This window comes from Flagellimonas aquimarina (genome assembly GCF_003149745.1).
In the GTDB taxonomy this organism is placed as follows: Bacteria; Bacteroidota; Bacteroidia; order Flavobacteriales; family Flavobacteriaceae; genus Flagellimonas; species Flagellimonas aquimarina.
In genome coordinates this window covers 1153430-1210783 of the sequence record NZ_QGEG01000002.1, presented here as the reverse complement: position 1 = coordinate 1210783, position 57354 = coordinate 1153430, and the positions used below count along the sequence as shown (strand labels likewise).

Below are 57354 nucleotides of genomic sequence, written 5' to 3'. Positions count from 1 at the left end.
TGAAGAAGCAACTTCCACTATTTCACCAAACAACTTTGCTTCCTTAATGGCTTTTAAACTCCATGTGCCTGTATTGATATATCCTGCCTTTTTATTCAACAAATTGTACGCGGCCATTAAAAACTGGGTGCTTGCTCCACCTTGTAGGAATAACGCTTGATACCCTTTTCCTTCCAAACCCAAAAGCTCTAGAGCCAAGGAGCGCGCTTTTTCCATTATGGCAACAAACTCTTTGCTTCTGTGAGAGATCTCTATAAGTGATAGACCAATACCATCAAGTTCAACAACTGCTTCTGAAGCTTTCTGCATTACTTCTTGAGGCAAAATACAAGGTCCTGCGCTAAAATTGTGCTTTTTCATTTATAATAATTAAGAGGCAAAGGTCGAAAAATTCTTGGAAACAAAAATGATTGAAAACGATCTAGTTTTTCTAAAGCAGTAATAAAAAGTCCATGGTGTTAACTCCATCAGCATAGTCATCTAATTTTGGCTTTTGAGTTTCGCCATAATTAATCTCTCCATCTAGCACTCCATTAGATACTATACACTGAATATGTTCTTTGTTTTCTTGGATTTCTTTTTTTAGACCTGAAAGCGTGTCATAGTATTCATAGAATAAGGAGGCGATTGGGGATGAAAAGCTCTTATCTTCCTTTAGAATAAGAAAGCCATTGTCCAAAATTTTGAACTCACTCATTAGATAAACTGCCTTGTTATAGTCGTAATTGTTGGCATATTTATTTTGATGTATAATATCCTTAAAAGGAAAAACACCATTAAAAAACTCATCAAAGTTGTAGTCTTTTGGGACATATATTTTTGAAACATTTCTGCATCCCAATCCATAGTACCTAAAAATGTCCTCTCCTAACGCTTTAAGTTGTTCTTTTGATTCGTTTCCGGTCAGAACAGCTACAGAGTTTCTGTTCTTCCTTATGATGTTCGGTTTCTTTCCAAAATAATATTCAAAATATCTACTTGTATTATTGCTTCCAGTTGCAATGACCGCGTCAAAGCTTTCAAATTTACCCTCAACAAACTGCATTTTATCTTCAAGTGAGGGGTCTTCCTCTATCAAATACTTAGAAAGAAAAGGCAGAAGCACAGTGTCATTTGATGACAGTTTTGCCAAAACCTTATTGCCGGACAGTAAAACACATAAAAAGTCATGGAATCCGACCAAAGGAATATTTCCGGCCATTACCAGACCAATTGTATTAGTTTTTTTTGATGCATCAATGTTATAGTGAGAAAGCCAATCCGTTAAATGCTTTTCTGTAAGCAGCATTGACCATTGCTCAAGGGCAAATAAAATATTTTCTTGATTAAACCAACTGTTCTGTAGTTCTGCTCGTATTACAACGTTATGAAACTCTTGGTGACTTTCACTGGCAGGAGAATTATGATTTTCACAAAAATCACCGATAAAACTTCCAAGTTTAACAAAAGCTTTTAAAGTAGAGGGATACGCCGTCATTATATTTGTACACTAATTTGGTAGGGTTTATTTTTGCCCAAAAGTAAGCATGCTGAAATTATTTTAGCATAAAGGAAAAAGAAAATTATGGCAATTATAATAACAGATGAATGTATTAATTGCGGCGCTTGTGAACCTGAGTGCCCAAATACTGCAATTTATGAGGGAGCTGATGAATGGCGCTATAGTGATGGTACCTCCCTTAAGGGAGACGTAGTTTTACCTGATGGAAAAGCTGTTAATGCAGATGAAGTACAAGTTCCAATAAGTGATGAGATTTACTACATATCACCTGATAAATGTACAGAGTGCATGGGCTTTCATGAAGAACCACAATGTGCCGCTGTATGCCCTGTAGATTGTTGTGTGCCAGACGAAGATCGGGTGGAGACCGAGGACGAGCTTCTGGGAAAACAGAAGTTTATGCACCCAGACGGTTAAATCCTAAACCATTTTTGAAACTATTTCTTTAAACAACTTTGCACATACCATTGCAGTCATGTTGTTAATATCCCTTTTTGGATTGTATTCTACAATGTCTGCTCCTATAATAGGCACATTAATTCCTTGTATAATGCTAATTGCTTGTCTTGTGGTTAAACCTCCTGGCTCATGATGAGATACGCCTGGGGCAAAGGCAGGGTCCAGAGCATCCAAATCAAATGATAGATATAGTGGATTTTGAAATGTTGGTAATTTTGTAGCATCAAAATCTTTCATCTCAATAATTTCGACCCCATATTTTTTAGCAGTTTCCCGTTGTTCAGAATTTAAGGTACGGATGCCAACTTGCACCAATCTGTTTGCCAGATTATTTTTGATGATGTTGTAAAAAGGGCAAGCATGGGAAAAGGGATCTCCATCTAGTTTGGAATATAGGTCGCTGTGAGCATCAATATGTAAAATATCTATACTCCCATAAACCTTCTGAAATACTTTAAAAATAGGAAAGGTAATGGAGTGATCTCCTCCTAGAGTTAGAAGGGGACTTCCTTTCTCAAGGTTTTCAGTGGTTATTTTTTCAATATCAAAATACTCAGAGACGCTATAATCCCCTTGATCTTTTAATAAATCTGGAGTTATTGAAGTGCCATCTTCAGAAAAATAATTGGCAGAGTTACTGTGATAAGCCTCTCTAATTAAGGGAGGAGCCAACCGAGGACCTTTTAAAAAAGATGATTTATCGTCGTATAATACTCCTTGCAATGTAATTCTTGTCATGCATTAAAGTTATGAACTGATCCACACTTTCCGTTATTTGTCTATTATGCCGTTTGCGAAAACCTGAATACGTCAATTCTTTTTACTTTTGGCAGACCGTAAAGGTTTGGGTGCTATGCAAGAAAAGGAAGAAACATATAATGGATTTTGGAAGCAGATAGGTTGTACCCTTTCTGTAATTGCCATATTGGGAATTATCTCGGTCATTGTCATTGGACTTTATATGCTTTTTCAAGGATTCTAGTGAGATTGCTCTTCACTGTTTAATATGATGCATATTCCTCAAAACAAGCATTAATGACACTTTTTTGGGATAAATCCTTTGGGCTTAACGGTTTTTTAAAGTGCCTTTTTATTATTGAATTGTAAATAACAGAATTGTCTAAATGCTCAAGGATTGTAGAACTTACAACATATACGCTTAGTTGTTGGGCCGAAGCTTCTAGACCAGTTATGATGTCCAGAAAATCTATACCGTTCACCCCGGGCATTTCTAAATCCAACAACACCAATATTTTCTTTTTTGCTTTGATGTCTCGCACTAAAAATTTAAGTGCTTGAACAGGAGAAGAATACATTTTCTGGCTTTTTGAAAGCCTAGATTTTTCCAAAAGTTTTTTATGGATTTTGCAGGTAACCTCACTATCATCTATAATATAAGACACATCAAAAGGATCACAATCAGTATTAATCATCGGTGTTTTAAATTTTTGTTATAACAGTATTGGAATAAGTTTATTACCCCTAGGATTGATCTTTTGGATGAAAGGACACAAATTAACGACCATTGTAAAAATTAAAAAGTTTAATACCCGTCTGTATTTACAATATTTTTAAAATTGATTTATAATTGGGCTTATATTTGCACCCTTAAAACTCGAACATGAAAGCTGGTATTGTAGGATTGCCAAACGTAGGGAAGTCAACTTTGTTTAATTGCTTATCCAATGCAAAGGCGCAGAGCGCCAACTTTCCCTTTTGCACCATAGAACCCAATATAGGAGTGGTTAACGTTCCCGATGCCCGAATGGAGAAATTGGAGGAATTGGTTAATCCCGAACGAGTTGTTCCGGCAACCGTTGAAATTGTTGATATTGCAGGATTGGTAAAAGGGGCCAGTAAAGGGGAAGGATTGGGAAACCAGTTTTTGGGAAACATTCGTGAAACGGATGCAATTCTTCATGTGTTAAGATGTTTTGACAATGATAATATTGTGCATGTAGATGGTTCTGTAGACCCAATTAGGGATAAGGAAACCATAGACATGGAACTCCAATTAAAAGATTTAGAAAGTGTTGAAAAGAAATTGGATAAGGTAAAACGAGCTGCAAAAACAGGGAACAAAGAAGCCCAAAAAGAAGCCGCCGTTTTAACAAGTTTAAAAGAAGGTCTCGAGACAGGGAAGTCTGTACGTGCAATTACCTTAAGTGATGATGATCGAGCTGAATACGTAAAACCTCTACAATTAATTACAGATAAACCAGTAATGTATGTCTGTAATGTTGATGAAGAAGCTGCTACGAATGGAAATGCCTATGTTGAAAAGGTAAAAGAGGCAGTGGCCAATGAAAATGCAGAAGTTATTTTTTTAGCGGTGGGTACTGAAGCTGATATTACCGAGCTGGATACCTATGAAGAGCGTCAACTGTTTTTAGAAGATCTAGGCCTTTCTGAACCAGGCTCTGCCAAGTTGATCAGAGGCGCATATAAGTTATTAAATTTGGAAACGTATTTTACAGCTGGCGTAAAAGAGGTCAGGGCCTGGACCATTCCGGTTGGTGCAACCGCTCCCCAAGCTGCAGGTGTCATCCATACAGATTTTGAAAAAGGCTTTATTCGTGCAGAAGTTATTGCATATAACGATTACGTAGAATACGGAAGTGAAGCTAAGGTGAAAGAAGCAGGTAAAATGCGCGTGGAAGGAAAGGAATACGTTGTAAAAGATGGTGATGTAATGCATTTTAGGTTTAATGTTTAAACCCATTCCAATTATTTAGAAGCATATCAACAGTATTTGTTGATTACTTTCTTCGTGCTACACTTTTATTTTTGTGGCTAAATTTTATATTAGCAAGGATTAACCCTTAACTAATGGCAGAAACCCAGTATACAGAGGATAACATACGTTCACTGGATTGGAAGGAGCATATTCGCATGCGTCCTGGAATGTATATTGGTAAATTGGGAGATGGCTCATCTGCCGATGATGGTATTTATATTCTTCTAAAAGAAGTCATTGACAACTGTATAGATGAGTTTGTCATGGGTGCTGGCAAAACCATTGAAATAAACATTAAAGAAAATACCGTTCATGTTCGTGATTACGGCCGAGGCATTCCATTAGGGAAAGTGGTTGATGTGGTTTCCAAAATGAATACAGGTGGAAAATACGACACTCGAGCTTTTAAAAAATCCGTAGGACTTAATGGAGTAGGTACTAAAGCTGTAAATGCACTTTCCAATTTTTTTAAAGTGGAATCTGTTAGGGATGGACAACTAAAAGCTGCAGAATTTAAGGCAGGGAACTTGGTTGATGAAGAACTGATGGATTCTAGCAAACGCAGAGGGACCAAGGTCAGTTTTGTTCCCGATGAGTCCATTTTTAAAAAATATAAATATCGAAACGAGTATGTGGAACGCATGCTCAAAAACTACGTCTACCTTAATCCTGGGCTAACAATTGTCTTTAACGGTGAAAAATTCTTTTCAGAGAATGGATTAAAGGATTTATTAGAGGACAATAACAATCAGGAAGACTTTTTATATCCAATAATTCATCTTAAAGGAGACGATATAGAAGTTGCCCTTACACATAGCAGAACGCAGTACAGTGAAGAGTACCATTCGTTTGTAAACGGACAGCATACCACACAGGGAGGAACGCACCAAGCTGCTTTCAGAGAAGCCATAGTAAAGACGGTCCGTGATTTTTACGGAAAAAACTATGACGCTTCAGACATTAGAAAATCTATAATCTCTGCTATTTCCATTAAAGTAATGGAGCCGGTTTTTGAGAGCCAAACCAAAACCAAGTTAGGGTCCACCGATATGGGTGGAAAGTTACCTACCGTGCGTACGTACATAAATGATTTTGTTGGGAAGTATCTTGACAATTACTTGCACAAGAATCAACCCACCGCGGAAGCAATTCAACGTAAAATAGTGCAGGCGGAAAAGGAAAGAAAAGAGCTTTCAGGAATTAGAAAACTAGCTCGTGATCGGGCTAAAAAAGCAAGTCTACATAATAAAAAGCTTAGGGATTGTCGTGTTCACCTTCAAGATATGAAGAAGGATAGAAGGCTAGAGTCCACACTGTTTATTACAGAAGGGGATTCCGCATCAGGCTCAATCACCAAATCTAGGGACGTAAATACCCAAGCAGTTTTCAGTTTACGCGGTAAACCTTTGAATTCCTATGGAATGTCCAAGAAAATTGTATATGAAAATGAAGAATTCAATTTGCTGCAAGCTGCTTTGAACATAGAAGAGTCAATGGAAGACCTTCGTTACAACAACATTGTCATTGCAACGGATGCCGATGTTGATGGAATGCATATACGTCTCTTGTTGATAACATTTTTCTTGCAATTCTTTCCAGAACTCATAAAGGAAAACCATTTGTATATCCTGCAGACCCCTTTATTCAGGGTCAGAAACAAGAAGGAGACTATTTATTGTTACAGCGAGGAAGAAAGGCGCAGCGCAATTGAAAAGTTGACTGGCAAACCAGAGATTACAAGATTCAAAGGGTTGGGAGAGATTTCTCCGGATGAGTTTCAACATTTTATTGGTGACGATATCCGTTTAGAACCGGTGATGCTCGATAAAGCAATGAGCATAGATAATTTATTAAAGTTCTATATGGGTAAAAACACTCCTGACAGGCAAGAATTTATCATAAAAAACCTTAAAGTAGAACTTGACTTAGTAGAAGAAAAATAACTATAAACCAGATAAATGTATCCCCTCCTTAATGGAAGAGAATGAAGATTTGAATGATGAAGGTTTAGAAAACCAAGAGAGCTCCCAAGATAGCCTTACCCGAGTTACGGGCATGTACAAAGATTGGTTTTTGGACTATGCCTCCTATGTAATTTTGGAACGTGCCGTTCCCGCAATTGAAGACGGTTTTAAACCGGTGCAGCGCAGGATAATGCATGCGCTGAAAGAATTGGATGATGGCAGGTATAACAAAGTCGCCAATGTTGTTGGTCATACCATGCAATATCATCCCCATGGAGACGCAAGTATTGCTGATGCAATGGTTCAAATAGGACAGAAGGACCTGCTCATTGATACCCAGGGAAACTGGGGAAACATTCTTACTGGAGATGGAGCGGCCGCATCAAGATATATTGAAGCTCGACTTTCAAAGTTTGGGCTAGAGGTGGTTTTCAGTCCTAAGATTACGGAATGGCAACTCTCTTATGATGGCAGAAAGAAAGAGCCTGTAAACCTTCCTGTCAAGTTTCCATTGTTATTGGCACAAGGAGCTGAGGGAATAGCGGTGGGGTTGTCCACTAAGGTTCTTCCGCATAACTTTAACGAACTGATTGATGCTTCCATTAAACATTTAAGAGGGCAACGTTTCAAACTATTTCCTGATTTTCCCACTTCCGGAATTATAGATGTCACAAATTATAATGATGGATTGCGTGGAGGTAAAATTCGTGTTCGCGCCAAAATTTCAACATTCGACAAGAACACCTTGGTGATTAATGAAATACCTTATGGTACCAATACATCTTCTTTAATTGATTCTATCCTAAAGGCCAATGATAAGGGTAAAATCAAGATTAAAAAAATCGAAGATAATACAGCAGCCGAGGTTGAGATTCTGGTTCATTTACCTAGTGGAATTTCTCCAGATAAAACCATAGATGCGCTGTATGCATTTACGTCTTGTGAGTCTTCCATATCTCCTTTAGGGTGTATCATTGAGGACAACAAGCCCCTATTTATAGGAGTTACGGAAATGCTCATGCGCTCAACTGATTATACGGTTGAATTGTTAAAGGCAGAGCTCGAAATACAACTTAGTGAACTGGAAGAACAGTGGCACTTTGCTTCTTTAGAGCGAATTTTTATTGAGAATAGAATCTATCGGGATATTGAAGAGGAAGAAACATGGGAAGGTGTTATTTCTGCTATTGATAAGGGCCTTAAACCGTTTACCAAAAACCTTAAAAGAGCAGTAACGGAAGATGATATTGTTCGTTTGACAGAAATCCGTATCAAGCGTATTTCCAAATTTGATTTGGAAAAAGCACAACAGCTTATTGATAGTTTAGACGATAGAATTGCGCAGACCAAGCATCATTTAGAACATTTGGTGGACTATGCCATCGATTATTTTAAAGACCTTAAAAAGAAATACGGCAAAGGAAGGGAAAGAAAATCTGAGATTAAAGTATTTGATGATATAGAGGCCACCAAGGTTGTCATTAGAAACACCAAGCTCTATGTGAACCGTGAAGAAGGATTTGTAGGAACTTCACTAAGGAAAGATGAATACGTTACCGATTGCAGTGATATAGACGATATCATTGTATTCACTAAAAAAGGTGAGATGATGGTGACCAAAGTCGATTCCAAGACTTTTATTGGAAAAGGGATTCTACATGTCGCCGTGTTTAAAAAGAAGGATAGCCGCACTATCTATAACATGATCTACAAAGATGGCAGGGGAGGCCCCAGCTACATTAAAAGGTTTAATGTTACAAGTATTACAAGAGATAAAATGTACCAACTGGCAGGAGGGAAACCTACTTCAGATGTGCTATATTTCTCTGCTAATCCAAATGGAGAAGCGGAAACCATTACTGTTTTGTTGAGGCAATCAGGAAGTATTAAAAAACTTAAATGGGATTTGGATTTTGCCGACCTTTTGATCAAAGGAAGAGCTTCCAAAGGAAATTTGGTGACCAAGTATCCTGTAAAAAGGATAGAACTAAAGGAAAAGGGTGTTTCTACCCTTAAACCAAGAAAAATTTGGTTTGATGATATTGTGAGCCGCTTAAATGTAGATGGGAGAGGAGAGCTTCTTGGTGATTTTAAAGGAGATGACCTGCTCTTGATTATTGACCAAAAAGGAAAGGTGAAAACAATTCCACCGGATTTGTTAACACGGTTTAATGACGATATGGTTGTTTTGCAAAAATGGAATCCAAAGAAACCTATTTCTGTCGTGCATTATGCAGGTGAAAAAGAGCGTTACTATATCAAAAGATTCTTGATTGAGAATCCTGGCAAAGAAGAAATCGTGATTTCGGAACATCCAAAATCCCATCTTGAATTGGTTTCAACAGATTGGAGACCAATGATTGAAATTGAATTTTCAAAACCAAGAGGAAAGGAAGCTAAGCCCAATCAACAAGTAGATGTAGAGGATTTTATTTCTGTAAAAGGCATAAAAGCAATTGGAAATCAACTTACATCAGAGAAAGTAAAAAATATTAACACATTGGAACCATTACCTTTTGAAGAACCCAAAGAACCTATTCCAGAAGAGATTGAGGTGGTTGATGAACAGCCTATAAGCTTTTCTAATGATGATATAGACTCAAAAGATGACAGTTCTGAGCAAACTACTTTGTTTTAATGCTTTTTTCTGACTATTTTGGCGTCCTAGTTATACACACCTGACCCAATAGCTTAAATTTTATATATGGATTTTACCAACCCGTTAGTATACGGTGTACCTGTTTTTATTGCCTTTATTTTATTTGAGCTAACCTACAGTAAAACACACGGAGACGACCATCTTTACAACTGGAAAGATTTGGCGGCAAGTGGTTTTATGGGTATAGGTTCTGCTCTTTTAGGCCCCTTGTTCAAAGTTATTTTTGCTATTGTCCTTTTTGAAGGGGTATATGAACTATGTAATCCTTTGGTTGATGGTGTCAGACAAAACTTCTTGGGTTACGAGTCTTTTGGTTATGCTTGGTACGTTTGGATTTTGTGTCAATTGGCTGATGATTTCACTTACTATTGGTTTCATAGGGCTAACCATGAAATAAGAGTTCTTTGGGCTGCGCATATTGTGCATCATTCCTCCGACAACTACAATTTGGGCACAGCGGTACGTAATGGATGGTTTACCATATTATACAAGCCATTGTTTTATATGTGGATGACGGCAATCGGTTTTCCACCAGAAATGGTAGTTGTTTGCTTAGGAATTGAAGCTTTGTGGCAGTTTCAGTTACATTCTGTATACGTGCCTAAAATGGGCTTTATAGAAAAAGTGTTCAATACACATACCATGCACCAGGTACACCACGCCCAAAATGTTGAATATCTTGACAAGAACCATGGAGGGTTTTTAAATATTTTTGACAAAATGTTTGGCACATGGAAGGAGCTTGATGATGATATTGATGTAAAATACGGAGTAATTCACTCACCAGATTCATACAATCCGGTTGTCATTCTTACCCATGAGTTTAAGGATATATGGAATGATGTAAAGAAATCTAAAAAGCTGTCCCATAAGTTAATGTATATTTTTGGCCCTCCTGGATGGAGCCATGATGGGAGCACTCTTACTGTAAAGCAGCAACAAAAACTGCAAAAGAAGCATAAACAATTACATCCAGAATTGGCTTATAATAGGCCAAATTAAGGTTTACTCTTCCAAGGTCTCTATATTCTCTTTTTTGTTCTTTTTCATTCTTAGGTCAAAGAACTCTACCATTAAGGAAAACGTTATTGCAAAATAGAGATATCCTTTGGGAATGGCTCCTATTTCATTGTCGAAGACCACTAAATGAGACAAATGTGCCGCTTCCGTTATCAACATAAAACCTATAAGAATAAGAAAAGACAAGCCCAGGACTTGCACTGAAGGATGCCTGTTTACAAATTCCCCAACAGGATTGGCAAATAGCATCATGATGATTACAGAGATGACCACTGCGGTTATCATTAACACCAGCGCATCTGTCGGGTTGGGAGAAATGCCATTTGTCATACCAATGGCGGTTAAAATAGAATCAAATGAAAAAACAATGTTGATTACCGTAATTTGAACAATTGCATTGGTCAATGACGATGAACGTGATTTTGTGACCTCTCTTTCATCATGACCTCTATCCTCAATTTTTTCATGGATCTCCTTTGTGCTTTTATATAAGAGAAATAATCCTCCTAAAAATAGAATTAAGGCTTGCCAGCTAATGCCTCCAGCAATCCAAGACTCGTCTATCACAAGAAAAGGTTTTTTCATTTTTGTGAGCCAAGTAATTCCAAAAAGCAAAAGGATTCTCATTGCCATGGCCAGGACCAGCCCAAGATTGGTTGCCTTTTTACGGTCTTGCTTTTCTAGCTTGCCAGCCGCAATAGATATAAAAATGATGTTGTCTATGCCTAAGATAATTTCAAGAAAGGTCAATGTAAGCAACGCCATCCAGGCGTCAGGGCTGGTAAAGATTTCAAACATGATTAGTGTATTTTGTGTGCGGTTCCTTTAAATTTACGCTTGTCTCCGATAGCATTATATTCAAATGTATAAGAAGAATCTGAAGTTGTCAATATTTTTATATGAATTGATTTTTCTTCTGCCTTACTTTTTGGGTTAACATTTTTTAGAACATATTCGCAATCATTGATCCATCTAACAGAAGAAGTATCTTGTTTTCCTTCAAAATAATCCACTTCCATTTCTAAGGTCCTGGAAAATGTAGTTGTCTTCTCTTCTCCGTTTACAACACTCGTAAATGAAAATTCTCCAGTTTTAAAATTAGTGCAGTTGCGTTGGGGCGGCTCGTTGCAAGAAAAGAGAGTCATTAGTAGTAGGCTGAGAACTATTTGCTTCATCATGATTGCAAAGTAAGTGGAAAGAACCGAAATAGATAAACAACCTCACTATTTTTTTAAATCATAGGATTCAAAAGTTCCATCTGTATAAAAGATAACAATTCTTGAAGCCTCTACCTTTTTCAAACTGGACTCCCTTTCATTTTTTAAAACCACATTTTCCATGTGGACTGAAGGTGATTTTGGAGTAGGGGGGGCTACGGCATTTTCTGAGTATGGAAAACTTCCCTTTCCGTTAAGTAACCAGTACAAATTAACTTCGGGATAGGTTTGGACTACTTTCATTACAAAATCCAAACTTGGTTTGTTTCTTCCTTTTAGAAGGTGTGAAATGCTGGAGCGCTGTACACCAACTTTGTCCGCAAAAGAGGATACGGTAAGTCCGTAATGATCGATTACTGTTTGAATACGCGCTATAAACGTTTCGTTCACAATTGTGTCTGTTATTTTTGTAAAAATACTGATTAACTAAGTAAAACACAATGCTAATTCTATAAAAAGAATGAACTTTAAAATTAAATGAAAGAATGTAAACATCTGTTTTAAAGGTGCTTAACTTGATAAAATTACATATGCATTATTTCATGGTACATTTGTAAATTAAATAGTAAGACAAGTTGATGATCGTAAATTTCAGTTTCGAGAATCGTTCACATTTGTAACTTATGGATGATTTACTTTTGTAAATTCTAATCAAAATTTAATGGCTTCGATTAATCATTCAGATTACAAGGAAAGTACCATAGAGGGTCGATATGTTACTCATGAAATATTACAGGAGAAATGGTTTGTCAACTTTGATGCTTCAATGCTTCAGAACATAGGAACATCTGTTGAGGGCCATACAATACAATCTGTTACTCTAGGAAAAGGAGAGACAAAAATTCTAATGTGGTCACAAATGCATGGGAACGAATCTACGACCACCAAAGCTGCATTGGATATGCTTAATTTTTTGATTTCCGATAATAAGCTTGCCAAATCAATTGTTGACAGTTGTAGGGTTTTGGTCATTCCTATTTTAAATCCTGATGGAGCAAAAAGATATACCAGGACTAATGCAAATAATATTGATCTTAATAGGGATGCAAAATTGCTTTCACAACCGGAGAGCAATGTTTTACGAAATGTCTTTAATGATTTTAAACCTGATTATTGCTTTAACCTTCACGATCAAAGAACATTGTTTAGCGCAGGTAAAACAGAAAAACCTGCAACGGTTTCCTTTTTATCCCCAGCGAGTGATATAGGGCGCAACCTTACACCCTCAAGAGAAAGCGCCATGAAAATCATTGTTGGCATGAACAAAGCATTACAAAAAGAAATCCCAGGACAGGTGGGGAGGTATGATGATGACTTTAATGATAATTGTGTGGGGGATTTTTTTCAAACCAAACAAGTGCCTACCATACTGTTTGAAGCTGGGCATTATGCCAAGGATTACTACAGGGAAAAAACGAGGGAATTTATTTTTTATTCGTTGCTAGAGGCGCTTGGCATAATTGCCCAAGAAAGAATTGATGAATTTGAGACTGGTGATTATTTTAAAATTCCAGAAAATGAAAAAATGTATTATGATGTTTTGGTCAAGAATGCCCAAGTTATTAATCCAAGCTTTGGTCCAAAATATTCTATTGGATTCCGTTTTAAAGAAATTTTAAAGGAAAACACTGTTTTATTTGAACCTGAGATTGTGGATAAAGACGAATTGAAAGGTTGTTTTGGACATGAAACTTATGATTGCTCTAACCAAAAAGATTTTGATGCGTTGTCCTTTCGTAAGGAAATTCTCAGTTTAATTCTGACAGCTCAACAATAGATGTGTGTTTTTACTTAATTCTTACATTTTATTTAAAAAAAAAAGCGTTTTTTTTACGTATATTTTCTTAATTAACTAATTTTGTTGAAAATATTAGCGCAATGAGTAAAGTAAAATTAGACGAAATTGATCACCAGATATTGGATATGTTAATAGATAATACCCGTACACCATTTACGGATATTGCTAAAAAGCTTTTGATTTCTGCTGGTACTGTTCATGTTAGGGTAAAGAAAATGGAAGAATCCGGAATAATAAAAGGTTCTTCACTCACCCTGGATTATGTAAAACTTGGGTATTCCTTTATAGCATATGTTGGTATCTTTCTTGAAAAGACCCATCAAACAAAATTTGTTTTGGAACGCCTTAACCAAATTCCTTACGTTACCGTTGCTCATATCACCACTGGTAAGTTTAATATTTTTTGTAAAATAAGGGCCAAGGATACCACGCATGCAAAGAACATCATCTTTAAGATTGATGACATTGATGGCATAAGTAGAACAGAAACAATGATTTCATTGGAAGAAAGCATTAATGACAAGAAACGTCTAATGCATACTATTTTCAACGAATTGTAATCTTTAATTCATTTTCTTAATTATCATGCTGAGCTCAGATTTACCTGTTTCTGAATATAATCCCTATTACCATACCTATATCAAAGCATTGGGGGATGTTCACTTGTTGGATAGCCTTGAAGAAGGGAAAAATGATTTTTCATCTTTCATGGAAGAATTTCCAGAAGAAAAGCTTAATTATTCCTATGCTGAGGAAAAATGGACACTGGCAGAGGTTTTAATGCATATCATTGATGCCGAGCGTGTGTTTCAATACAGGGCATTAAGATTTGCAAGAAACGATAATACTCCTTTAGCTGGCTTTGACCAAGATGTTTATGTGCCAGAATCAAATGCCTCAAGAAAAACAAAAAAGGGAATTCAGGACGAATACCAAGCAGTAAGAAACGCTACAATTAGTCTTTTTAAATCTTTTGATGATAGCGCCTTAAAGAGAATAGGGTTTGCCAGTGACTCTCCAATGAGTACAAGGGCAATAGGCTTTATCATATGTGGGCACCAGGCCCATCATTTAAAAATAATCCGAGAACGCTATATTTAGGTTAGAGTAGTTTTTTTTATAGGCTATCCGTTTCTAAATCACCATCTGATTCTAATTCTTGATTAGGGAATTCACCTTCTTCAGAATCAAGAACCATCTCTGGTTTTACATTCTTATCTAATTCTTTTTCAATGTTCTCTTCAAAATTTGCGATGAACTTAGAGAGACTCTTGCTTATTTTAACTAAATAGACTGCACTGTCTGTTTTTACTTCTACAGCTTCAATGATGTCACCATTTGGTTTTTTAAGGGTAATAATGTCCTCATCGCCATAACCGTAGGGATAAGAATCTATAAGAGTTGCTGCGACCTTATGGTCTAATTTTTTGTAATCTATCAATATTCGTTTCATACTGGATGGTTTTTGATTTCCTATCCTAAGCTATGAATTTTTAAATCTGATAAATCCAAAGAGTTGTCAATATCAATTTTTAGTATATCTACTTGCTATTCTGCGTAGTAAGCAAATGCTTTGTTAAAAAGGTCATGGGGAACTTTAATATCGGTAAGGGCGGTTCCTATTTCTTGAAGCAGTACAAAATTCACATCACCGTGCGAATTTTTCTTATCATATTTTAAAAGCTTTAGGATGGCTTTAATATCTGCAGTGTCAAAAGAAACACGTCCAAAATGTTTTAAAAAAGTTTCCTTTACTTCCTGAACAGACAATTTGGACAACCCTTTTAGCTCATGTGAAAGATAGCTTTCCAGAATCATTCCTATCGCGATTGCCTCACCGTGTAAAAGCGTTTCCCTTTCTGGGTTTTCCAAGCAATAAGATTCAATGGCATGACCAAGTGTATGTCCAAAATTCAAAATCTTTCTTAAACCCAGTTCTGTAGGATCTTGGATGACCACATCATTTTTTATGGCAATGGATTTTTTAATGCAGAGCGCATCTGTAAATTCATTCTTTTCTTTAAGACCCTTCCAATAATCGGCGTCCATAATTAGACCATGCTTCAACATTTCCGAGTATCCGCTTTTTAGTTGCCGGGTTTCCAATGTTTTAAGAAACTCAGGGAATACAAGTACCATTTGAGGCTGATTTATGACCCCAATCTGATTTTTTAACGACCCTAAATCCACTCCGGTCTTTCCCCCGATAGACGCATCTACCATAGATAATAGGGTAGTGGGAATATTTATAAAATCTATGCCACGCTTAAAAGTAGATGCCACAAATCCACCCAAATCTGTTAGAACACCCCCGCCAAGATTTAATAAAAGACTTTTTCTATCTCCATTATGGTGAGATAACAATTCCCAGACCTTGGAACAAGTAGCTATATTTTTGTGATTCTCCCCAGATTGGATTTCCAAAATCACATCTGCCCTTTCACCAAGTTTTTCTTTAAAAATGGGCAAGCATTTCTTTTTAGTGTTCTCATCTACTAAAACAAACACCTTAGAGTAATTGCTTTTTGCAATGTGTTGTCTAAGAGCAGCTTCTGCCAGTTCCTCTAAGTGGACTTCGTATGAATGCGATTTTATGGATTCCATAATCAAATTTGCGCTGCTAAATAAAGACTATTTTTATAGATAATGTTCTAAAATCACTACTTATATTTGAATCTTTAATAGATTGATAATAATGTACCCAAATTTTGAGAATACTGCAATAGCATTTCAATTAAAAACGGACTCGGAATTAGAACGCGCTTATTTCCTGTTTAAACTCATTGCAAATGAACCATTGGTGAAAATAGGAACAGCTGTCACCAATTTTGCCATTAAGGCACATCTTCCAATTGAAGGTTTAATTAGGGCTACGGTTTTTGATCATTTTTGCGGTGGTGTAAGTGAAGAAGATTGTATGCCAATTATAGACAAAATGTACGAGAGTGGAGTATGCTCCATTTTGGATTATTCTGTTGAAGGCAAAGAAATGGAAGATCAATTTGATTTTGCTTTGAACAAGACTTTGGAAGTCCTAGATTTTGTAAAGGAAAAAGCAGCTATTCCATTTGCAGTATTTAAACCCACAGGATTTGGACGTTTTGAACTATACGAGAAGGTATGTGCTGGTAAGGCGCTAAGCGATGCTGAATCTGAAGAATGGAAACGTGTCTTGAACCGTTATGACCAAGTGTGTAAAAAAGCCCATGATCTTGACGTATGCTTGTTGATCGATGCAGAAGAAAGTTGGATGCAAGATGCTGCTGATGTTATTTCCTTGGATATGATGAGGAAATATAATAAAGAAAAAGCGGTTGTGTTCAATACCATACAAATGTACCGATGGGACAGGATGGAGTTTTTAAAGGAATTGAATGACACTGCAACATCTGAAAACTTTAAAGTTGGATTGAAGGTAGTGCGCGGCGCCTACATGGAGAAAGAAAACGAAAGGGCAAAGGAACAGGGTTATAAAAGTCCAATATGCGAATCAAAGCAAGCAACCGATGAAAATTTTGATGCCGCTATTGCTTATATGATGAATCATTTGGACACTATTTCAATTTTTGCCGGCACACATAATGAAGAGAGTTGCTTAAAGCTAATTTCTCAAATGAAGGATGAGGGTATAAAGGCTTCCCATGCCAATATCTGGTTTGGGCAACTCTATGGAATGAGCGATCATATTACTTACAATTTAACGGCAGAAGGCTACAACGTCGCCAAATATGTTCCCTACGGACCAGTTAAAGATGTTATGCCCTACCTTATAAGAAGGGCAGAAGAAAATACCTCGGTTGCTGGGCAGACTACTAGGGAACTGGGATTGCTACAAAAGGAAAAGAAAAGACGAAAGCTTGATCTTTAGTTTTATTACACCCCAAAACTTCTATTATTTAAAGTAGGTTGTTCTCGTGATTTCTGTTGTTTTGTGAATTTTTCACAAACTCAAGGTTACTCTTTTAGTACTAAACTTTGTTTTAGTTTTTTTAATTTAAGTCAATTTATAAATGGATACTACAATTTATAAATTGAGCAAAATCTCAGTTGCTATTCCCTAAAATTTCTAACAATTTCATGACATCAAATAGTTTGCAGAAAAGCAACACTATTAATCCTAACTAAAAAACTGAGTCATGAAAAAACTTATTTCTAAGTTGTTTGCAACCCTATTCACTGTAGTATTTTTTATTAGCTGTGAAACGGAAAAAGTAGAGATTATTAAAGAAGATATAGATTCATCGCCTGTTGAGTATCTTGATGGATATCCCTTTGCTGGTAAAAACTTGAACATTGATGAAATCCCAGATATTAAAGAATATATTTTTTCCAAAGCTGGCAAAGATATTTTTAAAGAGGAATTAATTGAAAATAAAAAGGAAGGGGTAAAAGTTGATAGTGAAAATGTTAGAAAAACATGGGACGAGAATGGGAATATAAATTATAGTTTTCAATTTGACTATGAAGGAGGGCAGTCAAATATGTTTTATAATTTGATTGTTGGAGTGTCCTCGGAGGGAATAAAGCAAGAACCTTATGTTTTAAGTTATGAAATAAATGAGGGGAACTTTGAAGATTTTTATGACAACAACGTTCCAGGCGGAATGGATTTTTCAAAATTCAATGGAACTATCAACCTCAACCCATTTGAATATTTTTTCCCTGATGGCAATTATTTAAAAAGCGATTGCCAAACACATGATTCAAACGGAGACCCAATAAATTGTGAGCAAATAATAATTGATGGAGGGTCTTCTGGGAGCAGTGGTTCAGGAGGCTCATATGGTGGTGTGCCAGTCAGCTATACGACAATCATCTATCATATAATTCCAGATGGTAGAGTATACGAATTTGGCTCGAGAAGTGTGTGTCAACACCCTGGGGATTGCTTGGTTGTAATGGTCTATAACCCTAGTACCTCAGCAATGCAAAAAAGTGCTAAAGCGGATTGCGATAGTTGCGAAGTTTATCCAACCGCTGGAGTAGGGATTAATTACCATTCTGCTGTAGGTGCTTTAGGGTTTAAACTGCAGTTGGATGTTACTAGAAAACTTGCTCTAAACGAAGAGGCCCAATATGCAACCAAGTTGAATCATTTCTTGATTGCCGAAAATCACTCTCCAGCCTCATTAAGTTTTGCCAAAGAATTGGTTGAAGGTCTTTTGGATCCCATTGAGCAATTTGCCGCTAAAATGACCATTGATGTAATCTCCTATGATAAAATTGATGGTCCCTACGATTCTCAATATTATGATCTAATAAACCAATATGTAACAGTTGATACAACGGACCCGGCTACAATAAATGCCTTTGCAGCCAACTTTGCAATGCAATGCGCAATAATAAAACTGGAGAACCATAATTGGCCCGATTGGAAGGTTTATTGGGAAGCGTCAAGAGAGATGGTACATCTTCTGTTGGATGTAGGAGGTTTAGTGCCAGTAATAGGAGAAGTTTGCGATTTAGTAAACGGGTTTATATACACTATTGAAGATGATGGGGTTAATGCCACTCTCAGTTATGCCGCGGCCATTCCAATAGCAGGTTGGTGGGCTACGGGAGCCAAGTATGCCAAAAAGTTGGTTGATCTAGGTAATGGATCAAAAACTACATTGAAATGGGTAGTTCAGGCAAATAATATAATTTCTTTTGGTGATAGAGGGCAATTGGCTAAGATTCTAAAAACAAAAGGTACAGGTAACCATGCGCACCACATAATTCCTTGGGAATTCGGAAATCTAAATATTGTTCAGCAGGCGGCTAAATCCAAAAACGCTTTTCATATGAATGAAGCTTTAAATGGGCTTCCCTTCAATGCCTCAAATCACTTGCTAGGTCATCAATCCTATAACACAAAAGTTGGAACAATTTTGAGTAATATAAGTAGTTTAAATCCAGGGATGAGTGATTTACAAGCTTATAATGAATTAACTTCCTTTGCAAATTACATGGAAAACTTGATTTCCAGTAATCCAAATCTTAACTTGGGACAAATAGCAGATTTAATCAGTTACCCATAGAAATGGAGTATTTCTTTTTGCAGCAAAGTACACGAACTAAAGAAGTTGGCATTTTGCCCCAGTGGGAAAGCTATAAAATAAAAGGAGATCTGAACCAATTACATGGAACCGGCCCAATTGAGGGAATGGTGAACCTACCCGAACCCATTTTGCGTAAAAAAGCAAGGCCAACTACTTATTTAGATATGACCGTGGTGGCCAACTCATTGGTGTATATGGTGGTGAAGCAGCACTTTTTAAATTTTCTCATGAAATTTAACATTGGAGAATACCAAACATGGAATTTAAAAATCCATCATAAGGGAAAAGTTTTGGAGGACTATTGTGTTGTATATTTTAGTCATCCTGCAAAATGTGTAGAATATGATTTAAGTAATTTTTACACAGGGAAAATTGATGATTGGCGTTACAATGGGAAGGAAATCAATATTGCTGATCAGGATGAATTCTTAACAATGGCGAAGGATATGTACACGGCTGGTTTAAAGATTAAATCAAAAAGTATGGTCTTGAATTTTTCTAAAATAAAGAAAGATATTGTCAGAATAGCAAACGTACCTTTTGGATCAGGATATTATATTTCTGAAAATCTTAAGAACGCCATACTTGAACAAAGGTTCACAGGAATGGAGTTTATTCCTTGCGAAGAACTTTGGAATGGAAGGATAAAGGCAATTTATTAAAAACTTAGCTTCAAACTAAAAAAAGTATGCCGTCGTAGGGAATACAATACTGATCATGTAGTTTTATGGTTCTTTTTGAGTTGCTTTAAAAATACTCCAGGAGTCACCCCAATCTTAGCTTTGAACACCTTATTGAAAACAGCCAAAGAATTAAAACCGTATAGCTCGGCAATTTGAATCATGGATTTTCCTTTATAGGCATCAGGATTATTCTTTAGGTGGTTGATTGCGTAGGTTATGCGAAGATCTTTTAGATAGCTTGCAAAATTGAGACCTTTATATGTGTTCGCTACTTTGGACAAATAAGTGCTGTTGGTGTTCAGGGTTTTGGCCAAAGATTCTTGATTTACCTTGCCATCTAAGAAACCTTTTTCTTTTTCCCAATGATCTAAATTTTTCAGTATTTCTTGAAGAATACCCTCATCAATATCAATTGTAGACTTCTTGGAATTTTCCGAAAAATCCCCTGCCTTTAACTCAACGGGTTGCTCTAGCGCAAGTGCTAGTCTTTTTTTTATGTTGCGATACTTCAAATAGTACCCTGACAGCCCAAGAACCAGTGTTCCACAAATAAAATAAAATAGTTGTAGGCGTTTGCTTTTAGAAGAAATAATACTGTTCAACAATGATTTTTCTTGTTGTTGCAGAGGCAAATCAAATTTCTTTAAAGTGATTTCTCGCAAACGTTCTTGTGTACGCGCTAGAAGACTATCATAATAAACCAGCCTTTTAAAGTACTCCTGTTCTTTATCTTTATCATTATTGTCGATTGCATCCTTAAGTAAAAATCTGTAGACTTCGTTGGCATTATCAAAAAGTGGATAATTTACGGCGCTCATGATGCTGTCAAAGGACCTAAAATATTCTTTTTTTAAATCTAACTTACCAAGTTTACCTTCAATTTGGCCAAGATAAAACAGTTTGTCCGCCCTAGAGGTACCAGTGGTGTTTTTTACATATTTTGATAAGGTATCCTTAGCTCTTAAAATATCTCCACTATGATAATCCACCTCCGCCGAAATTTCTCGTAAATCTTGAAGTATATTAGTATTCTTAGTTTCAATTGCCATTTTGATGGCTTTTTTTAAATATAATCTTGCAGAGTCAACTTTTTTTGAAAATGTATAACACCTCACCATATTTTGTAGACCATATAGGTGATAGAATCTGTAATCAGCTATTGCATTTTGATTTTTTTCTATAAAATCCAAGGTTTTGTTTTGAAGTAAAATAGCCTCACTCTCTTGTCCAAATTCAGCTTTTAGATTGGCGAGTTCAGACAATGTCATAATCATTAATTCTTTGTCATTAACTTTTTTGACAAAATGAAAGCTTTGAATCAAGGTTTCGGTTGCTTGTTCATCTTTATAATTACTATAAAAAATCGCGCTTTTTGCATACAAAACCCTTCCCATGAACTCGTTGTATTTTGCTTTGTCCAACTGATTCATACTATTTACAATAGTAATTGCCGAATCCAGACTTTTAAGGCCATCCTCAAAATTCAAGTCCCAGGCCCTATAACGATAGGCTTGTGCTAACTCAAGTGTGTCTTTTTCCTTTTTTGCCTTTGCAACATGAATATCAAAATACTTATCCAGATAGTTCTGATCTGCGTTATACCAAATAGTTTTTAATTCTTCAAAGGTAATTTGGGTGCCCTTTTCTTCCTCACCACTTTGAGCCATACTACATTGTAATGTTATGGTTGTAAGAGTAAAACAGCTCCAAAAGAATTTTGTAAGAATAAATCGCATATGTTTTTGTGATAAAAACTTTATTAGAACATCAGAAATATAAAGTTAATAATGTACAAAAGAGAAAGAAACTGAAGAAAGGCTAAGTAGAATTGACCAGTGGATAGATTAAAACAACCATTGTGTCTGTTAAAGGACTGAAACCATGTTTTTTAATCATTAGCAACTATGACTTTTTCAATCATAACATTATCTGTGCAATTTTTTGCCCATAGTACCCAATCTTTTCCCTCTACCGTATTTGTGATAAAGTAGGTTTTACAAGGTTTTGATTTGGTGTCACTTTTACCAAAATCTATGTTTCCTACTTTTAAGAAAGACTTTACCATGAGCGAGTCCTTGGTCGTGGTTCCAATATTCTCAGAGAAAACAAGGGGTTTAGACCTCATATCTTTTAGAACTCTGCAATTGGGAAAATAGCAAAACTCCGTTCCCGTTTCATCCGATTTCTTTTTAAGGAAGAAAACAAGAAATACTATTCCAATGGACAGTCCTACAAGGTACCATCCCAAACGTTTTAAAAATGCCATGCTGTTTTAAAAAATAAGAAAATTAATATCATTGTAAGTAAGGCTAAACCAATCTCCAACAGATTTGTTGGTTAAAATACCATGATACATGTAAAGGCCATTACGCAACCCTTTGTCAAAACGGAGTGAATGCTCCAAGCCTCCGTCTTCGCCAATTTTTAATAAATATGGCGTAAAAATATTACTTATAGATATTGATGATGTTCTAGGGTAGCGAGATGGAATATTAGGTACGCCATAATGAATTACATCGAACTTTTCTATGGTAGGTTTGGTATGGCTTGTTACTTCAGACGTTTCAAAACAACCGCCCATGTCAATGCTAACATCAATAATTACAGCACCTTTCTTCATATTCTCTACCATAGTACTGGATACGACAATAGGGGAGCGGTCTTGTCCTCTTGTGGCTCCAATGGCTACATCACAACGCTTAAGAGACTTTAAAAGATTTTTAGGTTGAATGGTAGACGTATATACTGTTTGGTTCAGGTTGGTTTGAATGTTACGCAGTTTGGTTATGGAGTTGTCAAATATTTTAATGTTTGCCCCAAGTCCAAGCGCGGAACGCGCTGCAAATTCACCAACGGTACCCGCCCCAATAATTACAACTTCTACAGGAGGCACTCCACTTATATTGCCAAACATTAAGCCGTTGCCCTTATTGGTGGTCGCCATTAATTCTGCCGCTATCAAGATTGAGGAAATACCAGCAATCTCACTTAACGAACGTACTGCAGGATATTTCCCGTCCTCATCTCGTATGTATTCAAAAGCAATGGCAGTAAGTCTTTTTTTGGCCATGGCCTCAAAATACTCTTTGGACTGTGTTTTGATCTGAAGCGCAGAAATAATTATCGTCTGTGGATTAAGCAAATCGATTTCAGATAGGGTAGGTGGTTCTACTTTTAGAATCAAGGGACAGGAAAAGACTTTTTTGGTGTCTCTGGTAATTTCTCCGCCAGCATTGGTATAATCAGCATCTGAAAAATTGGCGCCATCCCCGGCACCAGATTCAATCAACACTCGATGTCCGTGGGCGGTAATTGCGTTTACCGCATCTGGCGTAAGACATATACGTTTTTCCTGATATTGGTTTTCTTTGGGGAGTCCAATAAAAAGCTCTCCTTTTTGCTTTAGAATTTCTAAAGTTTCTTCTTGGGGTAAAAGTTGCTGCTTGCTAAATGGAGAGGATGGTTGATTCATAAAATGAAAATCTGAGAATAACTCTGGATGAGCTTTAAAGCAAATTTACATTTTTTTTGAAAGGGTCTGGTGACGCTGTTCCAGTTTCTCGCGTTCTTTGCGGAGTTCTTCTTTTTCCTTCAATATTTGCAGCTCGGTATTCATAGAGTCTAAATCTATACCGTGCACATGCTTGTCAAATAGTTTTATCCTTATAAAATATACTATAGGCACAATTACCATGGTGACCGCAACAATATACAGTATTTCATTTTCATCAACTTTTGAGGAATCAGAAGCAAAAGAGGAATATAATTGAAAAGCATACATTGAAATTGGGATTAAAATGGTATGATACCACCAATTTTTGCAGGTAACAAACCAAAAAACCAAAAGTACTAAGGGAACCAATTTTGTAAGGTAGTAATACAATGCCGTTCCTGCATCTCCAAACCCATTTGAAGTTAAACTGAAAATTAGGAGATCAATTTTTTCTTTTCCGTCAGGAATATATTTATATGAATAAAAAACAATAGGGGTGATTGCAATAACCAAAGCAAGAATCCCTTCAAGAATCAGTTTGTTCCTTATTTGTTTTCTTTCCTTCATAATATAAGGATAACTACAAATACTTAAATTTATTGTAAAAAAAAACCCTTCCATTGAAAGGGTTTTTTAATTTAAAAAAGTAAAAAAGACTATCTGCCTTTTATAATTTTACTTTTTTCAATACTAACTGTTTGATCTTGGTTAATATCAACAACGTCGGTAGAAACCGCAGTCATTGCCAAGAAAGCAACAGCCAATAATCCAAAAAATAGTCTTTTAGTGTTCATCGTAAAAGAGTTTTTGGTTAATAAATGAATTCATTTCAAGAACAAATGTAGGAAAATTTCCCAACCTACAATGCATTTCAACGATAAAAAGTGTATTTAATCCTAAAAAGGCGACTTTTTATCGACAGATTTGCAGTTCATCGAAACTGAGGAGAAGATATGTTTTAATAAAATCAATCTAGACTAAACTCGACTGAGCGAGTGTTTTCATCGATAAAGTGTAAGTAAACAGATACAGCATCTTCAGGCAATAATGAAGTAATTTTTTCTGGCCATTCTATAAATATCCAACCATCGGAGTTGAGATAATCCTCAAAGCCCAGATCCATGGCTTCAACCTCATTTTCTATTCTATAAAAATCAAAATGAAAGGCCAGAAGTTCATTGTTTTTATTTTGATATTCATTTACCAAACCAAAAGTTGGGCTATTGGCCAAGTCTATTCCACCAAGTTCTTTCACTATGGCTTTTATTAATGTGGTTTTACCCGCACCCATTTCGCCATAAAGGCAAATGATTTTACCAGGGGTATATTTTAGCAAGTCTTTGGCGACCTGATCTAATTCTTCAAGCTTAAACGTAATCTTCAAACTATATTATTTTGGGTCCAAAACTACAAAAGGAACAATAATTTCTTCCAATGATACACCACCATGTTGGTATGTGTTCCTGTAATAGCTAACATAATGATTGTAGTTGTTGGGGTATGCAAAGAACAAATCATTTTTGGCAAAAATATAGCAGCTACTTAAATTAATATTTGGTAAATGAACACTTTGTGGATTTTTGGTGGCCAATACATCTTTGTTCTCATAGGTAAGGCTTCTCCCTGTTTTATACCTTAAGTTAAGACTGGTTTCCCTATCGCCAATTACTTTAGATGGCTGTTTTACGTTTATAGTACCATGATCGGTTGTTAGAATTAATTTCATTCCCATATTCTGAGCTTGTTGTATAATGTCTAACAAAGGAGAATTTTTGAACCAGCTTAGAGTTAGAGAACGGTATGCTTTATCATTGGAAGCCAATTCTTTTATCACCTCCATTTCAGTTTTAGAATGAGAGAGCATGTCTACAAAATTGTACACAAGTACAGTTAGGTCATTATCTTTTTGGGATTTAAAATTTTGAGCTAATTGTTTTCCTTGCCTAAGGTTGCTGATTTTGTGGTACTCCCATTTTAAATTTACCCCCAGTCGTTTTAGTTGGGCTCCAAGGAACTCTGCTTCAAACAAATTCTTACCACCTTCATCTGTATCGTTTTTCCACCAATTTGGATGTTGTTTTTCCATGTCCAGCGGCATCAGACCAGAGAAAATGGCATTTCTGGCATATTGCGTTGCTGTTGGAAGAATGCTATAATAGGACGCCTCTTGTTTTTTCTTGTAATGCACTGCCAGTGTTTCTTCAAAAGCAACCCATTGGTCATACCTTAAATTATCTATAACAATTAATAAAGTCTTGTTGCCATCCAATTCTGGTTGAATCTTTTTTCTAAAAAGTGTATGAGACATTACTGGACCATCACTGTCCTTAAACCAATCACTGTAATTCTTGTCCACAAATTTGCTAAACTGTGAATTGGCTTCAACTTTTTGCGATTCTAAAATTTCGAACATTCCAGAATCTTCAATTTCCTCTAATTGCAGTTCCCAATAAATAAGTTTTTTATAAAGATCTGCCCACTCCTCATGGCTGTTGACCATGGATAGGTCCATTGCAATTTTTCTGAATTCTTGTTGGTAGTTGGATGTGGTCTTTTCTGAAACCAAACGAGAGTTGTCCAAACTCTTTTTTAAAGAAAGTAATATTTGATTTGGATTTACTGGCTTAATTAGATAGTCGGCAATTTTAGAACCAATCGCCTCATCCATAATATACTCTTCCTCACTTTTAGTGATCATTACCACTGGGATGGAAGCATCATGTTTTTTAATCTCGGTTAAGGTTTCTAAACCAGAAATACCGGGCATATTTTCATCTAAGAAAACAATGTCAAAAAATGTGTTTTTTATTTCTTCCAACGCATCTTGACCGCTCTGACTGGTAACTACCTTGTAGTTTTTGTTTTCAAGAAAGAGGATATGAGGTTTTAACAGATCGATCTCGTCATCGACCCATAGAATGGTGATCTTGTTCATATAGTAGTTATCTTTGTGTAATTAAAACAAACTTCCTTGGCCCAAACCAATAAGCTTAAAGTCTTTAACGATCCAATTTACGGTTTTATTGGAACTCCAAATGAACTTATTTTTAGTCTGATAGCCCACCCTTACTTTCAAAGATTGCGTAGGATTTCTCAAATGGGCATGTCTTATCTGGTATATCCGGGGGCACACCATACAAGATTCCACCATGCGCTTGGGAGCATGCACCTTATGACCAAGGCCATTCAAATACTTAAATGGAAAAATATTGAAATTGAGCCAGATGAAGAAACGGGATTACTTTGCGCTATTTTGTTGCATGATATTGGCCATGGACCTTTTTCTCATGCGCTGGAAGGATTCATAGTTCCTGAATTAAGCCATGAAGAAATTTCGCTGCAATTTATGATGGAGCTTAATAAAGAATTTAATGGTCGATTAGAAACAGCAATCGCCATTTTTAAAGGAGAATATCCCAAGCCGTTCATGAACCAATTAGTATCCAGTCAGTTAGATATGGATAGATTGGATTATTTAAAAAGAGATAGCTTTTACTCTGGAGTAACGGAAGGAAACATAAATTCTGAAAGACTTATTTCTATGTTGAATGTTGTTGATGGGCATTTGGTTGTTGAAGAAAAAGGGATATACGCAGTAGAAAAATTCTTAATGGCCCGTAGATTTATGTATTGGCAGGTTTATCTTCATAAAACAGGGTTGGTCGCGGAGCAATTACTGGTTCGTATCATGCGAAGAGCCCGTGAACTTTTAAGAGGAGGAACTAAATTATACGGAAGCCAATCGTTTTTGTTTTTCCTTAACCAAAACAGCAGCATTGTCTTTGACACCAGTATTTTGGAGAAATTTGCTCAATTGGATGATATAGATGTTATGGCAGCGATAAAGTCTTGGCAATTCCATGATGATCTGGTACTCTCCAAAATGTGCAAAATGTTACTTAACAGAACATTGTTGAATGTGAAGATTAAAAACAAGCCCATTGATTCGCAAAAGCTTGAGGAAAAACGTTATAATCTTATTCAACATCAAGGCTTCAAAAGGGAAGAGGCAGAATATTTTGTGTTCAGCGGAGAGATCACAAACAAGGCCTATAATGAAAACCACCAAACCATCAATATTCTCAAAAAAAACGGAAAGGTCACGGACGTTTTAAGGGAATCGGATCAGTTAAGTCTAAAAGCGCTATCCAAAACGGTTACAAAATATTATAGCTGCTATCCAAAAGAACCTGTTTAACAAATTTTGTTACTTTTGCTGAAATGAAATTTACAGCCACCCAAATTGCCGGAATTTTAGAGGGAGAAGTTGAGGGTAATCCTCAAATTGCTGTGCATAAGTTATCTAAAATAGAAGAAGGGGAAAAAGGCTCTCTTACTTTTTTAGCAAACCCTAAGTACACGTCTTTCATCTATTCAACTAAGGCTTCAATCACCATAGTAAATAAAGATTTTATTCCAGAACAGGATTTGTCAACAACGCTAATAAAAGTTGAGGATGCATATAAATCTTTTTCCAAATTATTGGAATATTACAATCAGGTAAAAAATAACAAGGTTGGCATTGAAACTCCAGCTTTCGTTTCAGAAAGTGTTGTTTATGGCGAAGGGTTTTATTTAGGAGCGTTTTCCTATTTAGGAGATAATGTAGAGATAGGGAAGAATGTTAAGATTTATCCTAACGTATATATTGGAGATAATGTGACCGTTGGTGATAATGTTGTGGTATTTGCAGGTTCAAAAATATATTCTGAGTCTGTTGTAGGCAATAATTGCGTGATTCATAGTGGTGCAATCATTGGTGCAGATGGATTTGGATTTACTCCAAATGAAAATGGAGAATATAGCAAGGTGCCTCAAACAGGTAATGTCATTTTGGAAGATAATGTAGATGTTGGTGCGGGCACCACTATTGATCGAGCAACTTTGGGTTCCACAGTGCTTAGAAGAGGGGTGAAGTTGGATAATCAAATACAAATTGCGCACAATGTTGAGATTGGAGAACATACTGCTATAGCTGCTCAAACAGGGATTGCAGGGTCTACCAAAATTGGCAAAAACTGCCTGATTGGTGGGCAAGTTGGTATAGTTGGACATATTACCATTGGTGATAGGGTAAGAATACAAGCCCAGTCTGGAATTGGCAGAAACGTAAAGGATGATGAAGTCCTTCAAGGGTCGCCCGCGTTAAATTATGGTGACTACAATAAATCATATGTACATTTTAAAAATTTACCAAAGCTGGTAAATAAAATCACCAACCTTGAAAAAAAAGTTGAAGGTGAACAAGAATAAACAATGCACAATAAAAAATAATGTAACGCTAGAAGGAGTAGGGTTACATACGGGTGAGAACGTTACGATGACTTTTGTTCCGGCAAAAGAAAATCATGGATTTGCTTTTAAAAGAGTGGATTTGGAAGGTGAACCCATAATAGAAGCTGATGCCAACTATGTTGTTAATACACAGAGAGGCACCAATTTAGAAAAGAACGGCGTAAAAATCCAGACATCAGAACATGTTCTGGCCGCTTTGGTTGGTTTAGGAATAGACAATGTTGTAATTGAATTGGACGCACCAGAACCGCCCATAATGGATGGGTCTTCAAAGTTTTTTGTAAAAGCCTTAGAAGAAGCCGGAATTGTAGAGCAAGAGCAGGATCGTGAAGAATATGTAGTAAAAGATGTTATTTCGTATAAAGACGAGGCTACTGGTAGTGAGATTACCGTAATTCCTTCCGATCAATATCAAATCACAACAATGGTCGATTTTGGAACTAAGGTTTTGGGTACTCAAAATGCTACTTTAGAGCAAATTTCTGACTTTAAGGAAGAAATTGCGGATGCCCGTACATTTAGTTTCTTGCATGAGCTGGAAATGCTTCTTGAGCATGGACTCATTAAAGGAGGAGATCTTAACAACGCTATTGTATATGTGGACAAGGAGATATCAGAATCCACAATGAAAAAATTGGAAAAGGCTTTTGATAAAAAGAAGTTATCAGTAAAGCCAAATGGGATACTGGACAACTTAACCTTGCATTACCCAAATGAAGCTGCACGTCACAAATTACTGGACGTGGTAGGAGATTTGGCCTTGGCTGGAACTAGAATAAGAGGAAAGGTTATTGCCAATAAACCAGGACATTATGTAAACACACAGTTTGCGAAGAAACTATCTAAAATAATTAAAATCGATAAAAGGAATAAAGTTCCGAGCTATGATTTGAACCAAACACCTCTTATGGATGTTACACAAATCATGAATATGTTGCCTCATAGACCACCTTTTTTGTTGGTGGATAAAATATTGGAGCTTTCTGACACTCATGTGGTTGGCGTTAAAAATGTGACCATGAACGAGCCTTTCTTTGTAGGTCATTTTCCAGGAGCACCTGTAATGCCAGGTGTTTTACAGGTAGAGGCAATGGCCCAAACTGGAGGGATTTTGGTTTTGAGCACGGTTCCAGACCCAGAGAATTACCTTACTTTTTTTATGAAGATAGATAATGTAAAATTTAAGCAACAAGTGGTTCCGGGAGATACTTTAATATTTAAATGTGATCTAATTTCCCCGATTCGCCGCGGAATCTGCCATATGCAAGCCTATGCCTATGCCAATGGAAGATTAGTCTCAGAAGCTGAATTGATGGCGCAAATTGTAAAAACTAAAAACACAGAATCGTAAATGAATCAGCCTCTTGCTTATGTTCATCCCGGTGCTAAGATTGCCAAAAATGTTGTCATAGAACCTTTTACTACTATACATAACAATGTAACAATAGGAGAAGGAACTTGGATTGGATCCAACGTTACAATAATGGAAGGCGCACGCATCGGAAAAAATTGCAACATTTTTCCTGGAGCAGTTATTTCTGCAACCCCACAAGATTTAAAATACCAAGGAGAAGAGACAACTGTCCATATAGGTAATAATACAACTATACGGGAATGTGCCACCATAAACAAGGGTACATCTGACCGTATGAAAACGGTAATAGGGAATGATTGCTTAATCATGGCCTATTGTCATATTGCTCACGACTGCTTTATTGGAGACGGATGTATTTTTAGTAACAATTCTACATTGGCAGGACATGTAACCATTGGAAAAAATGTTGTTTTGGCAGGTATGGTCGCTGTGCATCAATTCGTTTCTATAGGTAATCATGCATTCGTTACTGGTGGTTCATTGGTAAGAAAAGATGTACCTCCTTTTGTGAAAGCTGCTAGAGAGCCACTTTCTTATGTTGGCATCAATTCAATAGGACTACGAAGGAGAGGATTTGAGGCCCACAAGATTAGAGAGGTTCAAAACATTTACCGCATACTTTATCAAAGAAATTATAATAACTCTCAAGCCGCTTCCATCATAGAAGCAGAAATGGAGGCTACTCCGGAACGAGATGAAATCCTGCAATTTATCAGGGATTCGCAAAGAGGAATTATGAAAGGTTATTTCAGTTCAAACTAAAATTATGGCAAGCACTTCAGATATAAGAAAAGGATTGTGTATTAAATACAATCATGATATTTTTAAGATAGTAGAATTTCTTCACGTAAAGCCTGGTAAAGGGCCTGCTTTTGTTCGTACAAAATTAAAAAGCGTTACCACAGGAAAGGTGATAGACAATACTTTTTCTGCAGGTCATAAAATTGAGGACGTAAGGGTTGAAACAAGATCATATCAATATTTATATGCCGAAGGCGATACCTTCCATTTTATGAATACAGATGATTACAACCAGATTACACTTGAGAAAAATTCTTTGGATTCTCCAGACCTACTTAAAGAAGGAGAAGTGGTCACTATCCTTTTTAATACGGAAGACAGTATGCCCCTTTCTGTTGATATGCCAGCAAGTGTTATTCTAGAAGTTACCCATACTGAACCTGGGGTAAAAGGGAATACGGCAACAAATGCGACTAAACCAGCTACCGTGGAAACCGGGGCAAGAATCAATGTACCCCTTTTTATTAATGAAGGCGATAAGATAAAAGTTGAAACGGAAAAAGGTACATATATGGAAAGGGTAAAAGAATAACCTGAATGAAATTTCCAAGAACGTACACTTTAAAAGAGATATCAGAAATAATTGACGCTGAGTTTGTTGGTGATTCCAGTTTTGCAATACAAGGAATAAATGAAATCCATGTTGTAGAGAAAGGAGATATTGTTTTTGTTGATCATCCAAAGTATTATGATAAAGCATTGGAATCCAATGCCTCCGTAGTGTTAATTAATAAAAAAGTTGATTGCCCAGAAGGAAAGGCGCTTCTAATTTCTGATGACCCGTTCAGGGACTTTAATAAACTCACCCATTTTTTTAAGCCTTTTAAAAGAGCTTCCAGTTCCATTGCTGAAACAGCGGAAATTGGGAAAAATACCGTCATCCAACCGAACACCTTCATTGGTAATCATGTGAAAATTGGAAATGATTGTGTCATTCATGCCAACGTTTCAATTTATGATGGCTGCGTTATTGGGAACAATGTTGTTATCCATAGTGGAACCGTGCTTGGTGCTGATGCATTCTATTATAAGAACAGACCTGAAGGTTTTGATAAATTGCTCTCCGGTGGAAGAGTGGTGATAGAAGATAATGTGGATATTGGGGCATCCTGTACTATTGACAGAGGAGTTACGGGAGACACTACCATAAAAGAAGGCTCTAAACTTGACAATCAAATTCAAGTGGGGCATGATACGGTAATAGGCCAAAAATGTTTGATTGCTTCTCATACAGGAATAGCTGGCTGTGTAGTTATTGAAGACGAAGTAACACTTTGGGGCCAAGTTGGGGTTATTAGTGGAATTACCATAGGTAAAGGAGCTGTTGTATATGCACAATCAGGAGTGGCACAAAGCCTGCAGGGTGGAAAAACATATTTTGGTAGCCCAGCAGGGGAAGCCCGGGCAAAAATGAAGGAATTGGCCACTATTAAAAATATCCCATCGCTACTTAAAAAAGTCAAAGGAAATAGCAAATAAAATACTTTAAATATTATGGACAAAACCATACTTTTGTCCAGCGTTATAATCAAAAAAATATGAGTGTTCTAGTAAATAAAGATTCAAAAATTATTGTTCAAGGTTTCACAGGGAGCGAAGGAACATTCCATGCAGGTCAGATGATCGAATATGGAACCAATGTTGTAGGTGGTGTTACTCCTGGGAAAGGTGGACAAGAGCACTTAGAAAGACCTGTTTTCAATACCGTTGAAGATGCCGTTGAAGAAGTAGGTGCTGATACAACTATTATTTTTGTCCCGCCAGCATTTGCTGCAGATGCAATTATGGAAGCGGCCAGTGCCGGAATTAAAGTTATTATTACAATCACTGAGGGCATTCCTGTTGCTGACATGGTAAAAGCCAATGATTACATAAAAGACATGGACTGTACGCTTGTAGGTCCTAACTGTCCAGGTGTCATTACTCCCGGGGAGGCTAAAGTAGGAATCATGCCCGGCTTTGTTTTCAAAAAAGGGAACATTGGCATTGTCTCCAAATCAGGAACGTTGACTTACGAAGCGGCAGATCAAGTGGTACGTCAGGGATTAGGAATTACCACTGCAATTGGAATAGGTGGGGATCCAATTATTGGAACAACAACAAAAGAAGCTGTAGAACTTTTAATAAATGACCCAGAGACCGAATGTGTGGTCATGATTGGTGAAATTGGAGGTCAATTAGAAGCAGATGCAGCCAAATGGTATAAAGAAAGCGGAAGTAAAAAACCTATTGTTGGCTTTATTGCTGGAGAGACCGCTCCTGCCGGAAGAACAATGGGGCACGCAGGTGCTATAGTAGGAGGTAGTGATGATACCGCTCAAGCCAAAAAACAAATCATGCGAGAATGCGGTATCCATGTAGTGGATTCACCTGCAGAAATAGGTGTTAAAGTAAAAGAAGTGATTGGGTAACCAAGCGTTAAAACTATTGTAAATCCCGTGTAATACGGGATTTTTTTTCGTCAATACGTAAAACAAAAACTATATTTGATTATCAACCAGACGACTAAATTTTGAACATTATGAAACTTTTAGAGGGCAAAAATGTAATCATTACCGGAGCTAGTAGAGGAATAGGAAAAGGAATAGCCCAGGTATTTGGACAACATGGAGCGAATGTAGCTTTTACATATAGTTCTAGCGAAGCACCAGCTTTGGAACTGGAAAAAGAACTTTCAGGCATGGGAGTTAAAGCAAAAGCTTATAAAAGTAATGCCGCAAGTTTTTCAGAATCAGAGGAATTAGTGGCAAAAGTACTAGAGGATTTTGAAAGTATAGATGTACTTATCAACAATGCAGGAATTACCAAGGACAACCTTTTAATGAGAATGGGTGAAGAAGATTTTGACAAGGTGATAGAAATTAATCTAAAATCTGTTTTCAATATGACCAAGGCTGTTCAACGAACCATGTTAAAACAGCGTAAAGGGTCAATAATCAATATGAGCAGTGTAGTAGGGGTGAAAGGCAACGCTGGACAGACCAACTATGCAGCTTCCAAAGCAGGAATGATAGGGTTTACAAAATCGGTGGCCTTGGAACTTGGATCAAGAAATATTCGTTGCAATGCAATTGCTCCAGGTTTTATTGAAACTGAAATGACCGATAAGCTAGATGAAAAGACTGTTCAAGGTTGGAGAGATGCAATTCCATTGAAAAGAGGTGGAAGCCCAGAAGATGTGGCCAATGCCTGTTTATTCTTGGCTTCGGATTTATCTGGTTATGTTACAGGGCAAGTTCTCAATGTTGATGGTGGTATGTTAACCTAAAATGAATGGAAATAAACACGGTACTTCTTATTGTTTTGGCAGCGGTTGCTGCACTTTCTACCGTATTTTTCCAATATTTTTATAAAAATTCCAGAAAGGGCAGTCTTAGGACTATCCTAGCAGGGCTTCGGTTTATCTCACTATTTTGTGCTTTGCTCTTGTTGATCAATCCAAAGTTTACCACGCACGAATATTTTCTTGAGAAAGCCAACCTAATTGTGCTAGTGGATGATTCATCTTCAATGAAAGATGCTTCTGAAGAAAATCTTGTTGAAAGTCAAGTAGAAAGGGTCTTGGAAAATGAAAATATAAAAGATCGTTTTTCTATTCAACAATATACCTTTGGCACTAAGGTTCTTCAAACCGATTCGTTGCGTTTTGACAAAAACCACACGGATATTTCCAACGCACTTTCTACTATTGATGAAATATTTATAGGTGGCGCCAATGCGGTATTACTTTTTACCGATGGCAATCAGACCTTGGGGAAAGATTACGAATACATAGACCTGGCTGAAGACTTGGCCGTTAACCCCATTATTGTTGGTGACACCACTTCTTATGAAGATGTTTTAATAGGGCAGGTAAATGCCAACACCTATGCTTTTCTCAAAAACAAATTTCCTATTGAGGCTACAGTGCTTTACAAAGGCTCAAGGTCCGTATCCAGAACAGTGACGATATCCTTGGATGGTAAATCTGTTTATAAACAGAACATCGAACTGAACAAAAACAGAAACAGCCAGACCATAAATGCTTTGATAAAGGCAGAAAGTGTAGGGGTAAAGTCAATTAAAATAGATATCCAATCCCTTGAAAATGAAAAGAACGTCATCAACAATAGCAAGGAGTCCGCTATTGAGGTTATTGATGAAAAAACCAATGTAACTATTATTTCAGATATTCTTCATCCTGATATAGGAGCATTAAAAAAATCAATTGAAACTAATGAACAGCGTTCGGTTACTATTTTAAAACCCACCGTTTCAATTGATAAGTATAGAGATGCAGATATCTTCATACTATATCAGCCCACACGCAGGTTTAAAAATGTTTATGAGCATCTTTCAAAGGTAAGAGCTAATATTTTTACCATTACTGGAACAAAAACCGATTGGGGGTTTTTAAACCAAGTTCAACAAAGTTTTTTCAAAGAGGATTTTAATCAGAACGAAGAAATAATACCCATTCTTAATAAAACATTTTCAATTTTTGGAGTTGGGGAGTTCAACGTTCTCAATTTTCCCCCTCTACAAAGCAATTTGGGAGATATAGACCTTAAAAAGAATTCTGAAACTGTTCTTTTTCAGCAAATTAGAGGAGTGGATTTAGATAAGCCTTTGTTTGCCATTATGGCAGAAAACAAGCAAAAGGAAGCCGTCCTATTTGGAGAAAACATTTGGAAATGGCGTGCTCAAGTTTATAGAAACACCAAAGACTTTAGAGAGTTTGATGACTTTATTGGCAAGCTGATGATTTATTTGGCTAGCGATAATCAAAAGAGCAGACTAGAACTAGACTTTGAATTGGTATTTGAAGATTCCAGTACTGCAAAGGTTAGAGTTTCTTACTTTGATGAAAGCTATAATTTTGATCCCAACTCAAACATCAGCATCAAAATTGATGGAAAGGAAAATGGTTTTTCCAGAGAAGCCCCTATGTTGTTAAAAGGGTCTTTTTTTGAAATTGACCTTAGTGATTTGGATGCTGGTGAATACACATTTGAAGTTACCGTGAAAGGAGAGAACCTAAAACGTTCGGGGTCTTTTAAAATCCTTGATTTTAATCCCGAAAAGCAAATGATATCTTCAAATTACAATAAACTAAAAAAGCTTGCGGATAATACAAAAGGAGGTGTCTACTTTCCAAATGATTTGAATTTATTGATAAATAATCTGTCCAGCACTGAACAGTACGTTCCAATCCAAAAGAGCAAGCAAAATGTCGTATCTTTAATCGATTTTTGGGTCTTGTTGGCCATTATGACTTTGACCTTGACTTTAGAATGGTTTATTAGAAAATTTAACGGATTAATATAAAATAAAACTCATGGATAGATTACCAAAGATTGCATTACCAGTAATAGCAGTCATAATTTTTGTTATCATTTTAGTTTCCAAATCCGCCATTACCATTGGCTCCGGAGAAGCAGGTGTGCTTTATAAGACTTTTGGTGGTGGTGTTGTAACAGATGAGGCTGCCCTTGGGGAAGGTTTTCATTTAGTGGCTCCCTGGAATAGGGTCTATGTTTATGAAGTTAGACAACAAGAAGTATTTGAAAAAATGCAAGTGCTTTCTTCAAATGGATTGGAAATAAAACTTGATGCCTCAGCTTGGTTTCAACCAAAGTTTGAGGATTTGGGAAGATTGCACCAAGAAAAAGGAGAGTCTTATGTAGAGCGTGTACTGCTCCCAACGATTCGTTCTGCGGCAAGAAGTGTTGTGGGACGTTATACCCCAGAGCAATTGTATTCCAGTAAAAGGGATGCCATTCAGCAAGAAATATATGAAGAGACCAAGAAAATTGTAGATGGTCAATATATTCAGTTGAATGAAGTGTTGGTTAGGGATGTTACCCTGCCACCTACTATTAAAGAAGCGATAGAACGTAAACTAAAACAAGAGCAAGAATCTTTGGAATATGAGTTCAGACTGGTAACTGCTTCCAAAGAAGCGGAAAAAGTAAGAATTGAGGCCCAAGGTAAAGCAGATGCCAACCGTATCTTAAGCGCTTCCTTAACGGATAAAATACTTCAGGACAAAGGAATAGATGCTACGTTGGAGCTTTCAAAATCCCCAAATTCCAAAGTTGTTATTGTGGGTAGTGGAGATTCTGGTTTACCATTGATTTTGGGAAATAACTAAATAACTCTTTTTTGATATAAAAATATATTCTACTTTTGAAGTCGAAATGAGAAATAAAAACACACATCATCACCATTTTTATACTTGCACTCAGGCGAGATAGAAATGTATTGTTGTTTTTAAAATATATTCTAACCCGTTTGAGAAATCAAACGGGTTTTGTTTTTGTACCTGTTTGGTTTCCAAACAAAACGTAATAAAATGACAAAAATTAGAATTGCAGTTCAAAAGAGCGGACGTTTAAACGAAGATTCTCTTAAGATTTTAAAAGATTGCGGAATTTCTATTGATAACGGAAAAGATCAGTTAAAAGCTACGGCCCGTAATTTTCCTATGGAGGTACTATATCTTAGAAATGGGGACATTCCCCAATATTTAAGAGATGGAGTGGTTGATATTGCCATTCTTGGAGAAAACGTGTTGGTAGAAAAAGGAGCGGATATTACCATCGCAGAAAAATTGAATTTTTCAAAATGCAGGGTATGTTTGGCCGTTCCCAAAGGAGTAACATATAATTCCGTTCAGGATTTAGAAGGTAAACGTATTGCTACCTCATATCCAAATACTGTGAATGATTATTTAAAATCAAAAGGAGTAAATGCAGATTTGCACATTATTAATGGATCAGTAGAAATAGCTCCCAATATTGGTCTTGCAGATGGTATTTGTGATATTGTGTCAAGCGGAAGTACACTCTTCAAAAACAATCTGAAAGAAGTAGAAGTAATCTTAAAAAGTGAAGCGGTGTTGGCCGTTTCCCCAAAGATTTCTGAAGAACGAAAGCAGATTTTGAGGAAGCTTCGGTTTAGAATCAAATCTGTTTTACAAGGTAGACAGAACAAGTATGTATTACTAAACGCTCCAAATGATAAGTTAGATGAAATTATTGCCTTACTGCCCGGAATGCGCAGCCCCACGGTATTGCCATTGGCTGAAGAAGGCTGGAATTCTGTACATACCGTAATTAAGAAAGATACTTTTTGGGAAGTAATAGATGAATTGAAGCAAGCTGGTGCTGAAGGTATTTTGGTATGTCCAATTGAGAAAATGGTTTTGTAATGCAGCGAATTGAATACCCACAACAAAAGGATTGGGAAGACATATTAAAGCGACCTACGCAAACAGTTTCCGATATTGAGGAGACGGTTACCACAATATTTGAAGAGGTACGGTCTAAAGGAGATGCTGTTATAAAAGAATATACCGAAAAGTTTGACAAGGTTAAGCTAGAGTCATTTTTGGTTTCCATTGAGGAAATAGAAAAAGCATCGGCCGAGGTTTCGGAGCAGTTAAAAAAAGCCATTTCCTTAGCCAAGAACAATATCGAGAAATTTCATGCTGCCCAGAAAACAAAACGGATAGCATTAGAAACAATGCCGGGGGTTTCTTGCTGGCAAGAGAAAAGACCTATTCAAAAAGTGGGATTGTATATTCCAGGGGGCACGGCTCCCTTATTTTCAACAATATTAATGTTGGCAGTTCCTGCAACAATTGCCGGTTGCAAAGAAATCATACTATGCACGCCTCCAAATAATAGAGGAGAAATAGATCCAACAATTTTATATACCGCTAAGCTTTGTGGGGTGACACAGATTTTCAAAATTGGTGGAATACAGGCTATTGCCGGAATGACTTTTGGAACAGAAGGTATTCCAAAAGTTTATAAAATATTTGGTCCAGGAAATCAGTATGTAACGGTAGCTAAACAATTGGCCACAAAATATGGGGTTGCCATAGATATGCCCGCAGGGCCAAGTGAATTATTGGTGGTTGCCGATGACTCTGCCAATGCCGCCTTTGTGGCTTCAGATTTATTAAGCCAGGCCGAACATGGAGTTGATAGTCAAGTCATATTGGTTTCTACTTCAGAAAAACTTTTAGATGATGTCGCTTGGGAAATAGAGAGCCAAATAAAAGTACTTCCACGCAGAGCCATTGCTGAAAAGGCAATTGCCAACAGTAGGCTTATTTTAGTAAATAATGATAATGAAGCTATTGAGTTGATTAATGAGTATGCCCCTGAACATTATATTGTTTGTATGAAAAATGAAGAGTTCTTTATAGAGAACACGATTAATGCAGGCTCTGTATTTATAGGAAATTATACACCAGAAAGCGCGGGAGATTATGCTTCTGGCACCAACCATACGCTGCCAACAAATGGGTACGCCAAACAATTTAGTGGTGTAAACCTAAATAGTTTTATGAAGAGTATGACATTTCAAAAAATAACCAAAGAAGGTATATTGGGTATAGGCAATGCAATTGAGTTAATGGCAGAAGCAGAAGGACTACAGGCACACAAAAATGCAGTAACGCTTAGATTAAAAAATTTAGAATGACATCTGTTTTCAACATAAATAAATTGGTAAGGGAAACGGTAAAAGGCCTAAAGCCATATTCGTCTGCAAGAGATGAATATGTTTCTGATGGTTCCAAAATGATTTTTTTGGATGCCAATGAGAACCCTTTTGAAAATGGACTAAATCGGTATCCAGACCCTCAACAGAGAAGCCTTAAAACACTTTTAGCAGATCAGAGGCAGGTACAAGAAAAGAACATTCTTCTTGGAAATGGCAGTGATGAAGTTTTAGATTTGATATTTAGGGCTTTCTGTGAGCCTAATCAAGACAACGTTATTACTTTGCCGCCAACCTATGGAATGTATAAAGTTCTATCAGGAATCAATGCTGTTGAAAACGTAGAGGTAAGGCTAACGCCTGATTTTGAACTAGATGTAACCCAAATTTTAGAAAGAGTAGATGAGAAAACCAAAATTATTTTCATTTGTTCCCCTAACAATCCTACGGGCAATGCCTTTCAAAAAAAGAGCATAGAACGGTTACTTGAGAATTTCAATGGTCTAGTTGTCATAGACGAAGCTTATGTTGATTTCTCGGAAAAAGAAGGTTGGTTATCGGTTTTGGCCAACTATCCAAATTTAATTATCACTCAAACAATGTCGAAAGCTTATGGTATGGCAGGCATCCGGTTGGGTATTTGTTATGCATCCGCAGAAATTATAACTATACTGAACAAGATAAAACCCCCATACAATATAAATCAGCTGACACAATACCAAGCACTTAAAAGAATTTTGGACGACACCATGGTCCAGGAGGAAGTTCAACAAATATTAAAAGAACGCAAAACTTTAACCAAGGCATTGAAACTGTTGGATTTTGTAAACAAAGTGTATCCTTCAGATTCAAATTTTATTTTGGTAAAAGTGGATGATGCCAACAAGCGCTATCAACAGTTATTGGATGCCAATGTGGTTGTTCGCAATAGGAGTAACCAACCGCTATGCGAAAACACATTACGTTTTACCGTTGGCTCACCTGAAGAAAACAAGAAATTGATTGCTATTTTAAAAGAACTGGGATAATGGCTAAAAAAGTACTTTTTATAGATAGGGACGGAACGATCATCAGAGAGACAGCTGATGAACAAATAGATGCATTTGAAAAAATGATTTTCTATCCAAAGGTGTTTACCTACTTGGGTAAAATTGCCAAAGAGCTGGATTATGAATTGGTTATGATTACCAATCAAGACGGTCTGGGTACGGATATTTTTCCTGAAGAGACCTTTTGGCCGGTACAAAAATTTATATTGAAATCCTTTGAAAATGAGGGAATTGTTTTTGATGAGGTCTTTATCGATAGAACATTTCCAAAAGACAACGCAGATACGAGAAAACCTGGCACAGGTCTATTAACTGAGTATTTTTCTGAAGAATATGATTTGAAAAACTCCTTTGTAATTGGTGACCGTTTGACGGATATGGAACTTGCCAAAAACCTTAGTGCAAAAGGCATTTTTATTAATGATCAGACCAATTTGGGCAATGGAGAGATTTCAGTCAAGCAAGAAGAATTAGATGCTTACATCACTCTCGAAACTAATGATTGGGAAAAAATCTATGAGTTTTTAAAGTTGAAAAATCGGGTTGCAGAGATTTCGAGAAAAACCAATGAAACTGATATCCAAATTAAACTTAATCTAGACGGGGCTGGAAAAAGCAATATCAATACGGGTTTGGCTTTTTTTGACCACATGTTGGACCAACTGGCCAGACATGGACAAATGGATTTAGATATAAAAGTGGAAGGTGATTTGGAGGTAGATGAACACCACACCATTGAAGACACCGCAATTGCATTGGGAGAGGTATTTTCTATAGCATTAGGGAATAAACTTGGAATAGAACGTTATGGTTTCTCTTTACCCATGGATGATTGTCTAGCCCAGGTTGCTATAGACTTTGGTGGACGTAATTGGTTGGTCTGGGATGCGGATTTTAAACGTGAAAAAGTAGGGGACATGCCAACAGAGATGTTTCACCACTTTTTTAAGTCGTTTACAGATGGAGCCAAAGCTAATTTGAACATAAAAGTTGAAGGAACAAATGAGCACCACAAAATTGAGGCAATTTTTAAGGCGTTTGCAAAGTCCATTAAAATGGCGGTAAAACGTGATGTTGAAAAGATGGTGTTGCCATCCACAAAGGGAGTTTTATAAATGAAGATAGTAATTATCAACTATGGTGCTGGAAACATTCAAAGCATCAAATTCGCGATAAAACGGTTGGGACACGAAGCTATTTTAAGTGATAATGTTGAGGAAATCCTTAACGCGGATAAAGTCATATTCCCAGGTGTTGGAGAAGCAAGTTCTGCCATGGATAAGTTACGTTCAAGTGGGCTGGATGCACTCATCCCCATTTTAAAACAGCCAGTACTGGGGATTTGTTTAGGTATGCAGTTGATGTGTAACAAATCTGAAGAAGGGAATACAAAAGGGCTTGGTATTTTTGATTTGGATGTGGTAAAATTTCCAGAATCTGTTAAAGTGCCCCAAATTGGATGGAACGAAATCACGGGATTGCAGTCAAATTTGTTCAGCGATATTGCTGAAAAATCTCATATCTATTTGGTGCATAGTTATTATGCCCCAATAGGCGATGAGACAATAGCAGAATCTGAATATGCTTTTCCATATAGCGCAGCATTGGGAAAGGACAATTTTTATGGAACGCAGTTCCACCCAGAAAAAAGTAGTGATGTGGGCGCAAAGATTTTACAGAATTTTTTAGAAATGTGATGAGCTCAGATTTTTATATATCAACAGAAAAATCCAAAATGGACATTAGCTTGGTCCATAAATACCTTTCCGAAGAATCCTATTGGGCTAAAGGAAGAAGTAAGGAGTTGGTAATTAAATCTATTGAGAATGCTCTGTGTTTTGGAGTCTTCTCTAAAAACGGAGAACAGGTTGCCTTCGCCCGCATTGCAACGGATTTTGTAGTATTTGCTTGGTTGATGGATGTATTTGTAGTAGAACATCATCAAGGAAAGGGAATTGGGAGAATGCTTTTAAAGCATATTTTTGATTACCCAGACCTGCAAAACGTAAATGGAATTGGATTACGAACCAATGATGCACATTCACTTTACAAGGAGTTCGGTTTTGAAACAATACCCAGTCCAGAAACTTGGATGATAAAAATGAAGAAGTAAATGCGAATTATTCCGGCAATAGATATCATAGATGGCAAGTGTGTTAGATTATCAAAAGGTGATTATGGTACAAAGAAAGTCTATAATGAAAACCCTTTGGAAGTTGCCATGCAATTTGAAGCACACGGTATTGAACATCTGCATTTAGTAGATTTGGATGGCGCCAAATCAAAACACATTGTAAATCATAAAGTGTTGGACCGTATTGCAACCAAGACCAACCTAAAAATTGATTTTGGGGGAGGGTTAAAGACTGATGAAGACTTGCATGTCGCTTTTGAGAGTGGAGCAAATCAAGTTACTGGGGGCAGTATTGCGGTAAAAAACAGAGAAACTTTTTTACGCTGGTTGCAAAAGTACGGGTCGTCAAAAATCATATTGGGCGCAGATGCCAAAGATGAAAAAGTATCCGTTTCTGGATGGTTGGAAGATTCTGATAAAGAGTTAATTCCGTTCATACAATCCTATCAAAAGAAAGGTGCTAAATACATTATTTGTACTGATATCAGCAAAGATGGAATGCTTGAAGGCCCATCCTTTAACCTTTACAAAAAGATCTTGTCCAAAACGATGAAAATTGAAACGATGGTAACTGGAAGTGGGGTAGAAGATAAAGAAGTTGTCGGTATTAATTTAATAGCAAGCGGAGGTATTTCTAGTTTTGAGGAGCTACCGAAACTTGCGAAAATTGGTTGTGAAGGAACCATTATTGGTAAAGCAATCTATGAAAATAGGATAAGTTTAAAGCAGTTGGAAAACTATATTTTGGGAAATGAACAATAAGATACAAGATGAATTTGTCCTAAATGCAAATTTTCGAATGGACGAGAGCCTAAGAATGATAAAAATTTGTTTGGATAAATTATCTGAAAATATGATTTGGCAGAAGCCAAATGAAACGACCAATAGTATTGGAAATTTGATTTTGCACCTATGTGGCAACATTACCCAATATGGTATTGCTTCGCTTCAAGGTTTAGCGGATGATCGAAATCGTGACGAGGAGTTTTCCGTGTTATCGGGTTATTCAAAAAATGATCTTTTTCAAAAGCTGGTTACCACAGTAGAAAAAGCTAAAAAGACTATTTTGGAAGCCTCTACAGAGGAGCTCTTAAAGAAAAGGGCTGTCCAGGGTTTTGAGTTTTCAGGCATTGGCAATATTGTACATATAGTGGAACACTTATCTTATCATACTGGGCAAATAGCGCTATGGACCAAAATTTTGAACAATAAGGATTTGGGGTTCTATGATGGAATTGACCTGACGGTGAAAAACGAAGATTAAATGCTTACAAAAAGAATCATACCCTGCCTAGATATAAAAAATGGGCGCACCGTAAAGGGAATCAACTTTGTTGATTTAAGAGATGCGGGAGATCCAGTAGAACTAGCAGAAATCTACGCCCAAGAGGGAGCAGATGAGTTGGTGTTCTTGGATATATCGGCAACGGAAGAACGGAGAAAAACCTTGGCTGATCTAGTCTATCATGTTGCCGAAAAAGTCAATATACCCTTTACTGTCGGAGGTGGAATTTCATGTATTGAAGATGTTGATGTTTTGCTTCAAAATGGAGCTGACAAGGTCTCTGTTAATTCTTCTGCGGTAAAACGACCTGAACTTATAAATGAACTCGTTGCTAAATTTGGATCTCAGTGTATTGTGGTTGCCATTGATGCCAAACAGATTGATGGAAATTGGAAAGTGCATTTAGTGGGAGGTAAAGTGCCTACAGAAATTGATTTGTTTAAATGGGCCAAGGAAGTGGAAGAACGTGGGGCAGGGGAAATACTATTTACTTCTATGGATCATGACGGCACAAAAAATGGATTTGCAAATGAGGCTTTGGCTAAATTGTCTGTTTTAGTCAATATTCCAATTATTGCTTCAGGTGGTGCGGGGGCAGTTTCACATTTTACAGATACCTTTACTCATGGAAAAGCAGATGCAGCTTTGGCCGCCAGTATTTTTCACTTTAAAGAAATTGAAATAAAAGATCTAAAGAAAGAATTAAAGAAAGAGGGAATACCTGTAAGACTATAAAAAATGAAAATAGACTTCACCAAAAATGCTGATGGGCTGGTACCTGCCATTATTCAAGATGCCAAGACAAAGAATGTCTTAATGTTGGGGTACATGAACCAAGAAGCACTAGATGCTACCCAAGCAACCAAGAAAGTGACCTTTTTTAGCCGAAGTAAAAAGAGGCTTTGGACAAAGGGAGAGGAGAGCGGAAACTATCTGGAATTGGTCAGTATAAAAAATGATTGTGATCAAGATTCTTTATTGGTCACTACAAACCCAGTAGGTCCAACCTGCCATAAAGGAACCGATACATGTTGGGCAGAAGAAAATATTCAAGGCTATGGATTTCTTTCCACTTTGGAAAAAATAATCACTTCTCGCAAAGAAGACACAGAAAACACCGATAGCTATATAACATCACTTTTTAAGAAAGGAATAAACAAAATAGCTCAAAAAGTAGGTGAGGAGGCCGTGGAAACGGTTATAGAAGCAAAGGATGATAATGCTGACCTTTTCTTAAATGAGAGTGCTGACTTGTTGTTCCATTATCTGATTTTATTGCAAGCTAAAGGATATCAATTGAATGATATTGTGGAAGTTCTAAAAAATAGACATTAATTTACCACCAAACCACAAATAATTTTTCAATGGTACCATCTGGTTTTTTAACCCAAAGCATAGGTGAGTTTTGCTTTAACATTCTTAAGTTGATTTCTAGAAGTGTTTCATGGTGAGAGGTATACTGTCTGTCCAAGGTTGGTGCAATTACCCATTCCCTTTTAAAAGTAATATGATATTCAAAAGCTTTAAATGTTTTAGAGTTAAAATCGTTAAACCTAATCCACTTGCCCTGGATACAATTCTTGTTTAATGGGCGTATGGAAGCATTTATGTCTCCATAAGGGATGAAAAGTTGTGTTTTAAAGCAAGCTTGTTGTTTAACCGCGTACGGTTGTATTTTCAACTTTTTAAGTTTGTCTTTTAGAACTTCAGTATAAAGCAAAGGGAATTGCTTTTCCCTAAGCTTATCCAATTTGGTAAAAAACATGTCTCGTTTATTTGGACCCATTAAGCGATGAATAGGTTCTGATATTTCTGAATTGATAATGTAGAATTTATAAGCAAGCTCTACATGATAAACCTCTCTGGTTTCAGTGGTTTCAGTGTTTTCAAGAATAAAATCGATTTCACCAATTCTATTTTTCCCTTCATCCACTAGCATGTTTTTTGCCAGGATTTCCCAATGTTTGGAATCTGAAATCAATTGTTCAAAGACATGTTCCATTTGATGGCCAAGCCGTAAACGATCATTGATGGGCTTCGGCTTAAAATTTGATATTTCTATACGTGGAAATTCAAACTGTGGAATTCCAAATTGTTCATTTATCCATAGGGGAGAAGTATTATAAAAACCAGAACACAATTGCTTATCCATAGTTGCAAACATAAACAGAAGCGTTAAGTTTTCATTAAAGCCATGATGGTAAAAGCAGAATGTGTTAATTTTATATAATGGCTATGAATACAAGAAAAGGATTTCGATTTACTACGTACGAAGCCCCTAATCAAACTCCTTTTGAAAAACTTTTTGAGATTTTTCAAGAATTGGTCACCCATACTTCTGGAGATGTGGAAGAGGCTCTTGACTGGCTGCGTGAATTGGACAAGGAATATGAGCTTACAGATGACGATTACACTATTGATGATTTTATTGAGGATTTAAAGGCCAAAGGTTTTATTCGTGAAGAATTTGATACTGATGGTGAGCAAGGAGATGGAGAAGAGGGTGACGGTGGAGGAAGTTTATCCATAACCGCCAAACTAGAACGCGCCTTAAGAAAAAAGGCTTTAGAGCAGATTTTTGGAAAGTTGAAGAGAAGCGGTTCTGGTAACCATAAAACAGGAAAGTCAGGTAGGGGAGATGAGCATACCGGAGAATTTAGAGAGTATCGTTTTGGCGATGCATTGGAACATATTTCTATGACCGAAAGCCTAAAAAATGCTCAGATTAACCACGGTCTCGATAGTTTTTTGCTGAATGAAGAGGATTTGGTTGTTGAGGACACACAGTATAAAGCTCAAATGAGCACAGTGTTAATGATCGATATCAGCCATAGTATGATTTTATATGGTGAAGACCGTATTACTCCGGCTAAAAAAGTGGCTATGGCACTTGCAGAGTTAATCACAACCAGATACCCCAAGGATACTTTGGATATTTTGGTTTTTGGTAATGACGCATGGCCAATACCCATAAAAGATTTGCCCTATTTAAAAGTTGGTCCTTATCACACCAATACGGTTGCCGGTCTTCAATTGGCCATGGACATGCTTAGGAGAAAGCGAAACACCAATAAGCAAATTTTTATGATTACAGATGGAAAACCTTCTTGTTTGAGGCTTCCTAATGGCGATTATTATAAAAACAGTGTTGGATTGGATGATTATATAGTGGAGAAGTGTTATGCCATGGCCCAACAAGCCAGAAAGCTGCATATTCCCATAACTACTTTTATGATTGCACAGGACCCTTACCTCATGCAATTTGTAAGGGAATTTACCCAGGCCAATAGGGGGAAAGCATTTTACACTGGACTTAAGGGACTAGGTGAAATGATTTTTGAAGATTATGAACAAAACAGGAAAAAAAGAATTAAAGGATAGCACTTATAAACGATGAAGCTAGATCACAATAAGATTAAAACCCTTGGCCAATTGAAAGCTGTGGGGTACAAGAGTAAAGGCATTAAGGATGAACTGCGCGGGAATCTATTAGAGAAAATCACTAACGGAGAAGAGACTTTCTATGGTGTTTGGGGTTATGAGAACTCGGTAATACCAGAGTTGGAGCGGGCTATTTTGTCTCGCCATAACATTAACTTGCTTGGTCTACGGGGTCAAGCCAAAACTAGACTGGCCAGATTAATGGTTCAGCTATTAGATGAGTGGATTCCTGTTGTAGAAGGCTCCGAGGTCCACGACGACCCCTATCAACCCATTTCTAGATTTGCTACGGAGCTTATCAAAGAAAAAGGAGATGATACACCAATCAACTGGATTCATAGGGATGAACGATTTTACGAGAAGCTAGCCACGCCAGATGTAACTGTAGCAGATTTAATTGGAGATATAGACCCAATAAAGGCAGCGAATCTAAAGCTTTCTTATGCTGATGACAGGGTTATCCATTTTGGAATGATACCAAGAGCTAACCGCTGTATTTTTGTTATTAATGAATTACCAGATCTTCAAGCAAGAATTCAAGTAGCATTATTTAACATATTGCAAGAGGGAGATATACAGATTAGAGGATTTAAACTAAGATTAGCTTTGGATCTACAATTTGTGTTTACAGCAAATCCAGAAGATTACACCAATAGAGGTAGTATAGTAACTCCATTGAAAGATAGAATTGGCTCTCAAATTCTCACCCATTATCCAGAAAGCATAGAAATAGCCAAGAAAATAACCAAACAGGAAGCCCAATTAGATAGTAGACAGTTAGATAACATTCATGTACCGGAAATTGCCATGGATGTTTTGGAGCAAATTAGCTTTGAAGCACGTAAAAGTGAATACGTAGATGCCAAGAGTGGTGTAAGTGCAAGAATGAGCATAACCGCATTTGAAAACTTATTGAGTACTGCGGAAAGACGGGTGACAAAGTCAGGAGAAAAGAATACGAGCGTTCGTTTGATTGACTTTATGGGTGTGATACCATCTATAACCGGAAAAGTGGAGCTGGTTTATGAAGGTGAGCAAGAAGGTGCCCACTCTGTTGCAGAAATATTAATAGAAGATGCTATAAAGTCCCTGTTTCCAAACTATTTCCCAGAGATTTCCAAATTGGAGCGTAAAGATGCGGAAACCGAATATGATGAGTTAATTCATTGGTTTTTTGATGGGGAAGGCTTTGAACTATTAGATGAAGATTCTGACAAGGAATACAAATCCAAGTTGGATGCTGTGACTCCTTTAAATGATTTATTACGAGAACATCAACCAGAAGTTTCAAAAGCAGATTCTTATTTTATGAAAGAACTGTTGCTATGGGGATTGGTAGCGCACAAAAAGCTAAGCAAACAGCGTTTTACGAAAGGATATCAGTTTAAGGACTTATATGGCAGCTACATTAGGGGCTTGTAACTCATTTCTAAATAGTTATTGCCAAATATTTAAATTGTCATTGTAGTTTTTAAAATTGTATTGTCCTATATGCTGTTTTCTATGCCAGAAAGACATCAATGTAAATAACGGCAATAGGCAATATAAAACCAGGGTAATGGTTCCAATTGGCTTAAAGGTTGACGGCATAATATGTTGTGGGAAATCTGTTATACTGTTCAACACTAAGGCGCTGTCGTAGATTTTAAATAAATAGACAATCATTACTGCGTACAACAAATATTCCAAATTCCGCATTTTGGGGTCTGGTAGCTCATCTTCTGTCACTTTGAACCAAATGACATATAAATACAGAAAATGTACAAGACTCAATAATGGGAAAATATAATTGTCTGGTTTTAAAAAATAGAATCTATTGGTGTAGATACCGTAAAAGTTCAAAACAATTAGGGCAAGGAGTATTGTCAATATAATAATACTGTTTCTTTTCCATGTAAGTAAGTTAGAGATCAGGTTCATAATAATCAAGATTTGGGATACTCAATAGTTTCATTCAAAGAACGGGATTATCAATGGGTTTATTTTAAACAAATCGACTAACAGTAGGTAATGCTAGCTAACATGAAAAAACTACTGTATCACCTATAACTAACCTATTTTTTTAATGGAAAAACTTTCCAAAATGTTAGACTTCTCCACAACCATTCCAACGGTCCATAACGGAATTTTTTCAGCCACCATGTGCTCAGTATCATTTGAACTGAAATGACTAATATTGACAAGGCAAATGTATAAATGTTCCTTAGCTCTCCAATATAGCCTAATCCCCATCCGAAAAGTAAAAAAGTGCCCACAACGCTCTGAAAGAAATAATTGGTAAGTGCCATTTTGCCATATGGAGCAAATGTTGCCAACCATTTCTTGGGCTTTGTCTTTTTATATAAGATTACAAAAACACTAATAAGAATGAAAGTTATGGCCACGTTGTTCAAATCCATAGCAGTGAGTCCAAACATTGCTATCCATTTATCAAAAGTTACATTTCCTCCCATACTACCAAAGGTCAATGCTATTAATCCTCCCGAAACCACAAACAAAACCAGAGACCATATCCAAGTGCGTTTTATCAATTTTTTGTGCTCTTCATATTTTTGAAAAAACTTTGTTCTGCCCATATAAAGACCCAAAAGAAAGAATCCATAGGTAACATAACCTCTTCCAAAAACACCAAATTGAAAATTCAGTTTATTAAGATGGCTGTTATATGAATTTGTAGAAAAAACATCTAACAAGGTGCCATTTTTTAAAGTATCATAATATTCCAAAACCATAGGGTTATCAGGAGTAATACCCATATTTCCAAATAGATTTTCACCTTTTGTAAAATAGAATACAATGTATCTTCCCACTCCTAAAAAAAGAAGTGCCACAATAGCCAAGACCCATTTGCTATTAATCTTGTAAAATGGAATCAGCAAGATTCCCAACATGGCGTAAACGGTTAAAATATCCCCAGCATAAAAAAGACTATGCACGTAGCCTATTGCCAATAAAAGAATTAATCGCCATAGAAACCGACCACCAAAATATTCTCCCCTTTGTGATGCATTATCCATTTGGATAAAGAAACTCAACCCAAATAAGAATGAGAATAAAGCAAAAAATTTGCCTCTTAAAAAGAGTCCAATAAAACCATCAACAATATTATCTCCAATGCCTTGATGAACAGCTTCGTTAAAGTCTCCAGGAGCAGGTGCGCCAATATAATTCTCTACCATGTGAACAATTACAATACCGGCTAATGAGAACCCTCTAAGGGCGTCTATAATTTCAATTCTTTGTTGCGGAAGGACGTTTTTGGATAGTTTCATGACTGTTAGTTTGATGGATGATGATGTTCATAAGACTGTAACTTGCTGTAATTGTTACACTTTGGGGATTATTTTGCCGTCTAAGCAAATAATTAATGCTCAATCGGATTTTTTTGTATTTTGGAACAAACATGATAAATATGCAAAACTGGCTTTATATTTTGCTGATTGTACTTTCAGTTTATATTTTGATTAGCGTTTTGCTCTACTTTCTACAGGACTACTTTTTGTTCAAGCCAGAAAAGCTCTCAAAAGATTTTCAGTTTTACTATGATAATCAAGAAATTGAGGAATATAATGTAGAAACAAGGGATGGTGCCACAATAAATGGATTGCGTTTCAAGTCAGAAAACCCCAAAGGAATTGTATTCTATTTAAAAGGAAACTCAAAGAGTATTAAAGGTTGGGGAAAGTTTGCAGTTGATTTTACCAGACATGGTTACGATGTCATAATGGTGGACTATCGAGGTTTTGGAAAGAGTACGGGGCGAAGGACCCAAAAGGCGGTAAAAAGAGATATGCAGGTAATTTACAATAAGCTTAAAGAAAAAGTTTCTGAAAAATACATTATTCTATACGGACGTTCCATGGGTTCTGGGTTTGCAGCAAAATTAGCCTCTATGAACAATCCTAGAATGCTGATACTAGATGCTCCATATTATAGTTTAAGTAAGGTGGCAAAAAAATATATTCCCTTTATGCCGTTGTCACTACTTATAAAATTTCCAATGCCTACCCATAAATGGTTAAAATATGTTAACTGCCCAATTCATATTATTCATGGAACCGATGATAGGCTGATTCCTTATAAAACAAGTGTGAAACTTTCTAAAATCAAACCAGAACTCACAAAGCTTTACACGGTTATAGGAGGGGGACATAAGGATTTGAACACTTTTGAATCTTATCATAAAATGTTGACCGAAATTATTACTACCCGACCAAAGAAATTTGATTTAGAGGGTTCAAGTATTAATGTGAAACATTCTTCAAGACGCGCCAATGCAAAAGCTTAGACGTTTTGGCCTTTTGCTTATAACTATTTTATCCCTTCTGGTTCTGATGCTTTACTTTCTTCAAGAAAAACTTATTTTTTTACCCACACAACTTCCAGTTGACTACGAATATTCATTCTCATCAGCATTTGAAGAAGTGTTTTTGGATACCTCTGATGGTGCACGGTTAAATGCCATTCATTTCAAAGTAGAAAAGCCAAAGGGACTTATATTGTATTTTCATGGCAATGCAGGAGATTTATCAAGGTGGGGGCAGATTGCATCAGCATTTGTTGATTTGCAATATGATGTACTTATAATGGATTATAGAGGGTACGGTAAAAGCACCGGTAAACTTAGTGAAGAAGCCCTTTATGAAGATGCACAATTGTTCTATGACTATGCATTGAACTTATATGCAAAGGAAAAAATTACGATTTATGGGCGTTCTTTGGGCGCAAGCATAGCTACCCATTTAGCTTCAAACAACACATCTGCAAAACTGATCTTGGAAACTCCTTTTTATAGCTTATTGGATGTTGCCCAAGATCGTTTTCCTTTTTTACCAATGAAACAAGTCTTAAAATATAAAATGAATTCTTTTAAATATATAGAAAAAGTGAAAGTCCCAATTCGTATTTTTCATGGTACTGCAGACAATGTGGTCTCTTATGAATCGGGAAAAAAACTCTTTGAAGCCATTCCCAGCGCAGATAAAAAAATGTATACCGTTGAAAATGGAAATCACAACAACTTGAACGAATTTAAAGTGTATAGAACTGCTATTGAATTAGAATTAAAGTAGCTTAATCAAATAGGTCTGAAGATAAATACCTATCTCCTCTGTCACATACTATAGAAACTATGGTTCCAGTAGTCAAAGTTTTTGCTAGTCGTATTGCCACAGTTGCAGCACCTCCACTGCTCATACCAGAAAATATACCTTCTTCAATGGCCAGTTTTTTAGCCATTTCTTGAGCATCTTCTTGGCTTACTTCCATTACTGTGTCTACTTTCTTTGGGTTAAAAATTTTTGGCAGGTATTCCTTGGGCCATTTTCGTATTCCCGGAATTCTAGAGTTATCCGTTGGTTGTACCCCCACAATTTGAATATCTTTATTCTGTTCCTTTAAGAAAGTAGAAGTGCCCATAATAGTTCCAGTTGTTCCCATACTGGAAACAAAATGGGTTACGCCCCCCTCGGTATCCTTCCATATTTCTGGTCCAGTGGTTTTATAGTGCGCCATCCAGTTATCATTATTGGCGAACTGATTTAACATTTGATACCCCTCTTCTTTTACCTTTGTTTCGGCATAGTCTCTTGCGCCTTCAATACCTACATCTGAGGATGTCAAAGTTACCTTTGCTCCATAAGCCCTCATGGTCTGCACTCTTTCTTTAGTGGAATTTTCGGGCATCACGAGTTCAATGTCTAACCCATAGATCCCAGCGATCATAGCTAGAGCAATACCTGTATTCCCACTGGTAGCTTCTATTAATTTGGAGTCACTGGTAATTTCACCACGTTCCAAACCACTTTTAATCATATTCAATGCTGGTCTGTCCTTAACACTACCGCCAGGATTGTGTCCTTCTAATTTAAAAAGCAGTTTTACATTGGGATTGGGATTTAAAACTTTGGATTCCACTAAAGGAGTGTTTCCAATAAGGTCTAGTATGCTCTTAGACATTAGCTGCTGTTTTTATTTTTATCTCAGGTGTATGAAAGACGGTTGAATTGGCAGGAACGGAGGCGGTCAACCAAGCGTTTCCACCAATAACAGAGTTTTCACCAATAACGGTTTCTCCTCCAAGAATTGTTGCGTTGGCATAAATGGTTACGTTGGACATAATTGTTGGATGTCGTTTGGTTTTTTGAAGGCTTTTGGCAACATAAAGTGCTCCTAAAGTAACACCTTGGTAAACTTTTACATTATCGTGTATTATAGCGGTTTCTCCGATTACCACGCCCGTTGCATGATCAATAAAGAACGATTTGCCTATTTCTGCTCCAGGATTAATATCTACACCTGTTTGCCTATGGGCATATTCGGTCATTAACCTGGGGACCAAAGGGAAACCTTGCTTATGAAGCTCATGGGCCAGTCTGTAAATAGCAATTGCATAAAAGCCAGGGTAGGCCATGTATATCTCTTGAATTGAGAGTGAAGCTGGATCACAACTGAGAATGGCTTCAGCATCCAAATTAAGTTTTTCCAAAACTTCGGGTAAACAAGAAACATAATTGTCCCATACTTTGGTGCATGGTCTTTCCAAATCCCAACAAGCCAGGTCAACAAGCTGGCTAAATTTTTCTGCCAAAATATCCAAGTTTTCAGCTACCGGAGTGTTGACATCAAAAAGTGTATAGAAAAGTTTATTGGTAAAACTTTCCGTTTCTTCTTTTAACCTATAGTCTAAATAGGGTTGTTTTTTATGCCTATTGAGTTCTTCAATGATTTTTGCCTTATTCATAATGAAAAATAAAATCTAAAAATAGCCAAATCATTACCACTCACTGATAGAATTGGCTAACTTTAGCTTAAAAATAACACAACATCTTGGTCCTGTGAATAATTCAACAATAACAAAAGAAGGCTTTAGTTTCCTTAAAGAACTTGCAAAGAATAATAATAAAGAGTGGTTTCAAGAGAACAAAACCACTTTTAAAAGGCATGAGGCCGATGTGAAATCTTTTTATGAAAATATTCTAGAGCGCTTAAATGCCCATGATGAAATTGAAAAGATCAAGATGTTCCGTATTTATAGAGACGTTCGCTTCTCTAAGGACAAAACACCTTACAAAACCCATTTTGCTGGTTCGTTCTCTAGATTGGGCGCCCATTTGCGAGGTGGATATTATTTAAGAATAAAACCTGGGGAATCTTTTGTGGCCGCTGGTTTTTGGGAACCTAACAAGGAAGATTTGTTCCGAATAAGAAAAGAACTGGAAATGGATGCTTCCGAATTCAGAGGTATCATAAATAAAAAATCATTTAAAGAGATTTGGGGAGAGCTGGAAGGCGACGGTGTAAAAACAGCTCCTAAAGGATTTGACAAAGAGCACCAGAACATAGACTTGATCAAGAAAAAGCAATTCATTTTCGTTAGGAACTTCACCGATAAGGAAGTGTTAGCTAACTCCTTTCTTGAAGAAGTGGACAAATCTTTTAAAGCGATCAGGCCTTATTTTGACTTAATGAGTGATATATTAACCACCAATCTAAATGGAGAATCAATTTTAGACTAATACCTCGTTTTCCAATAACTGGACTTGATCTTTTAGTCGTTCTATGACCATGTTCATCATTCTCTTGTTCAAAGCAGAGGAATTCATGGTATAGGTTTCATACTCTTCAACGGTAAACTGACCTATAATCATCCCTTTAAGGGAATTTCTGAATTTGATGTCTTTTTGGATTGATTTCTCAATAGATTCTAATCGTTTTTCCAATGACAATTCATAAAAAGCTCCCTTGTGTTTATGAATATAGTTCTTAAAAACCTCTATCAATAAAAAGTTTTGAAGCTTAATCACGGGACGTAAAGTTTGGTTCTGAAAGCGCTCATCTGACACCATATTATCATGTAACTGAGCTTGTCTAATCTCTGGACGAATGTCCAAAAGATCCTTGGATCTTGAATCCATAATTGTAGTTTTAATAAAATTACATAATCAAAAACCGCATAAAATCTGTCAAGACAATAGTTTTTAACGATGTTATAAACAAAAAAACCACCTAAGTTTTAGGTGGTTTTAGTTGTGCTAAAATGAAATCTATTTGGCTTTCAAAAACTCTTCAAACGTTTTTAAATCAACAGTTTGTTTCTTCAAGTATTTGGTTTTAAGTTTTGAGAAAGTCATTTTGGCTTCTTCAAATTTGCCTGAAATCAGCGCAAGATTTTCCAATTCTGATTTTGTTGGTTTATCATAACTGGCCGCCACTTTGCTATACAATGTGGTCATTTTTTCCCTTAACTGAGGTTCTGCAGAGCCAACGTAGTTATCACCAGTGGTTATCACCAGCTGATTCTTTAAATCATTCAGTTTCAAAACCATTTTTTTATCACCAGTTTGTTCTGCACTTGATATGATCTCATCGATTTCATATACCAAATACGCCAAATCTTGGGTCATATCATAAAGCTGTAGGGTAGTGGAGTTCTTCAAATCCCTATCTTCCTTTGAAAGCGGAGAATCTTTATCATAAGCAAGCTCAAAAGGATGTTCATACGTGTCTTTGCCCTTTTTGAGTACTGCCACGTAATTTCCGGCAGCAACTTTGGGAGCGGTAAATCCGCCAAACGTAAATGTTTTGCCTTTTGCAATCTTTGGGATTTTTCTGCTGAAATTCCAATTGACAATATTGATTCCCTTTGACTTTCCTGGTGTTAGCTCATAAATTAAATTACCATCTGCATCTTGTATTTCAAAAGTCATTTTACCGAACGTATGTCGTTTTTTTAGAAAATACTTCAGTTGCATACTTGAGGGCTTGCTTGAACCAACGAACTCAGTTTCATTCCCGAAACTTCCTGAAAAGCTACTTTTCTCATTGATAGTTGCAACGGGTGTGTCAAAAAAGTGAATATTCTTGTTCAACAATTCTGAATTTATTTCACGTAAAGGAGATATGTCATCTATGATAATAACACCTCTACCGTGTGTGCCCATTACTAAATCATTGGTAGTCTTTTGCAAGTCTATAAAGTGAACAGCGGCGGCTGGCATGTTATTAGTGAACTTTTTCCAGTTTTTGCCACCATCAATGGTTATGAAGAGTCCAAATTCTGTCCCCAAAAACAACAAGTCTGGATTTACATAGTCTTCCTGAATATTTCTTGTAAAACCTTCTACATCATCTGTAATGATATTGCTCCATGTTTTTCCAAAGTCTGTTGTCTTGTAGGCGTAAGGCTTCATGTTATTTTGAGTATGGCCGTCAAACACCGCATAAGCAGTACCTTTATTAAAGACACTTGCTTCTATATGATAACACCATGTATTTTCAGGTAATCCAGGGATGTTTGGAGTAGTGTTTGTCCAAGTTCTTCCCCCATCTTGTGTAATCTGTACATTACCATCATCTGTACCAACCCATATAACATTTTCATCTAAAGAAGATTCAACAATAGTAAAAATGGTAGTATGGTTCTCTGCTCCCGAATTGTCCTTGGAAAGTCCACCAGAATCTTCCTGATTCTGTTTTGCGGGATCATTGGTTGTTAAATCAGGAGAAATAATTTCCCATGAATTTCCCATATCCTCTGATTTGTGTAAAAACTGACTTCCCATATAAAATCTGTCAGGTTGGTTAACGCTAACTGCCATTGGGGCGTTCCAATTAAAACGGAGTTTGGTTTCTTCAGAAATTGGAAGGGGTTGGATTGTTTTAAGTAGCATTTTATCCGCATCATACCTCCAGACATTTGCCGCACCCTGCATCTCAGAATATATTATATTCTTTGTCGGATGCTTTAATACCCTAAATCCATCACCAAAGCCCACTGAATTCCAATCTTTCGCCTCAACACCACCAGGTGATGATGAAGGCCCGTACCAAGAGCCATTATCTTGTAGGCCGCCATAGACATTATATGGCTTTGCATCATCCACACTTATGTGATAAAACTGTGATAGT

Annotated in this window: 60 protein-coding genes (2 of these 60 only partly in view); 37 read left to right on the top strand and 23 right to left on the bottom strand. The window is 36.7% G+C overall.

Going from position 1 to position 57354, the window contains the following annotated elements; genetic code table 11:
• Both serC and DKG77_RS12345 read right to left on the bottom strand, forming a co-directional pair.
• Positions 1-360 carry the beginning of a 3-phosphoserine/phosphohydroxythreonine transaminase gene (gene serC, locus DKG77_RS12350; protein WP_109663382.1) on the bottom strand. 705 nt of this gene lie to the left of the window's left edge, so 360 of the gene's 1065 nt are visible here — the first part of the coding sequence; it begins with the start codon at positions 358-360; its stop codon lies off the left edge, out of view.
• A gap of 70 nt (positions 361-430) precedes the next feature.
• Positions 431-1477 carry an acyl-CoA reductase gene (locus DKG77_RS12345; protein WP_109663381.1) on the bottom strand — a complete coding sequence of 349 codons (1047 nt, stop codon included), beginning with the start codon at positions 1475-1477 and terminating at the stop codon, positions 431-433.
• A gap of 87 nt (positions 1478-1564) precedes the next feature.
• On the opposite strand from DKG77_RS12345, the gene DKG77_RS12340 reads away from it, so the two are divergent.
• A complete protein-coding gene (locus DKG77_RS12340) occupies positions 1565-1918 on the top strand; it encodes a 4Fe-4S dicluster domain-containing protein (protein WP_109663379.1) in 354 nt (117 codons plus the stop codon).
• A gap of 3 nt (positions 1919-1921) precedes the next feature.
• Here the strand turns inward: DKG77_RS12340 and DKG77_RS12335 are convergent, their stop codons facing one another.
• Positions 1922-2698 carry an agmatinase family protein gene (locus tag DKG77_RS12335; protein ID WP_109663377.1) on the bottom strand — a complete coding sequence of 259 codons (777 nt, stop codon included), beginning with the start codon at positions 2696-2698 and terminating at the stop codon, positions 1922-1924.
• A gap of 88 nt (positions 2699-2786) precedes the next feature.
• On the opposite strand from DKG77_RS12335, the gene DKG77_RS17015 reads away from it, so the two are divergent.
• On the top strand, positions 2787-2942 hold the full coding sequence (locus DKG77_RS17015; protein WP_165819393.1) for a hypothetical protein: 156 nt from the start codon (positions 2787-2789) through the stop codon (positions 2940-2942).
• 19 nt (positions 2943-2961) lie between these two features.
• Here the strand turns inward: DKG77_RS17015 and DKG77_RS12330 are convergent, their stop codons facing one another.
• On the bottom strand, positions 2962-3393 hold the full coding sequence (locus DKG77_RS12330) for a response regulator (protein WP_109663376.1): 432 nt from the start codon (positions 3391-3393) through the stop codon (positions 2962-2964).
• A gap of 188 nt (positions 3394-3581) precedes the next feature.
• Between DKG77_RS12330 and ychF the strand changes: the two genes are divergently transcribed.
• The 4 genes from ychF to DKG77_RS12310 all read left to right on the top strand — a co-directional run bounded on the left by ychF (position 3582) and on the right by DKG77_RS12310 (position 10322).
• The gene (gene ychF / locus DKG77_RS12325; protein WP_109663374.1) at positions 3582-4676 is read left to right on the top strand and encodes a redox-regulated ATPase YchF; all 1095 of its coding nucleotides are present in this window, start codon (positions 3582-3584) and stop codon (positions 4674-4676) included.
• Positions 4677-4789: 113 nt separating this feature from the next.
• Complete coding sequence (locus tag DKG77_RS12320; RefSeq protein ID WP_109663372.1) at positions 4790-6640, top strand: DNA topoisomerase IV subunit B; 1851 nt, start codon at positions 4790-4792, stop codon at positions 6638-6640.
• A gap of 31 nt (positions 6641-6671) precedes the next feature.
• Entirely contained in the window at positions 6672-9299 is a 2628-nt protein-coding gene (locus tag DKG77_RS12315; protein WP_109663371.1) for a DNA gyrase/topoisomerase IV subunit A, read from the top strand.
• A 66-nt stretch (positions 9300-9365) separates the two neighbouring features.
• Positions 9366-10322 carry a sterol desaturase family protein gene (locus DKG77_RS12310; RefSeq protein ID WP_109663369.1) on the top strand — a complete coding sequence of 319 codons (957 nt, stop codon included), beginning with the start codon at positions 9366-9368 and terminating at the stop codon, positions 10320-10322.
• 3 nt (positions 10323-10325) lie between these two features.
• Here DKG77_RS12310 and DKG77_RS12305 read toward each other — a convergent pair whose 3' ends face one another.
• Genes DKG77_RS12305 through DKG77_RS12295 form a run of 3 tightly spaced genes read right to left on the bottom strand, consistent with a single transcriptional unit; the run spans position 10326 to position 11947 of the window.
• The gene (locus DKG77_RS12305; RefSeq protein WP_109663368.1) at positions 10326-11138 is read right to left on the bottom strand and encodes a TerC family protein; all 813 of its coding nucleotides are present in this window, start codon (positions 11136-11138) and stop codon (positions 10326-10328) included.
• 2 nt (positions 11139-11140) lie between these two features.
• On the bottom strand, positions 11141-11518 hold the full coding sequence (locus tag DKG77_RS12300; protein WP_109663366.1) for a DNA topoisomerase IV: 378 nt from the start codon (positions 11516-11518) through the stop codon (positions 11141-11143).
• Positions 11519-11563: 45 nt separating this feature from the next.
• A complete protein-coding gene (locus DKG77_RS12295; protein ID WP_313789955.1) occupies positions 11564-11947 on the bottom strand; it encodes a helix-turn-helix transcriptional regulator in 384 nt (127 codons plus the stop codon).
• Positions 11948-12218: 271 nt separating this feature from the next.
• Between DKG77_RS12295 and DKG77_RS12290 the strand changes: the two genes are divergently transcribed.
• From DKG77_RS12290 to DKG77_RS12280, 3 genes are all read left to right on the top strand, one after another.
• On the top strand, positions 12219-13334 hold the full coding sequence (locus tag DKG77_RS12290; protein ID WP_109663363.1) for a M14 family zinc carboxypeptidase: 1116 nt from the start codon (positions 12219-12221) through the stop codon (positions 13332-13334).
• Positions 13335-13435: 101 nt separating this feature from the next.
• Positions 13436-13915 (top strand): Lrp/AsnC family transcriptional regulator, encoded by a 480-nt coding sequence (locus DKG77_RS12285; RefSeq protein ID WP_055392737.1) that lies wholly within the window; start codon positions 13436-13438, stop codon positions 13913-13915.
• 25 nt (positions 13916-13940) lie between these two features.
• Positions 13941-14456, top strand: a complete 516-nt coding sequence (locus DKG77_RS12280; protein WP_109663361.1) for a DinB family protein — start codon at positions 13941-13943, stop codon at positions 14454-14456.
• Positions 14457-14472: 16 nt separating this feature from the next.
• Here the strand turns inward: DKG77_RS12280 and DKG77_RS12275 are convergent, their stop codons facing one another.
• Together DKG77_RS12275 and aroB are read right to left on the bottom strand one after the other, a co-directional pair.
• Entirely contained in the window at positions 14473-14808 is a 336-nt protein-coding gene (locus DKG77_RS12275) for a hypothetical protein (RefSeq protein ID WP_109663360.1), read from the bottom strand.
• A gap of 95 nt (positions 14809-14903) precedes the next feature.
• A complete protein-coding gene (aroB, locus tag DKG77_RS12270) occupies positions 14904-15959 on the bottom strand; it encodes a 3-dehydroquinate synthase (RefSeq protein WP_109663358.1) in 1056 nt (351 codons plus the stop codon).
• 91 nt (positions 15960-16050) lie between these two features.
• On the opposite strand from aroB, the gene DKG77_RS12265 reads away from it, so the two are divergent.
• From DKG77_RS12265 to DKG77_RS12255, 3 genes are all read left to right on the top strand, one after another.
• On the top strand, positions 16051-17223 hold the full coding sequence (locus DKG77_RS12265) for a proline dehydrogenase family protein (RefSeq protein WP_109663356.1): 1173 nt from the start codon (positions 16051-16053) through the stop codon (positions 17221-17223).
• 268 nt (positions 17224-17491) lie between these two features.
• A complete protein-coding gene (locus DKG77_RS12260) occupies positions 17492-19375 on the top strand; it encodes an AHH domain-containing protein (RefSeq protein WP_109663354.1) in 1884 nt (627 codons plus the stop codon).
• Between the two features lie 2 nt (positions 19376-19377).
• Positions 19378-20058, top strand: coding sequence for an Imm43 family immunity protein (locus DKG77_RS12255; protein WP_109663352.1), 681 nt, complete (start codon positions 19378-19380; stop codon positions 20056-20058).
• A 53-nt stretch (positions 20059-20111) separates the two neighbouring features.
• Here the strand turns inward: DKG77_RS12255 and DKG77_RS12250 are convergent, their stop codons facing one another.
• The 7 genes from DKG77_RS12250 to porX form a co-directional block, all read right to left on the bottom strand.
• Entirely contained in the window at positions 20112-21746 is a 1635-nt protein-coding gene (locus tag DKG77_RS12250; RefSeq protein WP_165819392.1) for a helix-turn-helix domain-containing protein, read from the bottom strand.
• A gap of 221 nt (positions 21747-21967) precedes the next feature.
• Positions 21968-22345, bottom strand: coding sequence for a hypothetical protein (locus DKG77_RS12245; protein ID WP_109663348.1), 378 nt, complete (start codon positions 22343-22345; stop codon positions 21968-21970).
• Positions 22346-22351: 6 nt separating this feature from the next.
• Entirely contained in the window at positions 22352-23551 is a 1200-nt protein-coding gene (locus DKG77_RS12240) for an alanine dehydrogenase (RefSeq protein ID WP_109663346.1), read from the bottom strand.
• 45 nt (positions 23552-23596) lie between these two features.
• Positions 23597-24139: a hypothetical protein gene (locus tag DKG77_RS12235; RefSeq protein ID WP_109663793.1), complete on the bottom strand. Its 543-nt coding sequence runs from the start codon at positions 24137-24139 to the stop codon at positions 23597-23599.
• An 89-nt stretch (positions 24140-24228) separates the two neighbouring features.
• Positions 24229-24366, bottom strand: a complete 138-nt coding sequence (locus DKG77_RS17010) for a hypothetical protein (RefSeq protein ID WP_165819391.1) — start codon at positions 24364-24366, stop codon at positions 24229-24231.
• Positions 24367-24539: 173 nt separating this feature from the next.
• Complete coding sequence (gene tsaE / locus DKG77_RS12230) at positions 24540-24956, bottom strand: tRNA (adenosine(37)-N6)-threonylcarbamoyltransferase complex ATPase subunit type 1 TsaE (RefSeq protein WP_109663345.1); 417 nt, start codon at positions 24954-24956, stop codon at positions 24540-24542.
• Between the two features lie 6 nt (positions 24957-24962).
• The gene (gene porX / locus DKG77_RS12225) at positions 24963-26507 is read right to left on the bottom strand and encodes a T9SS response regulator signal transducer PorX (protein ID WP_109663344.1); all 1545 of its coding nucleotides are present in this window, start codon (positions 26505-26507) and stop codon (positions 24963-24965) included.
• Between the two features lie 36 nt (positions 26508-26543).
• Between porX and DKG77_RS12220 the strand changes: the two genes are divergently transcribed.
• From DKG77_RS12220 to hisIE, 20 genes are all read left to right on the top strand, one after another.
• A complete protein-coding gene (locus tag DKG77_RS12220) occupies positions 26544-27770 on the top strand; it encodes an HD domain-containing protein (RefSeq protein WP_109663342.1) in 1227 nt (408 codons plus the stop codon).
• Between the two features lie 23 nt (positions 27771-27793).
• Complete coding sequence (lpxD, locus tag DKG77_RS12215) at positions 27794-28825, top strand: UDP-3-O-(3-hydroxymyristoyl)glucosamine N-acyltransferase (protein ID WP_109663341.1); 1032 nt, start codon at positions 27794-27796, stop codon at positions 28823-28825.
• Entirely contained in the window at positions 28806-30218 is a 1413-nt protein-coding gene (locus DKG77_RS12210; protein WP_109663791.1) for a bifunctional UDP-3-O-[3-hydroxymyristoyl] N-acetylglucosamine deacetylase/3-hydroxyacyl-ACP dehydratase, read from the top strand. Before lpxD ends, DKG77_RS12210 begins: the two co-directional genes overlap by 20 nt.
• A complete protein-coding gene (gene lpxA / locus DKG77_RS12205; protein ID WP_109663339.1) occupies positions 30219-31004 on the top strand; it encodes an acyl-ACP--UDP-N-acetylglucosamine O-acyltransferase in 786 nt (261 codons plus the stop codon).
• 4 nt (positions 31005-31008) lie between these two features.
• Positions 31009-31575, top strand: coding sequence for an elongation factor P (efp, locus tag DKG77_RS12200; protein ID WP_109663337.1), 567 nt, complete (start codon positions 31009-31011; stop codon positions 31573-31575).
• A gap of 5 nt (positions 31576-31580) precedes the next feature.
• On the top strand, positions 31581-32522 hold the full coding sequence (locus tag DKG77_RS12195) for a UDP-3-O-(3-hydroxymyristoyl)glucosamine N-acyltransferase (protein WP_109663336.1): 942 nt from the start codon (positions 31581-31583) through the stop codon (positions 32520-32522).
• Between the two features lie 59 nt (positions 32523-32581).
• Positions 32582-33454, top strand: coding sequence for a succinate--CoA ligase subunit alpha (sucD, locus tag DKG77_RS12190; protein WP_109663334.1), 873 nt, complete (start codon positions 32582-32584; stop codon positions 33452-33454).
• 110 nt (positions 33455-33564) lie between these two features.
• A complete protein-coding gene (gene fabG / locus DKG77_RS12185; RefSeq protein ID WP_109663333.1) occupies positions 33565-34311 on the top strand; it encodes a 3-oxoacyl-[acyl-carrier-protein] reductase in 747 nt (248 codons plus the stop codon).
• 5 nt (positions 34312-34316) lie between these two features.
• A complete protein-coding gene (locus DKG77_RS12180) occupies positions 34317-36350 on the top strand; it encodes a vWA domain-containing protein (RefSeq protein ID WP_109663331.1) in 2034 nt (677 codons plus the stop codon).
• A 10-nt stretch (positions 36351-36360) separates the two neighbouring features.
• A complete protein-coding gene (locus tag DKG77_RS12175; protein WP_109663329.1) occupies positions 36361-37176 on the top strand; it encodes a prohibitin family protein in 816 nt (271 codons plus the stop codon).
• 201 nt (positions 37177-37377) lie between these two features.
• A complete protein-coding gene (gene hisG, locus DKG77_RS12170; protein WP_109663327.1) occupies positions 37378-38235 on the top strand; it encodes an ATP phosphoribosyltransferase in 858 nt (285 codons plus the stop codon).
• Positions 38235-39518 (top strand): histidinol dehydrogenase, encoded by a 1284-nt coding sequence (gene hisD, locus DKG77_RS12165; protein ID WP_109663325.1) that lies wholly within the window; start codon positions 38235-38237, stop codon positions 39516-39518. Before hisG ends, hisD begins: the two co-directional genes overlap by 1 nt.
• Positions 39515-40564 (top strand): histidinol-phosphate transaminase, encoded by a 1050-nt coding sequence (hisC, locus tag DKG77_RS12160; RefSeq protein WP_109663323.1) that lies wholly within the window; start codon positions 39515-39517, stop codon positions 40562-40564. The genes hisD and hisC overlap by 4 nt, the downstream gene beginning before the upstream one ends.
• Positions 40564-41700, top strand: a complete 1137-nt coding sequence (gene hisB / locus DKG77_RS12155; RefSeq protein WP_109663322.1) for a bifunctional histidinol-phosphatase/imidazoleglycerol-phosphate dehydratase HisB — start codon at positions 40564-40566, stop codon at positions 41698-41700. The genes hisC and hisB overlap by 1 nt, the downstream gene beginning before the upstream one ends.
• Positions 41701-42282 (top strand): imidazole glycerol phosphate synthase subunit HisH, encoded by a 582-nt coding sequence (hisH, locus tag DKG77_RS12150; RefSeq protein ID WP_109663321.1) that lies wholly within the window; start codon positions 41701-41703, stop codon positions 42280-42282.
• A 38-nt stretch (positions 42283-42320) separates the two neighbouring features.
• Positions 42321-42698 (top strand): GNAT family N-acetyltransferase, encoded by a 378-nt coding sequence (locus DKG77_RS12145; protein ID WP_243414922.1) that lies wholly within the window; start codon positions 42321-42323, stop codon positions 42696-42698.
• Positions 42699-43481 (top strand): 1-(5-phosphoribosyl)-5-[(5-phosphoribosylamino)methylideneamino]imidazole-4-carboxamide isomerase, encoded by a 783-nt coding sequence (locus DKG77_RS12140; RefSeq protein WP_109663318.1) that lies wholly within the window; start codon positions 42699-42701, stop codon positions 43479-43481.
• Positions 43471-43983 carry a DinB family protein gene (locus DKG77_RS12135; RefSeq protein WP_109663316.1) on the top strand — a complete coding sequence of 171 codons (513 nt, stop codon included), beginning with the start codon at positions 43471-43473 and terminating at the stop codon, positions 43981-43983. The genes DKG77_RS12140 and DKG77_RS12135 overlap by 11 nt, the downstream gene beginning before the upstream one ends.
• Positions 43984-44739 carry an imidazole glycerol phosphate synthase subunit HisF gene (hisF, locus tag DKG77_RS12130; RefSeq protein ID WP_109663315.1) on the top strand — a complete coding sequence of 252 codons (756 nt, stop codon included), beginning with the start codon at positions 43984-43986 and terminating at the stop codon, positions 44737-44739.
• A gap of 3 nt (positions 44740-44742) precedes the next feature.
• Positions 44743-45339, top strand: a complete 597-nt coding sequence (gene hisIE, locus DKG77_RS12125; protein ID WP_109663313.1) for a bifunctional phosphoribosyl-AMP cyclohydrolase/phosphoribosyl-ATP diphosphatase HisIE — start codon at positions 44743-44745, stop codon at positions 45337-45339.
• A 1-nt stretch (position 45340) separates the two neighbouring features.
• Here the strand turns inward: hisIE and DKG77_RS12120 are convergent, their stop codons facing one another.
• A complete protein-coding gene (locus DKG77_RS12120) occupies positions 45341-46156 on the bottom strand; it encodes a DUF1853 family protein (RefSeq protein ID WP_165819390.1) in 816 nt (271 codons plus the stop codon).
• Between the two features lie 77 nt (positions 46157-46233).
• Here DKG77_RS12120 and DKG77_RS12115 point away from each other — a divergent pair, with 77 nt between their 5' ends.
• Entirely contained in the window at positions 46234-47385 is a 1152-nt protein-coding gene (locus DKG77_RS12115; protein ID WP_109663310.1) for a vWA domain-containing protein, read from the top strand.
• A gap of 12 nt (positions 47386-47397) precedes the next feature.
• On the top strand, positions 47398-48867 hold the full coding sequence (locus tag DKG77_RS12110; RefSeq protein ID WP_109663308.1) for a magnesium chelatase: 1470 nt from the start codon (positions 47398-47400) through the stop codon (positions 48865-48867).
• Between the two features lie 15 nt (positions 48868-48882).
• Here the strand turns inward: DKG77_RS12110 and DKG77_RS12105 are convergent, their stop codons facing one another.
• Entirely contained in the window at positions 48883-49365 is a 483-nt protein-coding gene (locus tag DKG77_RS12105) for a hypothetical protein (RefSeq protein ID WP_109663307.1), read from the bottom strand.
• 134 nt (positions 49366-49499) lie between these two features.
• A complete protein-coding gene (locus DKG77_RS12100) occupies positions 49500-50717 on the bottom strand; it encodes a DUF418 domain-containing protein (RefSeq protein WP_109663305.1) in 1218 nt (405 codons plus the stop codon).
• A 140-nt stretch (positions 50718-50857) separates the two neighbouring features.
• Here DKG77_RS12100 and DKG77_RS12095 point away from each other — a divergent pair, with 140 nt between their 5' ends.
• The gene (locus DKG77_RS12095; protein WP_109663790.1) at positions 50858-51733 is read left to right on the top strand and encodes an alpha/beta hydrolase; all 876 of its coding nucleotides are present in this window, start codon (positions 50858-50860) and stop codon (positions 51731-51733) included.
• Positions 51720-52517 carry an alpha/beta hydrolase gene (locus DKG77_RS12090; protein ID WP_109663304.1) on the top strand — a complete coding sequence of 266 codons (798 nt, stop codon included), beginning with the start codon at positions 51720-51722 and terminating at the stop codon, positions 52515-52517. The genes DKG77_RS12095 and DKG77_RS12090 overlap by 14 nt, the downstream gene beginning before the upstream one ends.
• 1 nt (position 52518) lies before the next feature.
• Here DKG77_RS12090 and cysM read toward each other — a convergent pair whose 3' ends face one another.
• Complete coding sequence (gene cysM, locus DKG77_RS12085; RefSeq protein WP_109663302.1) at positions 52519-53403, bottom strand: cysteine synthase CysM; 885 nt, start codon at positions 53401-53403, stop codon at positions 52519-52521.
• The gene (gene epsC / locus DKG77_RS12080) at positions 53396-54187 is read right to left on the bottom strand and encodes a serine O-acetyltransferase EpsC (RefSeq protein WP_109663300.1); all 792 of its coding nucleotides are present in this window, start codon (positions 54185-54187) and stop codon (positions 53396-53398) included. Before epsC ends, cysM begins: the two co-directional genes overlap by 8 nt.
• Positions 54188-54281: 94 nt before the next feature.
• Between epsC and DKG77_RS12075 the strand changes: the two genes are divergently transcribed.
• Positions 54282-54962 carry a DUF2461 domain-containing protein gene (locus tag DKG77_RS12075; RefSeq protein ID WP_109663298.1) on the top strand — a complete coding sequence of 227 codons (681 nt, stop codon included), beginning with the start codon at positions 54282-54284 and terminating at the stop codon, positions 54960-54962.
• Here DKG77_RS12075 and DKG77_RS12070 read toward each other — a convergent pair.
• Both DKG77_RS12070 and DKG77_RS12065 read right to left on the bottom strand, forming a co-directional pair.
• Positions 54954-55361 carry a glyoxalase gene (locus DKG77_RS12070; RefSeq protein WP_109663297.1) on the bottom strand — a complete coding sequence of 136 codons (408 nt, stop codon included), beginning with the start codon at positions 55359-55361 and terminating at the stop codon, positions 54954-54956. The genes DKG77_RS12075 and DKG77_RS12070 overlap by 9 nt on opposite strands.
• Positions 55362-55490: 129 nt before the next feature.
• Positions 55491-57354, bottom strand: the 3' portion of a protein-coding gene (locus tag DKG77_RS12065) for a WD40/YVTN/BNR-like repeat-containing protein (RefSeq protein WP_109663295.1). The gene runs 1172 nt beyond the window's last position; 1864 of the gene's 3036 nt are visible here — the last part of the coding sequence; its start codon lies beyond the right edge, outside the window; the stop codon is at positions 55491-55493.

Excerpts from the sequence above, each read along its gene's own strand:
- DKG77_RS12195 (WP_109663336.1), top strand. The coding sequence starts at position 31,581 with ATGAAATTTCCAAGAACGTACACTTTAAAAGAGATATCAGAAATAATT.
- aroB (WP_109663358.1), bottom strand. The coding sequence starts at position 15,959 with ATGGAATCCATAAAATCGCATTCATACGAAGTCCACTTAGAGGAACTG.
- DKG77_RS17010 (WP_165819391.1), bottom strand. The coding sequence starts at position 24,366 with ATGAACACTAAAAGACTATTTTTTGGATTATTGGCTGTTGCTTTCTTG.
- hisC (WP_109663323.1), top strand. The coding sequence starts at position 39,515 with ATGACATCTGTTTTCAACATAAATAAATTGGTAAGGGAAACGGTAAAA.
- hisB (WP_109663322.1), top strand. The coding sequence starts at position 40,564 with ATGGCTAAAAAAGTACTTTTTATAGATAGGGACGGAACGATCATCAGA.
- hisIE (WP_109663313.1), top strand. The coding sequence starts at position 44,743 with ATGAAAATAGACTTCACCAAAAATGCTGATGGGCTGGTACCTGCCATT.
- DKG77_RS12280 (WP_109663361.1), top strand. The coding sequence starts at position 13,941 with ATGCTGAGCTCAGATTTACCTGTTTCTGAATATAATCCCTATTACCAT.
- DKG77_RS12320 (WP_109663372.1), top strand. The coding sequence starts at position 4,790 with ATGGCAGAAACCCAGTATACAGAGGATAACATACGTTCACTGGATTGG.
- fabG (WP_109663333.1), top strand. The coding sequence starts at position 33,565 with ATGAAACTTTTAGAGGGCAAAAATGTAATCATTACCGGAGCTAGTAGA.
- DKG77_RS12105 (WP_109663307.1), bottom strand. The coding sequence starts at position 49,365 with ATGAACCTGATCTCTAACTTACTTACATGGAAAAGAAACAGTATTATT.
- DKG77_RS12115 (WP_109663310.1), top strand. The coding sequence starts at position 46,234 with ATGGCTATGAATACAAGAAAAGGATTTCGATTTACTACGTACGAAGCC.
- DKG77_RS12305 (WP_109663368.1), bottom strand. The coding sequence starts at position 11,138 with ATGTTTGAAATCTTTACCAGCCCTGACGCCTGGATGGCGTTGCTTACA.
- epsC (WP_109663300.1), bottom strand. The coding sequence starts at position 54,187 with ATGAATAAGGCAAAAATCATTGAAGAACTCAATAGGCATAAAAAACAA.
- DKG77_RS12145 (WP_243414922.1), top strand. The coding sequence starts at position 42,321 with ATGGACATTAGCTTGGTCCATAAATACCTTTCCGAAGAATCCTATTGG.
- DKG77_RS12260 (WP_109663354.1), top strand. The coding sequence starts at position 17,492 with ATGAAAAAACTTATTTCTAAGTTGTTTGCAACCCTATTCACTGTAGTA.
- DKG77_RS12245 (WP_109663348.1), bottom strand. The coding sequence starts at position 22,345 with ATGGCATTTTTAAAACGTTTGGGATGGTACCTTGTAGGACTGTCCATT.
- DKG77_RS12175 (WP_109663329.1), top strand. The coding sequence starts at position 36,361 with ATGGATAGATTACCAAAGATTGCATTACCAGTAATAGCAGTCATAATT.
- DKG77_RS12310 (WP_109663369.1), top strand. The coding sequence starts at position 9,366 with ATGGATTTTACCAACCCGTTAGTATACGGTGTACCTGTTTTTATTGCC.
- hisH (WP_109663321.1), top strand. The coding sequence starts at position 41,701 with ATGAAGATAGTAATTATCAACTATGGTGCTGGAAACATTCAAAGCATC.
- DKG77_RS12340 (WP_109663379.1), top strand. The coding sequence starts at position 1,565 with ATGGCAATTATAATAACAGATGAATGTATTAATTGCGGCGCTTGTGAA.
- DKG77_RS12070 (WP_109663297.1), bottom strand. The coding sequence starts at position 55,361 with ATGGATTCAAGATCCAAGGATCTTTTGGACATTCGTCCAGAGATTAGA.
- DKG77_RS12095 (WP_109663790.1), top strand. The coding sequence starts at position 50,858 with ATGCAAAACTGGCTTTATATTTTGCTGATTGTACTTTCAGTTTATATT.
- DKG77_RS12300 (WP_109663366.1), bottom strand. The coding sequence starts at position 11,518 with ATGATGAAGCAAATAGTTCTCAGCCTACTACTAATGACTCTCTTTTCT.
- DKG77_RS12110 (WP_109663308.1), top strand. The coding sequence starts at position 47,398 with ATGAAGCTAGATCACAATAAGATTAAAACCCTTGGCCAATTGAAAGCT.
- lpxD (WP_109663341.1), top strand. The coding sequence starts at position 27,794 with ATGAAATTTACAGCCACCCAAATTGCCGGAATTTTAGAGGGAGAAGTT.
- DKG77_RS12335 (WP_109663377.1), bottom strand. The coding sequence starts at position 2,698 with ATGACAAGAATTACATTGCAAGGAGTATTATACGACGATAAATCATCT.
- cysM (WP_109663302.1), bottom strand. The coding sequence starts at position 53,403 with ATGTCTAAGAGCATACTAGACCTTATTGGAAACACTCCTTTAGTGGAA.
- DKG77_RS12290 (WP_109663363.1), top strand. The coding sequence starts at position 12,219 with ATGGCTTCGATTAATCATTCAGATTACAAGGAAAGTACCATAGAGGGT.
- DKG77_RS12135 (WP_109663316.1), top strand. The coding sequence starts at position 43,471 with ATGAACAATAAGATACAAGATGAATTTGTCCTAAATGCAAATTTTCGA.
- lpxA (WP_109663339.1), top strand. The coding sequence starts at position 30,219 with ATGAATCAGCCTCTTGCTTATGTTCATCCCGGTGCTAAGATTGCCAAA.
- ychF (WP_109663374.1), top strand. The coding sequence starts at position 3,582 with ATGAAAGCTGGTATTGTAGGATTGCCAAACGTAGGGAAGTCAACTTTG.
- DKG77_RS12285 (WP_055392737.1), top strand. The coding sequence starts at position 13,436 with ATGAGTAAAGTAAAATTAGACGAAATTGATCACCAGATATTGGATATG.
- DKG77_RS12275 (WP_109663360.1), bottom strand. The coding sequence starts at position 14,808 with ATGAAACGAATATTGATAGATTACAAAAAATTAGACCATAAGGTCGCA.
- efp (WP_109663337.1), top strand. The coding sequence starts at position 31,009 with ATGGCAAGCACTTCAGATATAAGAAAAGGATTGTGTATTAAATACAAT.
- hisF (WP_109663315.1), top strand. The coding sequence starts at position 43,984 with ATGCTTACAAAAAGAATCATACCCTGCCTAGATATAAAAAATGGGCGC.
- DKG77_RS12120 (WP_165819390.1), bottom strand. The coding sequence starts at position 46,156 with ATGGATAAGCAATTGTGTTCTGGTTTTTATAATACTTCTCCCCTATGG.
- DKG77_RS12265 (WP_109663356.1), top strand. The coding sequence starts at position 16,051 with ATGTACCCAAATTTTGAGAATACTGCAATAGCATTTCAATTAAAAACG.
- DKG77_RS12255 (WP_109663352.1), top strand. The coding sequence starts at position 19,378 with ATGGAGTATTTCTTTTTGCAGCAAAGTACACGAACTAAAGAAGTTGGC.
- sucD (WP_109663334.1), top strand. The coding sequence starts at position 32,582 with ATGAGTGTTCTAGTAAATAAAGATTCAAAAATTATTGTTCAAGGTTTC.
- DKG77_RS12235 (WP_109663793.1), bottom strand. The coding sequence starts at position 24,139 with ATGAAGGAAAGAAAACAAATAAGGAACAAACTGATTCTTGAAGGGATT.
- DKG77_RS12100 (WP_109663305.1), bottom strand. The coding sequence starts at position 50,717 with ATGAAACTATCCAAAAACGTCCTTCCGCAACAAAGAATTGAAATTATA.
- DKG77_RS12250 (WP_165819392.1), bottom strand. The coding sequence starts at position 21,746 with ATGGCTCAAAGTGGTGAGGAAGAAAAGGGCACCCAAATTACCTTTGAA.
- hisG (WP_109663327.1), top strand. The coding sequence starts at position 37,378 with ATGACAAAAATTAGAATTGCAGTTCAAAAGAGCGGACGTTTAAACGAA.
- DKG77_RS12345 (WP_109663381.1), bottom strand. The coding sequence starts at position 1,477 with ATGACGGCGTATCCCTCTACTTTAAAAGCTTTTGTTAAACTTGGAAGT.
- porX (WP_109663344.1), bottom strand. The coding sequence starts at position 26,507 with ATGAACAAGATCACCATTCTATGGGTCGATGACGAGATCGATCTGTTA.
- hisD (WP_109663325.1), top strand. The coding sequence starts at position 38,235 with ATGCAGCGAATTGAATACCCACAACAAAAGGATTGGGAAGACATATTA.
- DKG77_RS12315 (WP_109663371.1), top strand. The coding sequence starts at position 6,672 with ATGGAAGAGAATGAAGATTTGAATGATGAAGGTTTAGAAAACCAAGAG.
- DKG77_RS12180 (WP_109663331.1), top strand. The coding sequence starts at position 34,317 with ATGGAAATAAACACGGTACTTCTTATTGTTTTGGCAGCGGTTGCTGCA.
- DKG77_RS12240 (WP_109663346.1), bottom strand. The coding sequence starts at position 23,551 with ATGAATCAACCATCCTCTCCATTTAGCAAGCAGCAACTTTTACCCCAA.
- DKG77_RS12090 (WP_109663304.1), top strand. The coding sequence starts at position 51,720 with ATGCAAAAGCTTAGACGTTTTGGCCTTTTGCTTATAACTATTTTATCC.
- DKG77_RS12330 (WP_109663376.1), bottom strand. The coding sequence starts at position 3,393 with ATGATTAATACTGATTGTGATCCTTTTGATGTGTCTTATATTATAGAT.
- DKG77_RS12140 (WP_109663318.1), top strand. The coding sequence starts at position 42,699 with ATGCGAATTATTCCGGCAATAGATATCATAGATGGCAAGTGTGTTAGA.